Below are 57671 nucleotides of genomic sequence, written 5' to 3'. Positions count from 1 at the left end.
CCCTGAGGGACCTTAAAGGCGGAAAACGAGTAGCTAGTTGGTTGATTAAGGTCCCTGAGGGACCTTAAGGTTGGCGAAGTGGCAGTATAAGCTGCTGAAATGGGCAGTGGCGCGTGAGTTAAGGTCCCTGAGGGACCTTAAAGGCGGAAAACGAGTAGCTAGTTGGTTGATTAAGGTCCCTGAGGGACCTTAAGGTTGGCGAAGTAGCAGTATGAGGCGCTCAAATGGGCAGTGACGGGGAGTTAAGGCCCATGAGGGACCTTAAGAGTGAAAAAAGAGTAGCTAGTTGTTGATTAAGGTCCCTGAGGGGCCTCAAGGTTGACGAAGTGATGGTTACATGTGCCGATGTTGAGAAGTCAGAGTATAGTAACGAACTCGAGAGGTGCCGCTTGATGCTGAGGTAAGGAGTTTCTTTTCAACTAACTCTCGCAAACGTGAACGGGCTGCCTTATCCCCAACCTGAAGTAGATCCTTGACCTCCTTTGGGGAAATACGATTCTGTGTAATGGACATGTAGCGCAGGATCTCTTTTTGCTGAAGGGTAAGATTTGTGTTAGGCGTGAGACTTAACAGCTTGCCGAACAACTGCTGAAGGAATTGCTGGCATTGGCGCGGCTTGCTCCTGACGTCGTCATAGGAGAAGCGGATCACAATCCAGCCGTCCAGGATGAGATGGTTTTGACGCATGAGGTTGTCCGCGAACTGTCTATGGTCAGCATCCCGAAAGTGGGGGCCGTAGCCGTCAATCTCGATGCAAATTTTGTAGGGCTCCCGCAGATACGCATAGTCTAGAAATCTTGGACCATCCTTATAGTCATCTACCTCGTATTCTGCGTGCAAATGATCTAGCTGTCCAATAGCGGGCAGCCAAACCTGCTTAAGAAATAAGTCCTCGGCATGACGCTCCTCGGATAATCTGCGTTTACGTTCGCTGCCCCCGGATTGAAGCTGAGATTGTAACCATTGCTCATAGAGGGCCTCGAGTGCCTGAACCAAAATAACCACTCCTTCGACAAATAAAAAAGCACACGGCTCTCCCGTTGGATACGGAATTAGAGCGGTGTGCTTCAACGCTTGAATGTATTTGTATTTATTTTACAATAAACGCGTCGGCGTGTCGATCACACATTTCGTCCCTTCTTGTCCTAATGTCCGTAACCACTGGGCGCATAACGGCATATATTGTCACAAAGAGGAGGTGGCCGACCTGATTGCGATTTTTCTTCTTGTGATAGGCTGTTATGCTTTGGCCGCCGCATCGGTGCATGTGGCTTACAGGCTGGGGCGAGGCAAGACGCGCGAAAGCAAGCATTATATTCTTGTTGCCCATGATCAGCATATGAAGATGGAAATGTTTTTACGCCAATTTTCTTCGTATTCGCGCAGAATGGGGACGGATGTCCGGCTGACGGTTGTCGATAATGATTCGGCCGACCAAACCGCTCAAATTGTAGACCGGCTCCGGCGGGAGAGCGGGAATGTTACGGTTTTTGCGGATGAAGGTTTGAAGGATCGAAAGCGCTCTCAATCGGGTGAAGATTCAGCAGGTCTTATATGGATGCTTAGAAACGAAGGGATCGTAAACAAGCCGGATCAGGCGATCCTTGTTGATTTGCAGAATCCGTCGGATTTGTCGAAAATGCCGTTTTGAGCTATAATGGAAGTTAATTGGAAGCGCGGAGTGAAGCACACCCCGATGATGCAATGGCATCATTGAGGTGTGCTTTTTTTGTGCGCATGCGGGGAGGAGAACGATTGAAAGCCTTTGTGTATGTTGTTCGTATCGGCGGGGAATGGTCTGCTAAGATGACGGTTGCGCCAGAAGTGGACCGGTTGTTCTGGATGGAGGAAGGGTTAGCTGAAGCCGCTAGCTTAGTAGATGGACGTCTTAAAGGGATGGAAAGTAAGGAGGCGCGGAGTGAAGCGGTGGAAATGAGGTTAAATGGGGAACGAGCGGAAGAAGGATGGCTGTGGGAGGAGGCGCTTCCTTTAGGGGATGCGATTCGCTGCGTGGAGCTTTGGGATGCTGGAGCTGCCCGGGGTGAGTTGGGCAGCGTGGGTGCAGGGCCGCTGGCTTGGCTTGCGGCCTGCGTGGAGCAGGCGCGCCGCGAAGCTGGCGCGCCAATGGAAGCGCCTGGCCCGCAGGCTGCTGGCGATGCCAGCCTGCGGGCCAGGCGGTGGGCGCGAGCCGCCGCTGACGCGGGCGGCTCCAGCCCCGGCACCGCGCGCGCTGCTGCTCGCGCGCGGGAGGCCCTGGCGGCCGCTGCGCAGCAGGCCGCCGCGGCCATGCAGGGCCGTGCGCTGCTTCGCAGCGAAGCGCACGCCCTGCTCGAGGGCGCCGCCGCCGATATGGGCGGCGCACTGCAGTTGGCGCAGCTGCTAGGCTGGCTGCGCCTCGCGGGCGCTGTCGCCGCCGAGCACGGCCGGCGGCGGCGCGAGTGCCGCTGCAGGCGATGCGGCAGCGGCGAAGCGCACATGCACCGCACGCCTTGCGCAGCGTGCGGGCGCATGTGCGCCTATTGCTCGGCATGCCTCACCATGGGGCGCAGCCGCGAATGCGAGCTGCTGGTGCTTGGCATGCCAGCACCACTATTAGAGGCCGGCTCAAATCCGGCCGACCTGAACAAGTGGCGGCTAAGCCCAGCGCAAGCTGCCGCCACGGAATCGGCGCTTCAGTTCATCAAAGCCCCAAATACGCCAGACCAGCCTCATCACAACAAGGAGTTCCTTCTCTGGGCCGTCACCGGAGCCGGCAAGACGGAGATGATCTTCCCGCTAGTCGAGTCGGTCATCTCTCGCGGAGGGCGGGCGCTGATCGCCACACCGCGCCGGGATGTTGTTATCGAGCTTGATCCCCGTATCCGCAGGGCGTTCCCGCAGGCACGGGTAGTCACTTTATACGGCGGCAGCGAGCAGCGCTGGGAAGCCGGGGACATTACGCTGGCAACTACGCATCAGTTGATGCGGTTCTATCAGGCCTTTGATCTCGTCATTATAGACGAGCTTGATGCGTTTCCTTACCACGGCGACCCGATATTGCATTACGCAGCGGACAAAAGCCGGGCGCCGCATGCCCCAAAGCTGCTTCTGTCAGCCACACCGCCAACCGAGCTGCAGCGGCGGGTCAAATCCGGCCAATTACCCCATGCCAGGGTCCCCGTCCGCTATCATCGTCATCCGCTGCCCGTTCCGGTCCTGCTTCGCACACCGTCCGTCGCAAAGCTCCTTCAGACTAGAAAAATACCAAGAGCGCTGCTTGCCGCTCTGAATCAATCGCTAACAAGAGGCGCCCAACTATTCGTTTTTGTTCAGCGAATCTCACAGGTTGAGCCGATGGCTAAGCTGCTGAGCGCGCTGCTTAAGCAGTCTGCCGTCGAAGGGACCTCGTCCCAGGATCCGGATCGGGCCGACAAGGTAAGCCGATTCCGCAAAAGCGAAATTCGCCTATTAGTCACCACGACCATTTTGGAGCGGGGAGTAACCATTCCACGCAGCGATGTGTATATTCTGGACGCAGACGGGAGGTTGTTTGATGAGGCATCGCTGGTTCAGATGGCGGGAAGGGCCGGACGCTCGGGAGAAGATCCGAATGGCTTTGTCTATTTTTGCGGCAGGGAGCGTACCGGCGCTCAAGCTGCAGCCGTCAGCCAAATTCGCGGAATGAACCGCATTGCCCGCAAACGGGGATACCTGCTTCCGGAGGAGCAGGTTCGCTCAAAGTGGTGGAGCAGATTATTCAAGCGATCCTAATAACCTTCCTTCGATAGGCTTCATCTTTCTTCTCATAGCTCGTTGCCTTACACCTATCCACCAGCTGTTCTTTTCATCAAATTTCAAGAACAACACCGGCAAAGGAGGCCACTCATGCATGCGGCAATTCATCAAACAACTATTCCAACGCTCCACCTCCGAGCTGCGGCACACTTTGCATTTTCTGAACCCCAGCTCGGGAGTTTGTCCCTTTTGCGGAAAAGGATTAAAGCAGGCTTCGTCAGGCCCATCATCGCCTCAAACCGATAGCAGGAGAACGTATCTATCCTATCTCCCAACCTCTTTTACCCATTCAGTCTGCTCCCCTTGCCTTGCGTCCATTCCGTGGCTTACCCCAATCAAATGCCGCATTTGCGGCAGGGGGATATTTTGTCCGGACTGCGTCCGCCGAACGGATGCCATGTTTATCGCGAACCGAAGCGCCGTCCAGTACAGCAGCGAGATGAGAGAGTGGCTGGCTCAATATAAATACCGGGGCAACGAGAAGCTGGAGCCGCTGCTCGCCCGGATGATGCTTCCGGCATTTGAAGCCATCACGAAGGAAGCGGAAAAACAAAATTTTTCTACGCATCCCCCAACAATCCCGCTATGGGATGCGGTCACCTTCGTGCCGGTCAGCCTGGAGCGGGCAGAGGAGCGGGGCTTTAACCAGGCCGAGCGGTTTGCCTCTATTTTGGCCAAGCATCATGAGCTTCCACTTTATGATCTGCTCGTCAGGGAACGGCATACCGAAAAACAAAGCTTTAAGTCCCGTTTGGAGCGAATGAAGGATACGCAGCGATTGTTCCATGCCAGACCGGATACAATGGCGCTTTTACAAAACAATGTCCATATGTCCCGGTCTATCCGTATTCTTCTCGTCGATGACATCTACACAACCGGCAGTACAGTTGGGGCTTGCGCGGCAGCGCTGCATCGGCATTCCGAGGTTCCTCTCGACATTTATTCGCTTACATGGGCCAGATCCTAGCAACGGAAGATCTTTTGCAAGATTAGTAGTGAAAAAACTCCCAATATCCGTTAAAATAACCGTAACAACCTTTTGATTGCTGGAATGGGGAATCGATGATGAATGTAGAAAATTGTCCTCGGTGCGGTAAAATTTTTGCGAAGAACTTTCGCGATGTCTGCCCTGCATGTATCCGGGAAATTGATAAAGAATACGAATTGTGCTCCACTTACTTGCGTGAGAATAGGGGCGCTGTTATTACCGAACTGCACGATGCAACCGGCGTTCCGATTAAACAAATTACGAAGTTCATTAAAGAGGGCCGTATTTCGCTTCTGAACGCCCCTAATCTTATGTATCCTTGCGAAGTTTGTGGTACGCTCATCCGTGAAAATAACATTTGCGGCAACTGCCGCGCGCGTCTGATCAAGGACACTCAGCACATGCACGAGGATGAAGCTAGGAACGCAGCTCTTCGCGCCAATGAACGCGTATCGTACAAAGGTATCGATAAATATAAAAACAGGTAAAATTAATATTTGGCCCCATAACTTGGCCTATTCATTTTCCAACTGGGTGAACCGATAATACTGTTAAAGGTTATCGGTTTTTTCTATTGTGGAACCAAAGAGGTGATTATTCATGAAGATAAATGAAACGAATCGGATCGGCGCATACAACCCCTACCAGAAGCAAATGGAACAGCGGATAGATGGTGCAAATAAGAAGAAACAGAAGGATATCGTAGAGATCTCCGCGGAGGCAAAGGAAATGCTCTCTACCAGCCAAACGAACAATCCTGAACGGCAGAAACGCCTGGAAGAATTGAAGCAATCCATTTCGGCGGGAACCTACAAGGTAGATGCCGGCAAAATCGCAGACAAGCTGCTTCCATACCTGAAGGGATGATCCGTAGATGAACGAACATATCAGGCAGATTCTAATCACCCTGCAGGAGCTGCTGGATGCGCACCGTGAGCTTATCCGGCATGCCAACGAGAAGACGGAAGCCATCCGCTTGGAAAATGTGGAAGCGGTATCGCTTATTACGAGCCGCGAGAAAAAAAGCGTGCAGCGTATTGTCGACCTGGAACAGACCCGTCTGCTTCAGGTTGGACGGTTTACGGTTGAACAAGGCCTTCGCAATATGCGTTCCCTGAAGATGGAGAAGCTGATTCAGATGGTCTACCATGCGGAGCAGAAGCTGGAGCTTCAGCATATGTGGCGGGAGCTGTCCGCTGCGATCAAAGAACTTCAGGACGTCAATACGTTTAACCAGCAGCTGATCCGGATGAATCTGGACTATCTGCAATTCACGCAGGACCTGCTGCTTGGTGCCCCGGAGGACGAGGTTACCTATCACCGCGCCGTACAAGGAATGAATGTGCAGCGTGCTAGTCGCTATAATCTCAAGACTTAAGAGAGAGGACAAGATACGATGACATCAACATTTCATGGTCTGGAGACCGCGAAGCGGAGTATTTTCACGACACAAACGGCGCTGAACACGACCGGTCATAATATATCCAATGCGAATACGGCCGGCTATTCCCGCCAGCGGGTTAACTTCTCGGCTACTCGTCCGATTGAAGCTTACGGTCTTACGCATTCTACAGCAGCTGGCCAACTGGGAACCGGCGTAGAAGCGGCTTCCATTACGCGGGTAAGAGACAAGTTCCTCGACAGCCAGTTCTACAGCGAGTATAAGTGGCTTGGGAATTATACGGTTCAGGCAGACACGCTCGAGAAGCTGGAGACCATTGTGAATGAGCCAAGCGACACGGGCCTACAGACCGTGATCTCGAATTTTTGGAACAGCTGGTCGGATCTCAGCAAGACGCCTGAGAGCGCGGATGGCCGCGCCGTTCTGGTGGAACAGACTAAAGCGATGATGGACGCTTTTAACTATACATACAAACAGCTTAACGATTTGAAATCAGACTTGACGGAAAATGCCCAAATCAACCTCGACAACCTTAAGTCGGTTTCTAGCACCATTGCCAACCTGAACGGACAAATTCAGCGTATTGAAGGCATTGGCGATGACGCTAACGATTTGAGGGACCAACGTGACAAGCTTGTAGACGAGTTGTCCGGTCTGGCGAATATCAAGGTGTCTGATTTATCTGACGGTTACACGATCACAATGGGCAATGTCACTTTGGTAGCGGGTAAATCCGCGGCAGGGTCGCAGGGATTAACGCTGGACGATATGACAACCGCAATTAAAAACGGTGATCTAAATAACGGCGCTATTTACGGCACAATTCAATCGCGAGATAAATATGTTCAAGGCTATGTAGACCAGTTGAACCAAATGGCCAATACCATTGCCAATGGAGATATTGAAGTTACGATTCCGAAAGGCTCCGTGCTTCCGGAAGGTACCGTGCTTAACGGAGTTACTTATACAGGGGCGAACCGTACGCTTACGGAAGACCTGAAAGTAACGGTTCAAGGTCTAAACGGCTTGCATCAGCTCGGCTATACGATGAACGGGGAGCAAGGCGAGCCGTTGTTCACCGATGCGGACGGCAATACGGATAATTTAACAGCGGCGAACATTCAGCTCAATCCAAAGATTGCAGCGGACCCTACTCTGCTTGCAACCTCTATGAAGGTGACCTTCAACGCCGATGGCACGGAGACGGTCGTATCGGGTAACAACTCGATGGCCGTTCTGATGTCGCAGGCAAGGGACACGAAGTTTGCTTTTGATGCTACGGACAAAAATACGATCAACGGATTCTTCCGTGCCGTAGTTGGCCAATTAGGCGTGCAGTCCAAGGAAATGCAGCGGCTGCAAACCAATCAGCAAACGATCGTAGATCAGGTGGATTCCCGCCGTATGTCAGTGAGCGGAGTTTCCCTTGACGAAGAAATGTCCGATCTCGTGAAGTTCCAGCATGCCTATAACGCATCCGCACGCGTGATGACCGTTATTGACGAGACGCTGGATCGTATTATTAACAGCATGGGCCGCGTCGGCCTGTAATCTACTAGATAAAGCCGGAGGTGCAGCCACATGGCATTACGCGTAACGCAAAGAATGATGTCTTCCCAGATGCTTGGCAACATAACGAACAATCTTAACAGTATGAATAAGCTGCAAAACCAACTCGCTACAGGAAAAGCGATTAATAAGCCTTCCGATGATCCCGTTGGGATTACATTTGCTTTGCGCTATCGCGGCGAGATTTCTTCCAATGATCAATACACATCCAACTCGAATTCCGCATTATCTTCCCTAGAGTATATGGATACGACAATCGGACAGGCTACGGACATCGTTCAACGGTTCCGTGAGCTAATCGTTAAGGGTGCAAATGGAACGTTGGAACAGACCAGCATGACCGCAATTCAAACAGAAGTATCGCAGTTATACAATCAAATGGTGGAGATTGGAAATAGCCAATTTAACGGAAAGCAAATGTTTAATGGCGAGCAGACAGGCGTTAAGCCTTACTCAACCATTGGCTTGGATCAAGCGCTTGATCCGTTGGCTGTTCCTCCTCAAACAAAAGCGTTCAGCAACCAGACTGATACCGGAAGCATCAAATACGAGCTGTCTCCTGGAATGACCATGGATGTAAACATTACCGGCAATGACGTTTTTGGTAAGCCAGTAACCGATCCGAATGACACAAGCAGTGACAATCTTTTCCAACTTATGCATCGGGCTTATGATATGTTAGGTTCAGGAGATCAAGCAGGCCTTAGTAACCTACTTGGTCAAATCGATACCCGAATGAACACGATGCTAACGGCAAGAGCTCAAATCGGAGCGAGGGTTAACCGTGTAGAAATCGTACAAGGCAGACTTTCCGATGTGGATGTCAATCTCCAGCAGATGCAGCAAAAAGTAGAAGACGTCGATATGGCGGAAGCGATCACGAACATTACGACTTTAGAGAACGTATACCAAGCCTCCTTATCGGCCGGAGCTAAGATCATTCAACCTAGTCTTGTTGACTTCCTGAGATAGGGTGGTTTCATGGCGATTGGACAGATTCAGATTCACCAGCAGCCTGCCCTTATCGGGATTCAGGTAAGGCCGGCGGAGCAGCATATTGAACAGCCACAGGCCACTATCGATATGCGTCAGATTCCGGCAAAGCTGTCGATCCAGCAGCCTATGGGGGTTCTGGAGGTAAATCAGGAGCGGGCATGGGATGCGCTTGGTTTGGCGAATAACCTAGAAGTATCGAGCAGAATTTATTCGCAAGCCAAAGAGATTGCGCTGCAAGGCGTTGCCCGCCGGATGGAAGAAGGGCGGCAGCTGGCGGATATCGCGCATGTGAAGAGTAATCCTGTAGCAAGCTTGTCTAAGGACTGGCGAATTGAAGGGCCACCGATGCCCGTTACAGGGCCGGCGTCTATTGATAACGTGGATTTATCTTTTACGCCCGGCAAAGTGCAAATATCTGTTGAACAGGGTGGTGTCGAGCTTAATGTCACGCCTAACCGCCCCATTCATGAATATACACCGGGTAAAGCGGAAATTTATATGAGGCAATACGCATCCGTGCAGATTACTCCGCCAAGCATCGACACGGTTTTATAGGATTTTACATTGTTCATAGAATTAGGTTTAATAACTATAGGCCTTATGCGTATCTTTATACGGGGCCTGTAGTTTTCTTTTTATATACTGAAGACGAAGAGGGGATTCGATTGACTACATACCAGTTCGATAACGGAATACCGGGATTTGAACATCTGAAGCAATTTGTGTTGTCTGAGGTTGAAGGGGAAATGCCTGTTAGGCTGATGCAATCCGTGGAGGATGAGAATATAGCGTTCCTTATAGCCAGTCCCTTTTACTTTTATAGAGAATATGAATGGGACCTGCCCGATTCGGTCGTACAAGAGCTAGAGCTTAACGAAGAGAAAGATGTTGAGATTTGGTCGGTTATTACTATTAATAAAGATCCGAACAAATCAACGATTAATTTGTTGGCGCCAATTGTATTAAACAAGAAGACAAAGCGCGGCAAGCAGCATATTATCCATGATCGAGCTTATAGCTCAAGAGCACCATTATATCAAGCCTAAGGAGGAGCGTTATGCTCGTATTATCTCGTAAGACGGATGAATCGATTATGATTGGCGGCAATATTGAAATTGTCGTGCTTGGCGTCGAGGGCGAGACGGTAAAACTGGGTATTCGCGCCCCCAAGGATGTTGAAATATTTCGCAAAGAGCTGTATATGAACATTCAAGCTTCTAACCGGGAAGCGGCAAGCAGCTTGCTTGCTATTAATGATGTTGTTCAGCTGCTGAAACAAAATCGTTCAGACAAATAAAAAAAGAACAAAATAAAATAGAAATTTTTGTTTTTCCTCTATAAAAAATCCCGAATGCTGTCGATATAATAAATAAGCGCGGGGGAGGGGCGGCCGACCCTTTCACCGTAAGCTTCCGCAAGGATGCGGAACTAACAGACATTCAGGGAGGAAATAACAATGCGTATTAATCACAACATTGCAGCTCTTAACACTCTGAGCTCGCTGAACAACGCTTCTAGCGCTCAAAGCAAATCGATGGAAAAACTGTCTTCCGGTCTTCGTATCAACCGTGCTGGTGACGACGCTGCTGGTCTGGCAATTTCCGAAAAAATGCGCGGCCAAATCCGCGGTCTGGACCAAGCTAGCCGTAACTCGCAAGACGGTATTTCCTTGATTCAAACAGCTGAGGGTGCTCTTAACGAGACTCACTCCATCCTGCAACGTATGCGTGAGCTGGCTGTTCAATCGGGTAACGATACGAACACAGATACAGACCGTAAAAACCTTCAAGACGAAATGGACCAACTTGGTAAAGAAGTTGACCGTATCCGTGATACGACTCAATTCAATACGAAGAACCTGCTTGACGGATCGTTGGACAAAACAACTACTGCTACAGCAAACGTTAACACTAATACTTCCCTCGGCGGAACGACAGCAGCTGCTACAGTCTTGACGGCTTTGACTGATAAGAACGGTAATAACCTGGGTATCGCTGCGGGCGATACAATTGAAGTTTCCTATGTAATTAATGGAACAACTAAGACAGATACAATTACTGTGTCTGGTACTTCTGCTGTATCCGACCTTTACGGCGGAACAAATGCTGCGGCGGATATTACAGGTGCATCTGCGGCAGGTTCGATAACATTCACTGCTAAAAATACTGGTTACAACAATGCAATCAATGGTTTGACATTGACTGTAAAAGATAGCACTGGCGCAGTTAAATCTGGAGCTTCTAACGCTCTTTCCAGCTTCACCGAGACAACTGCTGCGGCAGTTGATCACGCTGATAGCCAAGCTACTTTCCAAATCGGCGCTAACAGCAACCAAAACATCCAAGTGTCTGTTAAAGACATGGGTGCATCCGCACTGGGTGTTAAAGACCTGAAAATCGGTAACCAAGGTCAAGCAAACGTTGCAATCAAAGCAATTGACAATGCAACTCAAAAAGTTTCGGCTGAACGTTCGAAACTGGGTGCTATCCAAAACCGTTTGGAGCACACAATTAACAACTTGAACACTTCTTCCGAGAACCTGACTGCTGCAGAATCCCGTATCCGTGACGTTGATATGGCGAAAGAAATGATGGAGCAAACGAAGAACTCGATCCTTGCTCAAGCTGCTCAAGCTATGCTTGCTCAAGCAAACCAACAGCCGCAAGGCGTGCTTCAACTTCTCCGTTAATTCTTAACTATAGCGGAATAAAAAGAGACCTTAGGCGACTAGGGTCTCTTTTTTATAGGTTTACTTGCAATATGCCTATAATATTCAGATTTTATAATGCCGATATAATAGGTAATATCAATCTGGCAGGAGGAAAATTCGGATGAGTTCAAATCTATCTATCTCAGGATCGAATTTTCCATCGGAACGAATTCCAGCATCAGATGCACCAAAGACTACTCCAAGTAAAGAAGTGTATGCGGAAACTTCGGTACAGATGGAAGCGGCTGCTCAAGGATCGCGAACCTATACCAGCTTTGAAGATGTGAAACTGGCAGAGCAGCAGGGAGAAAAGATTAGCGTAGGTGAGCAGCAGTTATTTAAAAATATTGAACAGGCTGTTAAAGCTATGCGTGGAAGAGCAACAGAGCTGCAATTTGATGTGCACAAACAAACCCATCTTGTCGCGGTGAAAGTGAAGGATAAAGAAACGGGGGAAGTATTACGAGAGATCCCGCCGGAGAAGTCGCTTGATTTTATTGCGAAACTATGGGAAATGGCAGGATTAATAGTTGATGAGAAAAGGTAATGTTCAGGAGGGGAAATGATGAGCACGTTACGTGTAACCGGTTTAGCCTCACCCATCGATTATGAGAGCATGATTACAAAGTTGATGGATGCCCAACGCGTACCACTGGATAAACTCAACCAGAAGAAACAAATTAACCAGTGGAAGCAGGATGATTATCGGGCAATCAACAATAAGATACTAGATTTTAAAAATGCTGCATTCGATATGAAGTTGCAATCCAGTTATTTGACGAAAACGACCACTTCCTCGAATGCAAATGTAGCTACAATAACAGGCACGGCAACGGCCATTGAAGGTACGTATACTTTGCAGGTTCAACAGTTGGCAAAAGCGGCAACGCTCAAAAGCGGGACCTTAACGGGATCAACCGTTGGCAAGGATACAACAATTACTGTTAATGGGGTTAATGTTGAAGTTAAGAAAGATGATACCTATCAGGATCTTGCCAACAAGATCAATGCTGAATCCGTAAAAACAGGGGTAAAGGTAGCCTATGATTCTACCTTGAAGACAATGTTCTTCTCTTCTACCAAGACAGGCGCGAATGCGGGTATTGATATGAGAGGTACGGATGTAGGACAGATTTTAGGTTTAACGACAGGAACTACTACAACTGGAGATAAGACACCATCAGATACTTCGTTATCCTCTTTAGTAGGTAAAACATTTTCAATTACAGTGCCTGGAGTAGCAACTCCATTCAAGTATGAAATTACTTCGGCATCAACCTTTGGTGATTTGGTTTCGAAAATGAATGAATCGCTAAAGAACACCGGAGTTTCCTTGAAAGTAGACTCAAATGGCAAGTTAAACATTTTTAACCCGGATAAAGCCAATCCTATTGACTTTAATACGGGCACTGACACAGGAGTATTAGATGCTTTAGGCTTAGCTGGTGCAACAACGGAAGCATCAATTTACAGACAAGGTCAAAACGCTAAAGTATTATTTAATGAAGTACCAGGGGAATACGACTCAAACACCTTCACAATCGCCGGTCTCAGCATTACGGCGAAGTCGGAAGGACCCGATGTAACGAACATTGGCGTTACACAGGACGTTGATTCTGTTTTTAATAAAATCAAATCCTTCGTAGATAAGTACAATGATCTGATCAGCTCCATTAACTCCGAGTTGTCGGAGGAGAAGTATCGCGATTTTGCTCCGCTGACCGACGCTCAGAAGAAAGATATGAAAGATGATCAGATTAAACAATGGGAAGAAAAAGCCAAAAGTGGTATGTTAGCAAATGATTCCGTGCTTACAAGCGGACTTTATTCGATGAGGCAAGCCTTATCTTCCTCTGTTAGCGGCCTAGCATCAGGACAATTAAAGAACCTGTCCGATATTGGAATTTCGAGCTCACTAGTTAGTGGTTCGGCTGTTAGCGGCAGTTATTTGGATAAAGGTAAGTTGTATATTGACGAAACAAAACTAAAACAAATGATCGCTGAGAAGCCAGATGAAGTTATGGCTTTGTTTAACGCAGATGATAAGGATAGTAAATCTACTGCTGGTGACGGTGTTGCAACACGGTTGTACAATCAAGCAAACGCCATATTTAGTCAAATCGTTGATAAGGCGGGTACAAGCGCATCCGTTAAAAATAAGTACGTTTTGGGTAAAGAATCACTAGACCTGGACAAGCAGATCTCTGCTCTCCAAACCCGTCTCGACGACATGGAGACCCGCTATTACAACCAGTTCACGGCAATGGAGAAATACATCAGCCAAATGAACTCGCGCAGCTCGAGTCTGGCATCACTGCTCAACTCAGGAGGTTAAAACCTATGCAATACCAACCGCGCAATCCATACATGCAGACATCGGTTCAGACGGCTAATCCGGCTGCTTTGCTTATTATGCTTTATGACGGGGCGATTCGTTTCTGCCGTCAAGGCATTGAAGCTCTCAAAGAGCAGAGGAATGCGGATGCCCATACGAGTCTCATGAAGACGCAGGATATCATTAGCGAGTTTATTATTACGCTGGATCGCTCCAATCCTGTTTCGGAAAGCCTGCTGCTGCTTTACGACTACTTCAAACAACGGCTAATTGAAGCGAACACTCAAAAGAACGCCGAACCGGCCGAAGAGGTGCTTGAACACCTGATCGACCTGAAGGCGACATGGGTAGAGGCGGCCAAGCAAGTCAATCAAATGGCGGGACAAGCTAATGGAAGCTCTTTTACAGCGACTCATTCAACTGTCGTCTAATTTGGTTGAGCGGTTGGACAGCGCCGATCTGGAACAGTTCGACGAATACATGCAGCAGCGAGAAGAACTGTTCCTGGAGCTGGAGCAGCTGGTTGTCCCGGCGGAGCAAATGGCCATGCTTCGGCTGGAAGCGGACCGGTTAATTTCCGTCGAGTCCGTGATCGTTGCGAGAATGGTTACTCTTCGTGACGAAGCGAAGCAGCAGTGGGACAAAATCCAGCAAGGACGCCGTTCCCAGGCAAGATACGACTCTGCTTACGGCGGCGGAGACAGTCTCTTTTTTGACGCAAAAAGGTAGATTCTGAGGGAACCGGCTGCGCCTTACATCTGAGGCGCAGCTTACATTTTGCGGGTGAAATATAAGTGATTTACCTAGAAAAACTTGTAAATTCTTATATTTCAAAAATTATGAATTCGCTTACATGGAAATATTGACAATAGTGTGTCAATGATGGTATATTCGACTTGTGGGCCATAACATAACTAAGACGCCTCACAGTATTTGAAGATGAAGGGACTGTTTATGTATGCAAGGTAAAGTTAAATGGTTTAACGCAGAGAAAGGTTATGGATTTATCGAGACTGAACAAGGCGGCGACGTATTCGTTCATTTCTCCGCAATCCAAGCTGAAGGCTTCAAAACGCTCGAAGAAGGCCAAGCGGTTGAATTCGACATCGTAGAAGGCGCTCGCGGTCCACAAGCTGCAAACGTAGTCAAACTGTAATCATCTAGGCTGACTCATTCAGCCACATTATATGGTTCGATTGACAAGTGCCTATTCTAAGCTCCGGGAAACCGGGGCTTTTCATTTTTTTATCCCCCTTTTTCAAAAGTCATGATCCATAGCTTGCCTACATATTAATGAAGAAACAGATTCGAATCGTTCCTCCAAAAATATTATCTGAAAATTCACAATAAATAAAAAACTATTTTGAAATAGGCATCGGCATATGTTATAATAAGAATACGTAAAGGAGGAATGCCCCATGAAATACATCATTCGAGGTCATCGTTTTCAAGTGACAGAAGCTTTACGAGAGTATGCTGTGAAGAAGATCAGTCGATTGGAAAAGTATTTTGAAGCCCCTGCCTCCGAAACAACCGTTACGTTGTCCGTTACTAAAGGTAAACACGCGGTAGAAGTAACCATCCCGCTGGTCGGCGTTATGCTGAGGGCGGAGGACAAGAGCGAGGATATGTATTCCTCCATTGATGTTGTGGTGGACAAACTGGAACGTCAAATTCGCAAACATAAGACCAAGATCAACCGCAAGTTCCGGCAAGATAGCGGCGTAAAGGCTCTGTTTAAGGAAAGCGTTAGCCAAACGGCCGTATCCGTTATGGATGAGGAAGACGAACTCGAGCTCGTCCGTACGAAGCGTTTCATGCTGAAGCCGATGGACGTCGAGGAAGCGATCTTGCAAATGAACATGATCGGACATAACTTCTTTGTATTTTCCAATATTGATAATAAGGAAGTGAACGTTGTTTATAAACGAAGCGACGGGAAATATGGGCTGATCGAGCAAGAATAAAAATCTGAAACCCGTAATCATTTCTGCATTAATACTTATAAAATTGCTAATCACGGCCTTTTCTCCGACGGGGAAGAGGCCTTTTATGTGAATGTATACCTGCTTATTGCTGGAAATAAACGCGATGCGTTGCGGGCGTCACGACAAACTGTTACAATTTAAGGCAAACAGGCGTATTTATGAAAGGGGAAGACCATGCTCGGACTAGTGAAAAAAATATTCGGTGATGCGAACGAGCGCGAGGTCAAGCGTCTCACGCGTACGGTAGAAGAAATTAACGGACTTGAGTCCAAGATATCGCCGCTGTCTGACGATGAGCTGCGTAATAAAACGGAAGAGTTCAAGGCGCGTCTTGAAAAAGGCGAGGATATTGACTCGATTCTCCCGGAAGCTTTCGCGGTCGTGCGCGAAGCGTCGAAGCGTACGCTTGGCATGCGCCATTTTGACGTGCAGCTGATGGGCGGTATGGTACTGCATGAAGGCAAGATCGCGGAGATGAGAACCGGTGAAGGTAAAACGCTCGTTGCGACGCTTCCTACTTATCTGAACGCTCTGCAAGGAAAAGGCGTACATGTCATTACGGTCAATGATTACCTTGCATCGCGCGACAGCCAGATCATGGCTGAACTTTATAATTTCCTTGGACTGACAGTCGGCTGTAACCTGCACGGCTTGACGCATGAAGAGAAGCAAGAGGCTTATGCTTGCGATATTACTTACGGAACCAATAATGAGTTCGGCTTTGACTATTTGCGCGATAACATGGTGCTGTACAAAGAGCAAATGGTTCAACGCCCTCTTTATTATGCAATTATAGACGAAGTGGACTCCATCCTGGTCGACGAGGCGCGTACGCCGCTGATCATCTCCGGACAAGCACAAAAATCGACGGAGCTGTATTATGCTGCCGACCGTTTTGTCAGCCGTTTGAAAGAGGAAGAGGATTACACGGTTGATATTAAGCTCCGCAACGTAACGCTGACGGAAGCCGGCGTTGAGAAGGCGGAGAAAGCATTCGGCATCGAAAACTTATTCGATCATGCGAACGTGACGCTGAACCACCACGTTCAACAAGCGCTTAAAGCGCATGTCATCATGAAGCGCGACGTGGATTACGTCGTTAACGAAGACGAAGTCGTCATCGTTGACGAATTTACGGGCCGTCTGATGGCGGGCCGCCGTTACAGCGACGGTCTGCACCAAGCGATCGAAGCGAAGGAGCAGCTGAAGGTTCAGAACGAGAGCATGACGCTTGCGACGATTACGTTCCAGAACTACTTCCGCATGTACCGCAAGCTGTCCGGCATGACCGGTACGGCGAAGACGGAGGAAGAAGAATTCAAACGGATCTACGGTCTTGAGGTTATTCAAATTCCGACAAACCGCGCTTTGATCCGTAAAGATATGCAGGATGTCGTCTACAAATCCGAGAATGGCAAGTTTAAAGCCGTTGTAGAGGAAATTGTGGAACGTCACAAGAAAAACCAGCCGGTACTCGTGGGTACAATTTCCATCGAGAACTCGGAGCGTCTGTCCGACATGCTGAAGAAGCGCGGCGTACAGCATAAAGTCCTGAACGCGAAGTTCCATGCGGAGGAAGCGGAAATTATCTCCCGCGCGGGTCAAGCGGGTGCGGTAACAATCGCAACAAACATGGCGGGACGCGGTACGGATATTTTGCTTGGCGAAGGCGTAAGCGAGCTGGGCGGTCTGCACATTATCGGTACGGAGCGCCATGAGAGCCGTCGTATCGACAACCAGCTGCGCGGTCGTGCCGGCCGTCAAGGCGACCCGGGCTCCTCGCAGTTCTACCTATCCCTTGAGGATGAGCTGATGCGCCGCTTTGGCGCGGAGAACATTATGGGCATGATGGACCGTCTGGGTCTCGAAGAAGACCAGCCGATCGAGAGCCGCCTGATTACTCGTGCTGTTGAGTCCGCTCAGAAGCGCGTAGAGGGCAGCAACTTTGATACCCGTAAAGTCGTCCTGCAATATGACGATGTCATGAACCAGCAGCGCGAAGTGATTTACAAACAGCGCCGTGATGTATTGTATTCGGATAACATCCGCGAGATCGTTATGGAGATGATCGTGCCGGTTATCGAGCATGTGGTTGAAGCCCATACGGAAGGCGATATTCCGGAAGAGTGGGATCTGCAGGAAATTGCGGATTACGTGAACTCCAACCTTCTCCCTGAGGATACCTTCTCGAAGGACGATCTGTGGGGCAAAGAGAAGGAAGAGATTATCGAGCTTATCAAGGGCAAGGTTGTCGCTTATTACGATGAGCGCGAGGCTGAGCTTGGCGCCGAAACGATGCGCGAATTCGAAAAGGTTGTCGTACTGCGCGCGGTAGACAGCAAATGGATGGATCACATCGATGCGATGGATCAGCTCCGTCAAGGTATCCACCTCCGTGCATACGGCGGTACGGATCCTCTTCGCGAGTATCAGTTCGAAGGCTTCGAGATGTTTAAGGAAATGATCTACAGCATCCAGGAGGAAGTCGCGAAATACATCATGAAGGCGCGCGTGGAGAGCAACCTGGAGCGTCAAGAGGTCGCACAAGGCCAAACGACGACCAACAGTCCTGCTGAAGCGGAGAAGCGCCCTGCGAAGCGCGAAGAGCGTACGGGACGCAACGACCTTTGCCCATGCGGCAGCGGCAAGAAGTACAAAATGTGCCATGGAATGGGTAAGTAACACCTGACCTAAGCTATTCGCATAAGGTAACATACACGGTTAACGCGCCGGTCAGCCCCTAGCGGGCGAACGGCGCGTTTTATGCAGTCTGCACGGATTTACCGCGGCCAGGCCGCGCATACTTAATTTTGAGGTGAAGCTACGCGATGATAGAAACAAACGTAAAACAGGATTTGCGTGAAGTGGCGAAGCGGCTCCAAGAACTCAGGGGGTCTCTTTGACTTAGATCTGAAGCTGGAGCATATCGCAAACTTTGAGGAGAAAATGACTGCCCCGGATTTCTGGGACGATAATACGAAAGCGCAGGGCATTATCTCGGAGCTGAATGCGATTAAGTCGGTCGTTGAGCAATACGAACGGCTGAATACGGAATGCGAAGATCTACAGACATTGATTGAGCTGGCTGACGAAGAAAGCGACGAGTCGCTGGAGGCTGAAGTTATTGGAGGCATTGCTTCCCTGAACGAAAAGGTTAACGGCTTTGAATTGCAGTTGCTGCTGAATCAGCCATACGACAAGCTGAATGCCATTCTCGAGCTGCATCCGGGTGCGGGCGGCACCGAGTCGCAGGACTGGGGTCAGATGCTGTACCGGATGTACACGCGCTGGGCGGAGAAACGGGGCTTCAAGGTTGAAGTGCTCGATTACCAGGACGGCGACGAAGCAGGCATTAAGAGCGTAACGATTGCGGTCAAAGGCTACAACGCCTACGGCTATCTGAAAGCGGAAAAAGGCGTTCACCGTCTCGTTCGTATCTCCCCGTTCGACTCGTCCGGCCGCAGACATACGTCCTTCGTGTCCTGCGACGTAGTACCGGAGATCACGGAAGATATTGAAGTCGAGATCCGTACCGAGGATCTGAAGGTCGATACGTACCGCGCGAGCGGCGCCGGCGGCCAGCACGTCAACAAGACGGAGTCCGCGATCCGGATTACGCATATCCCGACAGGCATTGTCGTGGCGTGCCAGCAGGAGCGTTCGCAGATTCAGAACCGCGAGCGTGCGATGAACATGCTTCGTTCGAAGCTTTACGAGCGTAAGATCGAAGAGCAGCAAAAGCATCTCGCCGAAATTCGCGGCGAGCAGTCGGATATCGCTTGGGGCAGCCAAATTCGTTCGTACGTTTTCCATCCGTACAGCATGGTGAAGGATCACCGGACTTTGGTGGAGACAGGCAACGTTGGCGCCGTGATGGACGGCGACCTGGATGCTTTTATCGACGGCTATTTGCGCAGTCAGATCCGTCACGACTAAGCAGCAGGATGACTTGCGGCAGGGCGATCGGTCATGAGACTAGGCATCTGAACTGAAGCATCCGGCTGCCGGCGAGTCTACGTTGGATTTCGTACAGGGAAAATGCCGTGTATAGCGGGGGGAGCATGCGTTATATTGGATTCCATACAGTAAAATTCGTCTGTGGAGGTTAAATGTCTTCTATTCGGAAGAATTTGATGGAGTAAATCCAACGTAACTCTTTTTCCTCGCTTATTAGGCTGATTCTACTGGAACAAATCCAATGTAGGGGTCCTCTCCGCAAGGGCATTTGATTAGGAGTGGCCTCTGCGGACAAATACGCGCCATTCGAAGACAGAACATATGCATAGCTTTGGGGAAGAGCTCCAACACTTATAAAGGTTGGAACTCTTCTTTTTTGTGCGTTATGAGAACTACATACGATGGAAGATCATGCGCGGCATGAATAACATAACAGAGGTTGATTGACAGAGAGGCGGCATGGTGATCCATGGACAGCAAGAATAACGAGGTAGAAATTTCAAAACGCAATAGGCGACCGGCAGGCAGGAAGGCAACGCCGCTTGATGTCGTCTGGAGCTTTTTGCAGGTCATTATCGGTTCATTTATAGTAGCGCTCAGCTTTAATCTTTTTCTCGCTCCGAACGGAATCGCTTTCGGCGGTGTATCGGGCATATCGATTCTTGTGCATAAAACGCTTGGCATCACGCCGGCTTATACCCAATGGGCGCTGAATATTCCGCTCTTCCTGGCCGGGCTCTTCCTGCTCGGCAGACGGTTCGCGCTCAAAACCTTGCTTGGCACCATCGTGCTTCCTTTATTCGTCCTGCTTACGGCACACTGGTCTCCTCCTACCGACAATATGCTGCTTGCGGCTATCTATGGCGGCATTGGCGTGGGGATCGGGCTTGGCATCGTATTTCGCGGGCGGGCTTCAACCGGAGGGCTTGATCTGGCTGCGCAGATCCTGCACCGTTATACCGGCATTCCGCTTGGGCTTGCGGTGGCATGCTTTGACGGATGCGTGATCGCGGCGTCGGGTATTTTTCTTTCTCCGGAGGCGGCTTTGTATGCCTTGATCGGACTATTCGTAACCAGCAAGACGATTGATATTATTCAGAGCGGCATTCCGCTGTCGAAGGTTGCTTTTATTATCAGCGATCATGCCGATCTGATTGTGAATGTCATCCTGCATGACCTTGACCGGGGAGTCACGAGGCTCGACGCGCATGGCGGCTACACGAACGAGAAGCGCCAGGTGCTGATGGTCGTTGTGGGGCAGATGGAAGTAGCGAAGCTGAAGCAGCTGGTAAGAGCGGTGGATCCGGGTGCTTTCGTCATTATAAGCAACACGGCGGAGGTAGTGGGACAGGGTTTCAAATCGGAATAAATTGTACGGAAAATGACATCTTTTTTACATTGTATTAATATGAATACGACTGTATAATAATACGAAACAACGTAATATTTCCATGTGAACCTGATTCATGTACAATATAGATTTAGATGATCTACGTAGGTTGAATCCATGCTTTCGGGTTCAACTTATTTCGAGGGAGAGAACGTGTATGAGCGAGAAATTAAAGGTTGCGATCGTCGGCTCTACCGGTTATGGCGGTATTGAGCTTATTCGTTTGTTGGCTAGCCACCCGTTGGTGGAGATTACGTCGGTTATTTCCTCGTCCAGCGCGGGAATGCCGATTGCGGAATGGTTCCCGCATTTGACGGACATTCAGACGGCTTTGCTTGATGACGTGGATCCGCAGGCAATCAAAGCGAAGGCTGACGTCGTCTTTACGGCAACTCCGGCCGGAGTGGCGGCTAAGCTGGCTCCGCAGCTGCTGGATGCCGGCCTGAAGGTCATTGACCTGTCCGGCGACTTCCGTCTGCAGGATACGGCTTTATACGAGAAATGGTATAAAAAAACACCGGCGGATGAGCAATACTTGAAGCAGGCTCTATATGCTCTCCCTGAGATTAACGGCGACAAAGTACAAGGGACTTCGTTTATTTCGAACCCGGGCTGCTTCGTAACGTCCGCGCTGCTTGGTCTTGTTCCTGCCGTGAAGGCAGGCTGGATTGATCCGGCGACGATTATTATCGACTCCAAATCGGGCGTATCGGGCGCAGGCCGCGGCGCAAGCCTTGGCACGCATTACTCCGAACTGAACGAGAACTTCAAAGCCTACAAAGTAAATCAGCATCAGCATGTCCCCGAAATCGAGATGGTGCTGTCTGAAGCGGCGGGCCGGGAGGTAGTGACAACGTTCACGCCGCATCTGGTGCCCATGACAAGAGGAATCCTGTCGACCATGTACGCTACGGTGAAAGGCGAGCATAACGCAGCTGATTTTATTGAACTCTACAAGCAATTCTATGAAGGCCGCCAATTCGTCCGCATCCGCAAGGAAGGCGTTCTGCCGCAGACGAAGGAAGTATGGGGCTCCAACTATTGCGATATCGCTTTTAACTACGATGAGAGAACGGGCCGCATTACAATTATTTCGGTCATTGATAACCTTGTTAAGGGCGCGTCGGGACAAGCGATTCAGAACCTCAACCTGATGATGGGCTGGGATGAAGGCCTTGGCCTGCAGTTCGTGCCGGTATATCCGTGATCTTGAACATATGGCGTTAAGAATATTCTTTATACTTATTCATTTTAGAATTGAGCAATTATTCGTACAAGGTGAAGGAGAAACGAGGAGAAATGGGACAGGTGCAACAAGCTAAAGCGCTGTATTCGGTCGTCTCGGACGGATCGATTACGACCCCTAAAGGATTCAGAGCCGGTGGTCTCCACTGCGGCCTGAAGAAGACAACCCGCCATGATCTTGGCGCAATCGTATGCGAAGTACCGGCGGCATCCGCCGGCGTCTACACGACAAACGTGTTCCAGGCAGCGCCAATCAAGGTGACGCGGGAGAGCATTGAATCGGATGGCTTCCTGCGCGCCGTTATCGTGAACAGCGGCAATGCCAATGCGGTAACGGGCAAGCAAGGCGAAGACGATGCTTACGAGATGCGTTCGCGTTTTGCCGAATCGATCGGCGTGTCCGCGGATCAGATTGCGGTCGCTTCGACGGGCGTGATCGGCGAGAACCTGAAGATGGATAAGGTGCGTGCAGGTATCGACGCGCTTCCGGCGAAGCTGGAGGCGGACCGCGATGCGGCGGACGGCTTCTGTCAAGCGATCCTGACCACGGACCTTGTGCAAAAAATGGTATGCGTCTCGGTTGAGATTGACGGCCAGACGGTACATATTGCCGGCGCGGCTAAAGGCTCCGGCATGATTCATCCGAATATGGCCACTATGCTTGGCTTTGTGACCACGGATGCGGCGATCGGCAGCGCTGCGCTTCAAACGCTGCTTCGCGAAGCGACAAACTATACGTTTAATATGATCACGGTGGATGGCGATACAAGCACCAACGATATGCTGGTTGCCATGGCGAGCGGCCTTGCCGGCAACAGAGAGCTGACGCCGGAGCATGAAGGCTGGGCTGCTTTCTCGGCTGGCCTTCGTTACGTATGCGAAGTGCTGGCAAAAGCAATCGCCCGCGACGGAGAAGGCGCGACAAAGCTGGTTGAAGTGCAAGTGCACGGCGCTGTGAACGACGAAGCGGCGACGGCGATTGCGAAGACGGTTATCGGCTCTTCCCTGGTGAAGTCCGCGGTATTCGGCGCCGACGCGAACTGGGGCAGGATTATCGCGGCGGTAGGCCGCGCAGGCCAGCCGGTTAACCCGGATACGGTAGACGTGCGAATCGGCGATATCGTGACGCTGGAAGGCTCCCGTCCGGTTGCTTTTGACGAAGATGCGGCACTGGAATACTTGAAGGGCGATACGGTTGTAATCCGCGTCGACCTGCATATGGACAATGGTACGGCAACGGCTTGGGGCTGTGACCTGACGTACGATTATGTCCGCATTAACGCGGCATACCGCACGTAACGCTAGGGCAGAGGAGAACGGATCAACTTATGGCACAACGTTTTGTAATGAAATGCGGCGGCAGCACGCTGGCTGCGCTTCCCGATTCCTTCTTCGGCGAGCTGCGCGAGCTGCAAGAGTCCGGCGTTCATCCGGTTATCGTCCATGGCGGCGGTCCGGCGATCTCCGAGACGCTGACGAAGCTTGGCATTGAGACGGAATTCGTAAACGGCCTGCGCAAAACCAATGATGCTGTGCTCGACGTGGTCGAGATGGTGCTTGCGGGCCGAATCAATAAGGAAATCGTCCGTAAAATCCAGACAAACGGCGCGAAGGCGCTAGGACTCTCCGGTGTAGACGGTTTGCTGATCCAGGCAAAACCGGTTGCGAACACCGCGGAGATCGGTTTTGTCGGGGATGTAACGGATGTGAATGCGGAAGTGATTGAAGGCGTAATGGCTATGGGCTATATGCCGGTTATCGCTCCGATTGGGATTGACGCAAGCGGTCAGCGCTACAACATCAATGCGGATACGGCAGCTGGCGCCGTTGCTTCCCATCTTGGCGTTGAACAGATGATCGTGGTGACGGACGTGCCGGGCATTATGCGTAACGTAGACGGAGAGAAGAAGGTACTGCCTTCCGTAACCGTAGCCGAGATCGAAGAGATGATTGCAAGCGGCGAGATTTACGGCGGCATGATTCCGAAGGTACGCGCGGCGGTGCAGTGCATTCAAGGACGCGTTCGCGAGGTTGTTATAGTGAGCGGCGAAGAGCCGGGTGTTCTTAGCCGGGCCGTGCGCGAAGGCGGCGTAGGTACAAGAATCGTACAGGAGTAGAGAAAGGCGGTTAAAGTCGATGAGCGAGACGAAAGTAGCGGCAGCGCCCGAGCAATCCTTGCTGCCAACTTATGCGAGATATCCAATCGCGCTTGTGAAGGGCGAAGGAAGCTGGCTGTGGGATGATCAAGGCAACAAATACCTCGATTTCATGAGCGGCATTGCCGTAACCAACCTTGGCCATGCGCCTCAAAAAGTAAAAGAAGCACTGATCAAGCAGCTGGATGAGCTATGGCATGTGTCCAACCTGTTCCGCATTCCGAATCAGGAAGAGGCAGCGCATCTGATCACTTCGAACAGCAGCGGCGATGCCGTCTTCTTCTGCAACTCCGGGGCGGAAGCGAATGAAGCCGCGATCAAGCTGGCTCGCCGTTACCAGCAGAAGGTGCTGAACAACGGACGATACGAAATTATTACGTTTGAATCCTCCTTCCACGGCCGTACGCTGGCAACCTTGACAGCAACCGGACAGGAGAAGGTGAAGGAGGGCTTTGCGCCTTTGCCGGAAGGGTTCAAATATATCCCTTATAACGATATCGAAGCATTAAAAGCGGCGATCTCCGATAAAACGGCGGCAGTTATGCTCGAATTGATCCAAGCGGAAGGCGGTATCTTCCCGGCGGATCAGGCGTTTGTAGATGACCTGGTGAAGCTGTGCGAAGAGAACGGCATTCTGGTCATCATCGACGAGATCCAGACCGGCATGGGCCGTACGGGCAAGCTGTTCGCCTATGAGCATTACGGCATCGAGCCGGATATTTTCACGCTGGCAAAAGGTCTCGGAAGCGGGTTCCCGGTTGGCGCGGCGGTTGCGAAGGAAAAGCTTCGCGAAGCTTTTGGCCCGGGCAGCCATGGCTCTACCTTTGGCGGTACGCCGATTGCGACGGCAGCGGTAAAAGCAACGGTGGAGACGATTGTAGGCGAGAACCTGCCGCAGCGTGCGGCTGAGATGGGCGCTTATCTGATGGATGAGCTGAAGAAGGAGCTCGCGGGCAATTCGTTCGTGAAGGAAGTTCGCGGCCAAGGTCTAATCGTGGGAATCGAATGCGTGGAGCCGGTTGGCCCCGTTTTGACGGCGGCGCAAGAGCAAGGCCTGCTCGTCATTTCCGCAGGACCAAACGTGGTGCGTCTTCTGCCTAACCTTCTGGTGACGAAGGAAGAGATCGACCAGGCTGTGGCGACACTAAAGCAATTGTTGGCTAACGCGGTTAAAGCCTAAGGCTTGAAATATATAAATAGAGGATTTAGGAGGGTTACGCAATGGTAGATACAGTAAAGGAAGATTTGGCGGCAAGCCTAAAAGGCCGGGATTTTCTTATGCTTCTGGATTACACGCCGGAAGAGATTCGGTACCTGATCGATCTTGCGATCGATTTGAAGAAGAAGCAGAAGGCTGGCGAGGTTTATCAGCCGCTGAAGGGCAAAACTTTGGGCATGATTTTTGAAAAATCGTCCACCCGTACCCGCGTATCGTTCGAGGTTGGCATCTACCAGCTGGGCGGCCAAGGGCTGTTCCTGAGCGGCAACGATCTGCAAATCGGCCGCGGCGAGCCGATTCTGGATACGGCGCAAGTGTTGTCCCGTTACCTTGACGGCATCATGATCCGTACGTTCGCTCACCGCAACGTGGTGGAGCTGGCGCGCGGAGCAACAATCCCGGTTATTAACGGTCTTACGGATCTGTCCCATCCATGCCAGGCGCTGGCGGATTACCAGACTATTCTCGAGCACAAAGGACGTCTTGAAGGGCTGAAGCTGGCTTACATCGGCGATGGCAACAATGTTGTTCATTCCCTGATGATGGGCGCCGCTAAGCTGGGCGTTGATATTTCCATCGCGACGCCGGAAGGCTATGAGCCGGACGCGGATCTTCTGAAGCAATCGATCGACAACGCGAAGGAAACCGGCGCTCGCATTCATCTGTGCCGCGATCCGAAGGAAGCGATTGCCGATGCGGACGTGGTATACTCGGACGTTTGGGCGAGCATGGGGCAAGAGGCTGAGCAGAAGGAACGCGAGCTTGCTTTTGCCAACTTCCAGGTGAACGAAGCGTTGGCGAAGTATGCGAAGAAGGACTACCTGTTCATGCACTGCCTGCCTGCACACCGCGGCGAGGAAGTAAGCGAAGGCGTTATCGACGGACCGAACTCGATTATTTTCGACCAGGCTGAAAACCGTCTGCACGCGCAAAAAGCGATAATGGCAGCAATCATGTAGGTTTAAAATCGTTTTTAATAAATCAAAGGGGTGCTAGGAGAAATTATGGCGAAGGAAAAAATTGTACTGGCCTATTCCGGCGGTCTGGATACGTCCATCATCTTGAAATGGTTGAAAGAAACGTACGATGCGGAGATCATTGCTTTCACGGCTGACATCGGTCAAAAAGAAGAGCTCGACGGCCTTGAAGCAAAAGCTCTGGCAACCGGCGCATCGAAGGTGTACATCGATGACCTGCGCGCAGAGTTTGCGAGCGACTTTATTTTCCCAATGTTCCAAGCGGCAGCGCTGTATGAAGGCCAATACCTGCTTGGCACATCCATTGCCCGTCCTCTGATCGCGAAGCGCATGGTTGAGATCGCACGCGCGGAAGGCGCTACAATGATCGCGCACGGCGCAACAGGCAAAGGCAATGACCAAGTGCGTTTCGAGCTTGGCGTAGCCGCTCTTGCTCCGGACATCAAAGTGATCGCGCCTTGGCGCGAAGAGCGCTTCCGGGAAGAGTTCCCTGGCCGCGCGGAAATGATCGCTTTTGCCGAGAAGCATGGCATTCCGGTTACCGCATCGGCTTCCAAGCCTTACTCGACGGACCGCAACCTGCTGCACATCAGCTTTGAGTCGGGCATGCTCGAGGATCCTTGGTTCGATCCAAGCGCAGAGTCCAACGAAGAAATGTACGTGCTGAGCGTGTCCCCGGAGAGAGCTCCGGATCAAGCGGAATACGTAGAGCTTACTTTCGAAGCAGGCAACTGTATCGCGATCAACGGCGAACAGCTCAGCCCGCTGCAAGTGATGGATAAATTGAACGAAATGGGCGGCAAGCATGGCATCGGCCGCGTGGATATGGTAGAGAACCGCTTCGTAGGCATGAAGAGCCGCGGCGTGTACGAGACGCCGGGCGGTACAATCCTGTTCACGGCGCACCGCAAAATGGAATCCCTGACCATGGACCGCGAGGTTATGAACCTTCGCGACTCCCTGATCTCGAAATACGCTCAGCTCGTGTACAACGGCTTCTGGTTCGCGCCTGAGCGCCTCGCGCTTCAAACGCTTGTAACCGAGTCGCAAAAGAACGTAACGGGCGTTGTCCGCCTTAAGCTGTACAAAGGCAACGTGATCGGCGCCGGCGTGAAGAGCCCGGTGAGCTTGTACAATCCGGATATCGCGACTATGGAAGCCGATCCATCCCAAGCGTACGACCAAGGCGACGCTACAGGCTTTATCCGCCTGAACGCACTTCGTCTGAAAGTATCGTCCGGCGTAGAACAAAGCAAGAAATAATATAACCGAATATTCGTTTAGGCCGTTATGTGCGATGCATGTTAGCGGCCTTTATGGCAATTTCGGGAGGGAGTGTACCAAGTGAGCAAATTGTGGGGCGGACGGTTTACAAAAAAGACCGACCAATTGGTAGAGGAATATACGGCATCCATTATGTTCGATAAAGAGCTTGCCGAAGAGGATATCCAAGGCAGCCTGGCGCATGTAACGATGCTTGGCAAGCAAGGGATTTTGCCTGCGGACGACGTAGAGGCGATCAAGGACGGCCTGCACCGCGTGCTGCAGCGCATCAAACGCAATGATATCGAGTTCTCCATCTCCGATGAAGACATTCATATGAATATCGAAAAAACGCTGATCGACGATGTTGGACCGGTAGGCGGCAAGCTTCACACCGGCCGCAGCCGTAACGACCAAGTAGCGACTGACATGCACTTGTACCTGCGCAAACGCGTCGTTGAGTTCGTGGACATGCTTCATAAGCTGCAATCCGCGCTGATCGAGCAAGCGAAGGCTAACATCGACACGATCGTGCCGGGCTATACGCATTTGCAGCGTGCGCAGCCGATTCTTTTCGCTCATCATCTGATGGCGTACGTTTCGATGTTTGGTCGCGACCTGGAGCGTCTGCAGGACAGCTACAAGCGCATCAATATGCTGCCGCTGGGCGCCGGTGCTTTGGCGGGAACTACGTTCCCGATCGACCGCCATTTCGTAGCCAGCCAGCTGAAGTTCGACCGCGTGTACGAGAACAGCCTGGATGCGGTAAGCGACCGCGACTTCATCCTTGAGTTCCTGTCCCACGCTTCCATCATTATGATGCATCTGTCGCGTCTGAGCGAAGAGCTGATCCTGTGGTCGAGCACGGAATTCCGCTTCGTTGAGCTGGATGACGCATTCTGCACGGGCAGCAGCATTATGCCGCAGAAGAAGAATCCGGACGTTCCGGAGCTTGTCCGCGGCAAAACCGGCCGCGTCTACGGCAACCTTGTTGGCCTCCTGACGGTTCTCAAATCCCTTCCGCTTGCTTACAACAAGGATATGCAGGAAGACAAGGAAGGCATGTTTGACACGGTGAAAACGATGCAAGGCGCGCTTCAGCTGTTCGCTCCGATGATCGCTACGATGAAAGTGAACAAAGAGCAGATGCGCCAAGCCGTTAACCAGGACTTCTCGAACGCTACGGACATCGCCGACTTCCTCGTTGGCAAAGGCTTGCCGTTCCGTCAAGCGCATGAGGTTATCGGCAAGACGGTATTGTACTGCATCGAACAGAACAAATACCTGCTTGACCTGACTTTGGAAGAGTTCAAGCAGTTCTCGCCGCTGTTCGACGACCGCATCTACAACGTGCTTCAGCCGGAGCAGGTCGTAAATGCCCGCAACGTCTACGGCGGCACGGCACAAGTACAAGTCGAGGCGGCAATCGCCCGCGCCGAGCAAGTACTGGAGCAAACCGCCGCTTGGGTAACCGAGTATGCGGAGAAGAGCCGTTAATTCCTATTGAGACAAGACTGCCAGTCCCGCTATTAGCGGAGCTGGCAGTCTTTTTGTTTGTTCTTACCGGATGCAGTTCCTACGTTGCACAGAATGCAGCATAATGGAGTAATTCCAGCCAGTAACAAAAGAAATGCTGCACAAAGTGCAGCATTTCTGGCTAGTTTAGCATGTTTGGGCTCCATATTGAGTGGATATCCTGCATTTCATGCAGGATAAATTGTTTGAATTATCTAATGGAGGTAAGTATACTGCCTTTCGTGCAATGTGATACACATCATAATGAAGCACTCGAGCTTAGTAACTCACTTATCAGATCCCGTCCTCAACCACGCCCGAACTTTGCGAACCGGACGAACCGCCGGCGCCTGCCGCAACGTGAACAACGATTGGCTGCGCTCTGTACGTGTCATGCGAGATTTTCTCGCGGGAGACTTGTTTGCCGTCTTTGTACATGGTGCGGTACGTATCCACTACATAGCCGATGGAGCCTTTTTGAACGGTAACGCTTTGGCCGGCGCTCAGCGATTTGTCCGTTACCTTTTGTACGGCAGGCTGCACCGTCTTGACGATGCTCGAATCAATGTCGTAACGGATATTTTCCGGCATCGTGCCGAACAGCTTCACCGTCAGCTTGCGGTTCTCTACAACCGTACGAATGATCAGCTGCTTGCCGGTCGAGTTGCGGAAGCGGAAATCGATCGAGCCGGATGCGAAGGTGGCATCCTGGCCTTTCGGCAGATAAGCGACCGGAAGGGAGTGATTGCGCCGTTCTACGATATCAATCCCTGCCGTGCGGATAATCGCATTGTACAGCGTGCTGGATACTTGGCAGATCCCGCCCCCAATACCCGGCACAAGCTTGCCGTTAGAGATAACGGGCGCTTCCTTATAGCCGTATTCTTTTTCGGTTTTCGCGACAACTTCTCCGTACGAGAATACTTCCCCGGGCTCGAGCACCCAGTCATTTAATGCCTTGGCCGTAGAGGTGACGTTGTAGGCCCGGCCCTCCGCGCTCGTCTTAAAGTCGGTTGTGAACTCCATGATTTTGCGGTCGATGCCTTCAGCCTTCAGCTTCTCAAGCGTGATCTCCGGATGAACGGTCTTTACGCCAAGCTGAACGGTCAACGCCTGCTCCGGCTGTCCGCCGAGCTGACTGTCAGGCACGGTGATCCATGAAGCGACCTTTTCCTCGAGTGGAGCAACGTCGATCCGGTAAGCGTCGGTATGGGCCGTATAGACGACCTCGTCTTTGTCGGTTATTTTGCGCGTGGCATTTACGGGCTTATTGGAGTCAATCCATTCGAACTTCGCGCGGACAAGCTTGTCGAAGACGGCCGGATCATAGCTTTGCTTCAGTTCAAAAGAAGCAGGGAAATGATAGCGGAATTTCGAGCGGGTCCATACATTTCCGGTGCGGAGCTTTTTAATTTCCTCCTTCACCCCTATGAACTCGGCATTATAGCCGATCTCTGCTGCTTTCCACGTTTGGCTGCCCTCGGCTTTGGCTTCGGCATTTCCCTCGACAGTTACCGTCCGGCTTTCCAGCTGCTGTTCGTATTGGTCCAGCTTTTTTAATGCGTCATCAACGGACAGCCCCCCGATGTCTACTCCTCCGGCCGTAACCTTCTCGGGTACGGTATCCTGCCCGGAATAATAGGATAGGGCGCCGTAGCCGACAGATGCGACCAAGAGCAGCGCAAAAACGATAATGACCCACAAGTGCAGCTTTTTCCACATGATAAGACCACCCTTTCCGTTCAAAAATGGCAATGTTTCATGTATATGCAGGAGATGAAATCGACTTGTCATTTAATTGATTTCCATCTGTTTCGCCATAAGGCGACAAAGGCTTTTTGTCGAATAAAAAGCTAATTCTCGAGGAAAGTCAATGCTTCAAACGTTTATGAGAATTGTGAAAAATGAGGAAATAAGACCCAATATGAAGGAATTCGTATATCCCTGTCGAATAACTTAGACCTAGCATTAATGGCCGTGCCGTCCTTGGGACTATGTTTGCGAAGCAACAATTTACATAAAAGGCACCGTTTTGCGGGTGAAATATAAGCACGGTATAGAGCAGCCTATACTTCTTATATTTTTGATAAAAAACAGGATGTGATAATGTTGATAGAAATGCAAGACATATGGAAGACTTACACCGACGGTACTCACGCCCTGCGCGGCGTATCCGTTCGCATAGATCGCAATGAATTCGTTTACCTCGTCGGCCCGTCCGGTGCCGGCAAATCTACCTTCATGAAGCTGATCTACCGTGAGGAAGTGCCAACGAAAGGCCAAATCTCCGTCAACGGTTTCAATATCGGCAAGCTTAAACCTCGCAAAATTCCGTACGTCAGACGCAATATCGGCGTTATATTCCAAGATTTCCGGCTGCTTCCGAAGCTGACGGTCTACGAAAACGTAGCCTTCGCCATGGAGGTTATCGAAGCGCCGCGCCGCCTCATCAAGAAGCGGACGATGGAAGTGCTCGACCTTGTCGGACTTAAACATAAGCATTCCAGCCTGCCGGCCCAACTGTCCGGCGGCGAGCAGCAGCGTGTCGCTATCGCACGCGCCATCGTTAATAATCCAACCGTTATCGTAGCGGACGAGCCGACCGGCAACCTGGATCCGGAGACTTCATGGGGCATTATGAATCTGCTCGAGGAAATCAACTTCCGCGGCGCAACAATCGTAATGGCTACGCACAACAAAGAAATCGTGAACACGATGCGCAAACGCGTCATCGCCATCGAGAACGGCAACATTGCCCGCGACGAAGTAAGAGGGGAGTACGGGTATGAGAATTAGTACGCTCCTCCGCCACATCCGCGAAGGGTTCAAGAACATCCTCCGCAACGGGTGGATGTCCTTCGCTTCGATCAGCTCGATCTTTTTCTCGCTGTTCCTGCTTGGCGTATTCGTCTTGCTGGCGCTGAACATCAACAGCATGGCCTCAAATATCGAGAGCCAGGTGCAAATCCGCGTCTACCTGCAGACCGATATCGATCAGCAGAAAACCAATGAGCTGGAGAACAAAATCCGCAAGCTGGCCGACGTCAGCAAAGTCGAGTTTGTGTCCAAGGAAGAAGGACTTGAGCTGCTCCGCAAAAATCTCGGCAAAGACGGCGACGCTCTCTTGGACGGTTACGATAAGGACAGCAACCCGCTGCCGGATTCCTTTACCGTCGAGGTGTTTGACCCTCAGAACATTGCCGTGACGGCAAGCGAGATTTCGGCGCTGAACAACGGCGACGAAGCGAAGCCGATTACAAGCGTCAAATACGGCCAGGGTACGGTCGAGAAGCTGTTCAAGATTACGAATGCGATCCGTAACATCGGTCTTGTCATCGTTATCGGTCTAGGCGTAACCGCGATGTTCTTGATCTCCACAACGATCAAAATGACGATTCTGGCAAGACGGCGCGAGATTGGCATCATGAAGCTGGTAGGGGCGACAAACTCGTTCATCCGATGGCCGTTTTTCGTAGAAGGTGCCTTGATCGGGCTTGTGGCTTCGGGCATTACAACGATCGTTGTGCTGCTTGCCTACTCGCAGCTGGTGAGCATGAATGAAATGGAATTGGGACTGCTGATGATCAAGCTTATGCCGGTAGAGGAATTGGGATGGAAAATCACCGCCCTGCTTATGGGCCTCGGTACCTTGATTGGCGTTTGGGGAAGTACGTTATCCGTAAGAAAATATTTGAAAGTGTAGGTGACCGCGCAGGTGAGTGTGAAAAAAGGGTTTATCGTTTTAACGATGCTGACTGTATTTTTGTTGCAGCCTGTTGGCGGAAATGCCGCATCCTCCATAGATAAAATCAACAAGGATCTTGCCGCGGCAAAGAAACAGATTGAAGAGGCGCAAAAAATTGCCAAAAATGCCGATGCAAAAAAAGCGGATATTGCCGGGAAGAAGGAAGATGCCAAGCAGGCCATCCTCAAATTAACCGCGCAGCTGGATCAGGTTACGGACAACCTTAATTATGTGCAGGACCAGGTGGATACCAAGGAAGCGGAGCTCCAAAAAGCCGGCAAAGAGCTTGACGAAGCCATCGAACAGGTGAAGGAACGGGACGAGCTGCTGCAATCCCGTCTGAAGCTGATGTATGAGAACGGCGCAGTGTCTTACCTGGAGGTGCTATTCAGCGCAACAAGCTTCTCGGATTTTCTTGACCGGTTTGATTCTCTTCACTCCATTTTGAGCCAGGACCGCTCGATTCTTGAGCAGCACAAGAAGGATCAAGCGATGGTCGAAGAGAAAAAGGCAAACGTGGAAACCGCTCTTGGAGAAGTAAAGACGATGTATGCAAAGCTCCAGAAGTACAAAGCGGAGCTGAACGATAAAGAGGAAGAAAAAGAAGTTCTGATCGCGAGCTACAATAAGGAAATCGAAGAGCTCGAGGATATCAGCGATGAGCAGGAGAAGGAGCTGCTCGCCCTTGCCAAGAAAGTATCCGATCTGAACAAGAAGAAAAACGCGATCAAAAAACCATACTCCGGCGGCAAGCTGGGAATGCCGCTTCGCAGCAATTACCGGATCAGCTCCAACTTCGGTTACCGGATCCATCCGATCACCCACGTGAGGAAGCTGCATACCGGCATTGACTTTGCGGTGCCGCAAGGGACCGATGTTTATGCGGCTGAAGCGGGCATCGTTATCGTTGCCCAAACATGGAGCGGCTACGGCAATGCGATTATTATCGACCATGGCAACGGATTATGGACGTTGTACGGCCATCTCCGCAACGGCGGCATTCTGGTAGAAAAAGGCCAAAGCGTGAAGAAGGGCGAGAAAATCGCGGAGTCCGGAAACACCGGCAATTCGACCGGACCGCATCTCCACTTCGAAGTCCGGAAAAACGAGCAGCCGGTTGATCCGGCGGGCTATTTGAAATAACTTGCATCGAAGGCATACCGGGAATGCGGAATTGTTCCGTATATTCACGAGTATGCCTTCTCCTGCATTAGGAAGAGTTGTAAATAAATATGGACAGCTTATCATATACTAATGAGGTTCACTTTAAAACAGGTTAGGGTTAAGGATAGGGTGGTGTCGAACATGTACTTTAAAGGAAGAACCGTATTTGTCCTTCTGCTGATGACGATGGTGGCATCAGTGCTCGTAACATTAACGATAGGCGACCAGGTCTTCTGGGCGGCTAACGGGAAGCAGACTTCCGTATCGGCTGCTGCGGCAAGCGAAGGAAGCGGGCTCAGCAAGAAGGAAGAGTCGAAGATTAATGCGGTTCTGGGTTTAATCGAAACCAAATATTTCAAGGATATTGACCGGGACGAGCTGGTGGACGGGGCTGTCAGAGGGATGATGGAATCGCTTGACGATCCTTATTCCGTCTATATGGAGAAGGATGTCGCCAAGCAGTTCTCCGAGTCTATTGAAGGGTCGTTCTCCGGCATAGGGGCCGAGGTTACGCTCGAAAAAGGCAAGGTAGTCGTGGTCGCACCCATTAAAGGCTCTCCTGCGGAACGCGCCGGGCTGCTCGCCAAGGATGTCGTCTTGTCGGTCAACGGCGAGAAGCTGGACGGCTTAACCTTAAATGATGCCGTCGCCAAGATCCGCGGTCCCAAGGGGACAAAAGCGAAGCTCCGGATCGAGCGTGCCGGCAATACCCAGCCGATTGATCTCATCCTTGTCCGCGACGACATCGATGTAGAGACGGTGTACGCTAATCTGCGAAGCGACGGCGTGGGCGTGATTGAAATCCGTCAGTTCTCCCTTAACACGGCAGACCGTTTCAAGGAAGAGCTTGCCAAGCTGGAGAAGCAAGGCATGAAAGGACTTGTGATTGACGTCCGGAACGATCCGGGCGGCATATTGCCGGTTGTTGTTGAGATCGCTCAGCAGTTCATACCGAAGGGTGAAACGATCGTGCAGGTCGAGGACCGCGACGGCCACCGGGAGAAAACAACCTCGCAAGGCGTCGGCAAAACGTATCCGATTGCCGTGCTGATGAACAAAGGCAGCGCGAGCGCCTCCGAGATTCTTGCCGGGGCTTTGCAGGAGCGGGCGGGGGCTGTTCTTGTCGGGGAGACCTCTTACGGCAAGGGAACGGTACAGGTCAGCTATAACAAGACGCTTGGTGACGGCAGCCTGGTGAAAATGACCATTGCGAAATGGCTGACGCCGGACGGCAATTGGATTCACCAGAAGGGCATCAAGCCGATGGTGGAAGTGCAGCCGCCGAAGCTGTACACGGTAGCAAGGCTTGCCTTAACGGATACTCTGCGCAAGGATATGTTAGGCGAGCAGATTCGGAACGCGCAGGTGATGCTGTCCGGCCTCGGCTATGCGACACAGCGGGAGGACGGGTACTTCAACGCTTCCACGGAGCTGGCCGTAAAGAACTTCCAAAGCCAGGAGGGTCTGCCGGTTACGGGCGAGATCGACACGAAGACGGCGGCGTCTTTGGAGCAGGCTGTAGTGAAATGGATTAAAGACCAGAAGAATGACAAACAGCTGCTGGAAGCAATCCGGGCGGTCAGCAGGAAATAAAGAGGGAACGGCGAATTTATAAAAGGTTGGCTCTAAACGGAGTCAGCCTTTTATTTTGGACGGAGATGGGAGTGTAGCGATTGGATGCGGCCAATGCTTTACTAGATCAATTTGGCAAGGCGTTTGTACGTTTGCTTGCGCAGCCTTTTTATTATATTGCGGTATTATTTATTATCCTCCAATATACGAGACAGATCAGCTTGGAAAGACGGATGTTCGCCGTAAGGCTGCATATCTGGCCGAGGTTAGTGGCTAAAGCGATGCTGGCCGGGCTTGCAGCCGGACTGCTCGCTTCCGTGGCGGGAGCCTTTATCGGCATAACCTTAACCGGGGACGCTGTTTTATGGCTTTGGGGCTCGGCGGTTGTGCTGCTTTTGTTCCGAATTCGCTATTTGTGCTTTGCCTACGGCGCGGGAGCATTGGCGTTGCTGCAATGGATCGTTGGCTTTACTTCGCTCGAAAAAAGTGAAGGATGGTTAGGAGACGCAGCGAGTTCGCTTGCCGGACTTGATATGCCGGGGATTTTGGTATTGGTGGCCCTGCTTCATCTGGCAGAAGCTTTCCTTGTCCGGAGACAGGGGAACAAGCTTGCTACTCCGCTCTTCCTGGAAGGGAAGCGGGGGAAGCTTGTGGGCGGCTATATGCTGCAGGGCTTCTGGCCGGTTCCGCTGCTGCTGCTTGTGCCGGCAACCGGAGGAGCTTCGGTTGTTGATCTGCCTTGGACGCCTTTATTCGGCGGCGATTGGACCCAGGGCTGGACCGTGGTGGCCTTGCCGATGATTATCGGCTTCAGCGAGATGACGCGCACGATGCTGCCCGAGTCTAAAGCCCGCCATGCGGCAAAAGGGCTCATGTGGTACAGCCTGCTGCTGACCGGCGCCGCGCTTCTCGCCTGGTGGCTGCCGGCTTTGCTGCCGGTTGCTGCTTTATGTTCGCTGCTCCTGCATGAAGCCATCATCTGGCGCAGCCGTGCGGTAGAGTCCGCGAAAAGTCCTCTGTACGTGAACGATCAACGCGGCTTGCGCATTCTGGGCATCGTGCCGGGCACGCCGGCTGAGGGGATGAAGCTGCATGCCGGCGAGATTATTTCGAAGGTGAACGGCACCAGGGTATTCACGAAAGAGGATCTTCATGAGGCGCTGCAGAACAATTCGGCGATGTATAAGCTTGAGGTGCTGAACGGGGACGGCGAGATCAAATTTGTTCAGCGGGCCCGTTATGAAGGCGAGCATCATCAGCTCGGGGTTATCTTGTCTCCCGATGAGCGGGCGACCTACTATGCTTCGGCAGAGCCGGCTACGCTGCTAGATCTGTTGCGCCGCGCAAGGACGGCAAAGCGCAGCGGCGGCGTTTACGCGGAAGAGGAAGACCGTTCGGGTACTTTGAATGTTTAAATAGAAATGGGGCTTTTCCTGGGCAGCTGCTTAGGGAAAGCCCTTTGATTTTATGTTTGCATCAGCCTCCATTGACGTCTATAATAGAGGGGAACACACATTCGGATATGCTGTGTGCATTACGATTTCGCTGCGAGACGGTTGCTGATCCTTCTATGTTCTTAGGAGGGCGAAGCCGTTTACGCTTGTATATATTGACTATAATGATTGATGAGTAAGGGAAACGGGGTGGATGACGCAAGTGAGTGAGATTTCAGAGCAATTATTTCAATTAAAATCGGGCTACACGCCGCAGGGCGATCAGCCGGGAGCCATCAGAAAACTTGTTGAAGGCGTGAAGAACGGCGAAGCCAAGCAAACCTTGCTTGGGGCGACGGGTACGGGCAAGACGTATACGATTGCCAATACGATAGCGCAGCTTAACCGGCCGACGCTGGTTATTGCTCATAACAAGACGCTCGCGGCACAGCTGTGCAGCGAGTTTAAGGAGTTCTTCCCGGACAATGCGGTAAGTTATTTCGTCAGCTATTATGATTATTTTCAGCCTGAGGCTTATATCCCGTCTACGGACACTTACATTGAGAAAGATTCCAGCATTAACGATGAGATCGACAAGCTTCGCCACTCCGCGACCAGTTCATTGTTCGAGCGCAGGGACGTCATTATCGTAGCGAGCGTGTCCTGCATCTACGGTCTCGGTTCGCCTTCCGAGTACGGCAGTCTGGTGCTGTCGCTGCGGGTAGGCATGGAGAAATCCAGAGATACGATTCTTCATAAGCTGGTTGATATTCAGTACCAGCGCAATGACATTAACTTTATCCGCGGTACGTTCCGCGTGCGCGGCGATATTATAGAGATTTTCCCGGTTGCCAATAATGAACGGGCGATTCGGGTCGAGCTGTTCGGCGATGAGATTGAGCGGATTACGGAAATCGATGTGCTCACCGGCGAGATCGTAAGCGAACGTGATCATGTTGCCATATTCCCGGCGTCTCACTTCGTTACCCATGAAGAGACGATGAAGGTTGCGCTTGGCAATATCGAGCGTGAGCTGGAGGAACGTCTTGCGGAGCTGCGGGAAGAAGGCAAGCTGCTGGAGGCGCAGCGTCTGGAACAGCGCACCCGTTATGATCTCGAAATGATGGCGGAGATGGGCTTCTGTTCCGGCATCGAGAACTATTCCGGACCTTTGACCTTCCGCGAGCGCGGGGCAACGCCGTATACGCTGATGGATTATTTTCCGGATGATATGCTGATCGTCATTGACGAATCGCACGTTACCCTGCCGCAGATTAGGGCTATGTACAATGGTGACCGCGCGCGGAAGGAAATGCTCGTTAATCACGGCTTCCGTCTGCCGTCCGCACTGGATAACCGGCCGCTGCGCTTCGAGGAATTCGAGGAGAAAGCGAAACAGCAGATTTACGTGTCGGCGACACCGGGACCTTATGAGCTGGAGCATTGCCCAACGATGGTTGAGCAGATTATCCGTCCGACAGGCCTGCTGGATCCGATTATTGAGGTGCGTCCGACAAAAGGGCAAATCGATGATCTGTTAGTCGAGATCCGTGATCGGATAGCCAAGGATGAACGCGTCCTTGTCACTACGCTGACGAAGAAGATGGCCGAGGATCTGACGGACTATTTCAAAGAAATCGGCATTAAAGTGCGTTATCTGCACTCCGATATCAAGACGCTGGAGAGGATCGCCATCCTTCGCGACTTGCGTCTCGGTACGTTCCATGTGCTTGTGGGTATTAACCTCTTGAGGGAGGGCCTAGATTTGCCGGAAGTATCTCTTGTTGCGATATTGGATGCGGACAAAGAAGGTTTCCTCCGTTCCGAACGCTCATTGATTCAGACGATTGGCAGAGCTGCGCGTAATAGCGATGGCCGGGTTATCATGTACGGGGATAAGATTACCGATTCCATGGATAAGGCGCTTAAGGAGACGGAGCGTCGCCGTACCATCCAAATTGCTTATAACGAAGAGCATGGCATTACGCCTCAGACGATCCGCAAGAAAGTGCATGATGATATAAAGGCAACGAAAGTGGCCGAGGAGAAGTCGGAATATTTGACTGGCGTAGGTTCCGAGAAGATGACGAAGAAGGAACGCCAAGCTTTGCTGCAAAGGCTGGAAGCCGAGATGAAGGATGCGGCGAAGAATCTGCAGTTCGAGAGAGCCGCAGAGCTGCGTGACGCGTTGCTGGAATTGAAAGCGGAGATGGGCTAGAGACAAGGAATGGGAGGAACGTAAGAAGTGGCTAGCGATAAGATTGTAATCAAAGGGGCTAGAGCCCACAATTTGAAAAATATCGATGTTACCATACCCCGCGACAAATTTGTCGTACTGACGGGACTAAGCGGCTCCGGCAAATCCTCGCTTGCTTTCGATACGATTTATGCCGAAGGCCAGCGCAGATACGTAGAGTCATTGTCTGCTTATGCCCGGCAGTTTCTCGGGCAGATGGAGAAGCCGGATGTCGATTCCATTGACGGCTTGTCTCCGGCAATCTCCATTGACCAGAAGACAACAAGCCGCAACCCGCGTTCGACGGTGGGTACGGTAACGGAAATTTACGATTATTTGCGTTTGCTTTATGCGCGGGTCGGAAGACCGCATTGCCCGGATCATGGCATCGAGATTACTTCGCAGACCGTTGAGCAGATGGTTGACCGCATTATGGAATATCCGGAGAGGACGAAGCTGCAAATTCTGGCTCCGCTTGTTTCCGGCCGTAAAGGTGAGCATACCAAGCTGCTTGCCGATATCCAGAAGCAAGGCTATGTCCGCGTCCGGGTAAACGGCGAGCTTCGGGAGCTTAGCGAGAAAATCGAGCTCGAGAAGAACAAGAAGCATAATATTGAAGTCGTTATCGACCGTATCGTGGTGAAGGCGGATATTCAAGGCCGGTTGGCGGATTCCCTGGAAACTGCTCTGAAGTTGGCTGACGGCCGCGTAATTGTTGATATTATTGACCAGGAAGAGCTGCTGTTCAGCTCCAACTTGGCTTGTCCGGAATGCGGCTTTAGCATTGAGGAGCTGGCTCCTCGCATGTTCTCTTTCAATAGTCCGTATGGGGCCTGCCCGGAATGCGACGGTCTAGGCGTGAAGATGATCGTTGACCCGGAGCTGCTTGTGCCGGATGCAAGCAAAGCGATAAATGAAGGGGCATTCGAAGCGTGGGCGGGAAGCACGTCGAATTACTACCCGCAATTCCTGAGCGCAGTGTGCCAGCACTACAATATTCCGCAGGATGTACCGGTATCGGATTTGTCAGCCGACCAGATGAAGAAGCTGATGTTCGGTACGGGCGGAGAGCGTGTACGCTTCCTGTACGAGAACGACTTTGGCCACCGGAAGGAAGCTTACGTTCCTTTCGAAGGTATCGTTCATAATTTGGAGCGCCGCTATCGGGAGACGGCTTCCGAGGGCATCCGCGAATATATCGAAGCTTACATGAGCGCGAAGCCATGCGGTACCTGCAAAGGTCACCGTCTGAAGAAAGAAAGCCTTGCCGTTACGATTAACGAACAGAATATTTCCTTTGTGACTTCGTTATCGATCGGCGAGGCGCAGCGTTTCTTTGATTCCCTTACCTTAAACGAGAAAGAGCTGAAGATCGCTCACCTCATCCTGAAAGAGATCAACAGCCGTCTAGGTTTCCTTGTAAACGTTGGTTTGGAATATTTGTCTATGAGCCGTGCCGCAGGCACTTTATCCGGCGGAGAGGCACAGCGGATTCGTCTCGCTACGCAGATTGGTTCCAGTCTGATGGGCGTTCTGTATATATTGGACGAGCCAAGCATTGGTCTGCATCAACGCGATAATGACCGTCTTATCGAGACCCTGGAACATATGCGTAACCTGGGCAATACGCTTATTGTCGTCGAGCATGATGAAGATACGATGCTTGCCGCCGATTATATTATTGATATCGGGCCTGGCGCAGGCATTCACGGTGGAATGGTAACCGCTGAGGGCAGCCCTGAGGAAATTATGAAGGACGATAACTCTCTGACCGGCCAATATTTGAGCGGGAAGAAGTTTATCGAGGTTCCGCTCGAGCGTCGTAGGACCGGCGAGAAGTGGCTCGAGATCCGCGGTGCCAAAGAAAATAATCTTCGCGGCGTTAATGTAAAGATTCCGCTAGGCATCTTTACGGCAGTTACCGGAGTATCCGGCTCGGGTAAATCTACGCTCGTTAACGAGATTCTGTATAAGACGCTGGCCCGCGACTTGAATAAGGCGAAGGTGCGCCCTGGCGAATACAAGGAATTGCGCGGTCTTGAGCATTTGGAGAAGGTTATTGATATTGACCAGTCTCCAATTGGCCGTACTCCTCGTTCCAACCCGGCTACTTACACGGGAGTATTTGATGACGTACGTGATCTCTACTCCACAACGAATGAAGCGAAGGTTCGGGGTTACAAGAAAGGCCGCTTCAGCTTTAACGTAAAGGGCGGCCGTTGTGAAGCATGCAGAGGCGACGGTATTATCAAGATTGAGATGCACTTCCTGCCGGATGTGTATGTCCCTTGCGAGATTTGCAAAGGCAAGCGCTACAACCGCGAGACGCTGGAAGTGAAGTACAAGGGCAAAAACATTGCCGAAGTACTGGAGATGACAATCGAGGATGCAACCAAGTTCTTCGAAAACATTCCACGCATTCACCGGAAGCTGCAGACTCTGCTTGATGTAGGTCTCGGCTATATGACCTTGGGCCAGCCGGCGACAACCTTGTCGGGCGGCGAGGCGCAACGCGTGAAGCTGGCTTCCGAGCTGTACCGCCGCAGCACCGGCAAGACGCTTTACATTTTGGATGAACCAACAACAGGGCTACATGTCGATGATATCGACCGGCTGCTTACGGTCTTGCACCGTCTCGTTGATTCCGGAGAATCGGTCCTTGTTATCGAGCATAACCTCGATGTGATCAAGACAGCCGACTATCTGATCGATCTTGGACCGGAAGGCGGCAATGGCGGAGGTACGATTGTTGCATCGGGTTCACCGGAGGATGTTGTTAAAGTAGCGGGCTCCTATACAGGCAAGTATCTGAAGCCAATTATGGAACGTGACCGCGAACGCACGGTGAACCGGCATCGCGCAGTCGAGGAAAGCGTAGCGGCAGGGGCCGTAGAGTAAATTGAAGGCAGGGGAGACTCTTCATATCCGACATGGAGGAGAGTCTCTTTTTGTATGTTTAGTAATAAATAGGGTCAGAATTGGACAAATTAACTTGCAGAGTATACTGGTAAAACAACGTTTTTAAGAACAAATGTGGGAAAACGTGACAAACTTGTTACGAAATCCGAATCGGACTTGCATGATTTGCCACTTGAAGATAACATAGAGGTAATATAGGCTACGTGCGAATAAAAGGGGGTCACTCGATGTTTTTGGCAGCAGAGGAAGCAGCTAAATCGACCAGCAACATCAATACATTTGACTGGTTTATGCTTGCGTTCACCATTTTAATCTTGATTGGCTTTGTACGTTTATTGAAAGCTCGTCCTAAGAAAAATGTATTTGCAATCGGATTCACAACGATAGCGTTGCTTTTGTTTCTTTACATAGACTACATTATGATTTTTAAGATTTGGATGGCATAAATACAAGGCCTGCCGGTTCGCCGGCAGGCTTTATACATTTATAAGCGCCAGCTCATCATCCGAGAGGAAAATGGGCCGGCGCTTTTTGCTTTGCCAATTGACATTTGTTAGGTGGTCCTTTATTATCTTATTTAATAATCATCTAATTAGATGTTTATTAAAATGGTTAGACAAAGGGAAGTGGACATTCCATGCAATTAGATAAGGTAGTGAACTACCATAAAGCCTTAGCGGATCCGACCCGTATCCGGCTTCTGATCCTGCTGGCAGATGGAGAGCTCAACGGTCAAGTACTGGCGGAGAAGCTTGGAGTAACACCGGCTACCGTCACTCACCATGCGGCAAAACTTCGTGAAGCAAGCTTAATTAATGAACGAAGAGAGAAGAACACCATTTACTTCTCGCTCAATGACTACTTTATCAAGAATGGCTCTAACGCTGCTGCTAATTTGATTTATCGGACATCTACTCAGAAAGGAGAAGAACAAATGAACGAGGAATTTGAGCGTGTAAGGCAGTCTGTGATCAAGAACTTCTTTACGGCTACAGGGCAACTGAAATCTATTCCGGCTCAGCTTAAGAAGAAGCTTATCGTGCTCGAGTATATGGTCTCCAAGCTGGAGAAGGGGCGTAAATACACGGAGAAGGATCTTAACGAATTCATCAAAGGATTCCACCAGGATTTCGCGACCATCCGGCGTGAGTTTATCATGCACCAATTCATGTTCCGGGAGAACGAAATCTACGAGCTTAACCCTCAGGAAATGTGGGCGAAGTGGGAGACGTTGTCCTAATTCTGTTTAGGGTGCAGGTGATCTGGTAATGAGTACAACATTCTATCTTGTCAGACATGCCATAAAAGAAAAAGCAAGTGGTGATGTCAAAATAACCGAAGAGGGAATAAAACAAGCAGAATCGACTGCAAAACGATTCAATCATATACCTATTACAGCGATCTATTCAAGTCCACTCAGAAGAGCCAAGGAAACCGCTGTATTTATCGCACAGGAGAATAAATTACCGGTAGCAGTTGATGATCGTTTGCGGGAACGCGCTAATTGGGGAGACCTAACGGGACAAACTTTTGAAGAGTTTGTTGCTATGTGGGAGCGGTGCACGCATGAACCTGAATATATACCCACTATAGGCGATACATCCAAGCAGGCAGGTAAACGATTAGCTTCATTATTAACAGAGTTAACAGAGTTAACAGAGTTAACAGAGACGCAACCTTTACAAAGCAGTATTGTAATTGTTACGCATGGAGGATTAATTACGGACTTCTTGGTTCATTCGTTTCCTGTTCACGAATTAGATGTTTGGCATCCTGATTTCGTTGCCGTGCAAAACCAATTAATCCCTGAATGTTCAGTGACAACACTAAGCTGTGAAAAGGGAAAGTTTAAAATCTTGGACTTTGCATCAGTCGAGCATTTAAAACCAAAGTACTTATGAAAACAGCCTGCCCGGCATAAGCCAGGCAGGCTGTTTACTGCTCTTATCCTTAATTCGTTGTTTTGTTTTTGTGGTAAGTGAGCGGAGCGAAAGTATGTTTCTGGAGAAGCGCTAGCGTTCGCCTTTGACCGAGGATTTCTACCGCTAAGCGGTTAATTCGAAGAAATCCACGGTCAACAGCGATCGGAAGAAACATACTTTCGCGCAGCGAATATCTTTACCGCACTAACCAAACAATCCGAATTATACCCACCACATATCGCCAACAGGCTCTTTAATCAGAACTTGCTGCAGGTTTTGAACAGCTTTCGAGAAGCCTTCTTCAACGGACATCAGGCCGTCTTCATGCTCGATGCTGACAACGTAGTCGTAGCCAACGAGACGCAGAGTGCTGATGATGTCTGCCCAAGTCTTCAGGTCGTGGCCAAAGCCAACGGAGCGGAACTGCCAAGCGCGGTCAAGCATCAATGTGTAAGATTGCATATCCGTTACGCCGTGTTTGTTCACGTTGTTGAAGTCAATGGATGTATCCTTCGCATGGAAGTGGTGGATCGCATTTTCGCGGCCCAGAATTTTGATCGCTTCAACAGGGTCAATGCCTTGCCACCACATATGGGATGGGTCAAGGTTAGCGCCAATCGCTTTGCCTGCGGCTTCGCGAAGGCGAAGCAGGGTAGCCGGCGTATGGACGGAGAAGCCGCCATGCAGCTCGAGGCCGATTTTCACGCCGTTTTGCTCAGCGATACCGCCGATTTCAGACCAATATGGAATAACTTTTTTCTCCCATTGCCAAGCCAGGATTTCTTGGAAATCATTTGGCCAAGGAGCAACAGGCCAGTTCGGGTATTTCGCATCCTCATGGTCGCCAGGGCAGCCGGAGAAGGTGTTTACAACGGGTACTTCAAGGCGGTTAGCCAGTTCGATTGTTTTACGGATAATAGCATCGTCAGCGCTGGAAATCGCTTTTTGCGGGTGAAGCGGATTGGCATGGCAGCTAAGCGCGCTGATAATCAGTCCGCGCGATTCTACTGCATGTTTAAACGCTTTCAATTTGCCGGCGTCTGCAAGCAATACATCCGGGTCGCAATGCGCGTTGCCAGGGTAGCCGCCTGTTCCAAGCTCTACTGCTTCAAGACCTTTGGCTGCGATATAATCGAGTGCTTCTTCAAATGGTTTCTGCGAGAAAAGTACGGCAAATACGCCTAATTTCATTATTATTACCTCCTAAGGTTTGGCTGTCCCTATTATAGCATTCTAGTTGTGCGTATACCTCATTTTTACGAAAGAAAAACCAAAATCGCATATAAAATAGGCAATTCAATTGAAAGCATGCATCAAGGCGGCTTGCGGGGCGGGGAAATCTGCTGGTATCGCTTAGCAAGCAAAGGTTGTGGCATGTCAAATTACGTATATTTTTATCGGATTTTAAATAGCGTTTTTTCGCGTGGCTTGGTTCATAACTACAACAAAATGAGAGGATTATTTACTTTATTTCTTTACCCAAAATTTAGGTTTACGTCTTACAAATTTTTCTTGTTGCATAGTACTTTGGCATGATACATTTAGAACGTGTTTCCTATAAATGGATTCTCGTTTTTGATTGGATCTGGGAGAGTGATAGAGTGAAACGTAGTATGCTTCGCGCAGGCGCCATCGTCCTAACGGGAGGGCTGCTGGTAGCCGGTTCAGCGTTTGCAGCGGGAACGGCAACAAGTCCCGGAACAATGAAAATGAGCGCGACCAAGATTAACGGAGAGGTGTACGTCAAGGCATCGTCGCTGACGAGTACTTTGGGAGGTGCGGGAACGTACGACGCATCAACCAAGACTTATAGCTATACTCCTCCGGCAGATGTACCGTCTGTCGTCAGCAAAGTCTCTCCTTCCGTTGTAGGAATCATCGGCAAGCCGGAGGGCGGCGGCGACCAGCGTTATGTCCTGGCACATGGGACAGGCGTTATTATGAAAGCGGACGGCTGGATTTTGACCAATGCCCATGTTGTAAAAGACTTGACCAACATTACGGTTGTAACCGCGGACGGCAAGCAATACAGCGGGAAAAGAAGCAATGTCGACGAAGTAAGCGACCTGGCGCTTGTCAAAATCAATGCGACCAAGCTGCCGGCAGCGAAGTTTGCGGCATCGCCGCTGCAAGCAAAAGTCGGCGAGACGGTTATTGCCATCGGCACGCCTGTCTCTTTTTCGCTTCGCAACACGGCAACAACGGGCGTACTTAGCGGCATGAACCGCTCGGTATCTTCCTACTACCGTCTGCTGCAGACGGATGCCGCGATTAACCCGGGGAACAGCGGCGGACCGCTCGTGAATATGAAAGGCGAAGTCATCGGCATTAATTCCATGAAATTCGTGGATGAAGGCATCGATAACATGGGCTTCTCGATTCCGGTGGATACCGTATCGTACGTAACGGGACATTTCTTCAAGTACGGCTACGTGAAGCGCTCCTCCCTTGGAATAGGGCTGGAAGAGAGCTACGCGGCTATCGTTGGTTTGCCAACTGATGACGGTTTAACCGTTACTTCTGTCAAATCGGATTCTGCCAAGAAGCTTGGCGTTCAGGTTGGCGATGTATTGTATTCCGTTGCGGGCCACCAAATTTCTTCTATTGTAGAAGTGAACGAGCTTTTGAAATCGTATTTGCCCGGTCAGCAGATTGAAGTAACAATGATGATGGATGGCGACTTGGTTACCCGTAAACTGACGCTAACAACGGCTTAATCTTTTATTCCGTTATAAATAGGGAGAGTAGAGAGAATGAAAATGAAACGATTTATGTTTATGCTGTTAGCGGTACTGCTGGTCGTAACCATGGTGCCGGCTGCAGCATTTGCAGCGGATTCTGCAAGCGGACAAGTAGAAATCCGCCTCAAAACCAACAGCTCGACCGTTACGATTAACGGCAAACAATCCACCGTACAAGCTCCATTCGAAAAAAGCGGAACAACGATTGTGCCGCTCAGCATTATTACGAAAGCGTTCGGCGCAAAGCTGAAGCTGCAAGACAACAAAATTATTACGCTGACCTATAACAATAAGACCGTAGTCGTAACCATTGGCAGCAAAACCGTAAAAGTAAACGGCAAGGACCAGACGGTTGCGGTTGCTCCGGTTGTGATCAAAGGGACAACCATGGTGCCGGTACGGGTCATCGTTGAAGCCTTTGGCGCCAAGATCGGCAAAGATAAGAAAACAAGCGAAATCGTAATCACCGGTACTATTGCTCAATCCGGCACTAGTAATTCGGGCGGCGGTTCGACAAACCTGGACCCTGACTATGGCAAAACCAAGTTCGGCGACAGCTACTACGGCTGGACAATGAACTATCCGCCAGGGCTTGTGCTTGTTCAACAAAGCGATGACGGCACCTACGCGGAATGGGGCAGCACAACCAGCAAATCCAGCGTCATTGTATCGACTGAGCATTCGGCGGATGCTCTGACCAGCAGTGAGATCCGCGATAAAATTACTTTGGACTGGATGTATAGCGACGAAGTAGTTGTCGATAAGCGGAGCATTACGGTAAACGGCCAAAGCTTCGAAAAAATCGTAACAAGATCATCGAAGCAAGGCATGCTGTTCGAATACCGGGCTATTCAAAAAGGCGAAACGCTTTATTTCGTCATGGTAGGCGTAGTTGGAACGGATAAGACTGCCCTTGAAGCCTATCAGTCGCTGCTGGACAGCTTTACGCCATCCTTCAACAAAGCGGACAACGCGATTAAGGATATCACGAAAGTTAAAAACGGCCTTATGTCCATCAACAACAAAGAATTTGGCCTTTCCCTTAAGCTGCCGGCAGGATGGTACGGCGTGAAGGACAGCCCTACCCCTCAGTATGTAAGCGAGAACGGATACTTCTCCTTCAGCATCTCTTCGCTTCAGGCACAGGACACGGCAGATCAATGGCTCGCTCGCGTGCAAAAGCAGATTCATGACGATTTCCTGCCGAATTATATTAAAAACGAGAAGACTTCTTCTATTGTCATGAAGGACGGCAATGCTCTCGTCTTGTCTTATGAGTTCAGCTACGATCAAAAAATATGGTACACCGCTAACGAAGTATTCCTGATTGCAGGCAGCTATCGTTATGATCTTGAATTTAATTACGATTCGAAACTTGGGGCCCAAGGCGACGCATTGTTTAAATCCACGATGGCAACGGTAGACATTGATACGGCTTATGTGGAGAAGAACTATGGCCAAATCGAAGATGAGTACGACAACGTCGACCGTACGAAAGTGAATACGAAAAAAAGCACCACTTACGGGTACTCCGTTGATTTGCCTGCTTATTGGTTTGGGATGGATACCGACTTCAACAAAGACTCTGTAGCTTATTCAAATAACCATGGACATATGTTCATTCAGGTTTATGAAGACATTGACCGGGCATCAGCCAGCGCTGCTGCTCAAAAGGGATTGAAAGACGACGGTTATAATGTTTCCGAAGTGTCGACAACCTTTATTAACGGGAATGCGGTGCAAACCTTGGAAATCAAAGGCGAGCTGGTACAGGGTATTCCTGTGACCGAGAAGCTGTATTTCTTTGAGAACAAAGGAAATACGATTATATTCCAATTCGGCGTTAACGAAGCTAATGCGACGCCAAGCCAATTAAATGAGTATAATGCCGTTCTGCAGTCTGTTAAGTTCTTTTAAAAAATAAACAAGAAGCCGGTTCTCATCGAAGAGAATCGGCTTCTTTTCTCTTCCCTGCCAGTATTGGGTGGTGGCATATGATGCCGCGGTTTGATAAACTAGCAATAGCAGGTTTACAAATGGAGGAATGAATGTCGAATGACAATTGATATAAAACGAGAGGATATCGAGCTGCTGGCTCCTGCCGGCGACTGGGATTGCATGCGCGCAGCAGTGGCCAACGGCGCGGATGCCATTTTTTTTGGCGTAGAGAAATTCAATGCCCGCGCACGCGCGAACAATTTCCGGAGCGAAGAACTGCCGGAGATTATGGCGTTTCTTCATACGTATGGCGTAAAAGGTTTTCTGACCTTTAATATTCTTGTATTTGAAGACGAGCTTCGAGACGCGAAGCAATTGATAGAGATGTGTATTAATGCCGGCGTAGACGCGGTCATCGTGCAGGACTTGGGTCTTGTGAAAATGATTCGCGAGCTGTCTCCGGACTTCCCGATCCACGGTTCGACGCAAATGACGATTACGTCGCCTGAGGCAGTGGAATTCACGAAGCCTTTTGGCATGGAACGCGTCGTTCTTGGCCGTGAGAATAATCTGAAGCAAATCCAAAAGATCGGCGAGCAGGCGAAGCTTCCGATGGAAGTATTCGTGCATGGCGCTCTTTGCGTATCGTATTCGGGTCAATGCTTAACCTCGGAAATGTGGGGCGGCCGCTCCGCGAACCGCGGGGAATGCGCACAGGCATGCCGTCTTCCTTATGATCTGATGGTAGACGGCGAGCACAAGCCGATGGGCGATGTCGCTTACTTATTATCTCCGAAAGATCTGGCGGCTATCGACCTGATTCCGGAATTGATTCAAGCGGGCGTAACTTCTTTTAAAATTGAAGGCCGTCTGAAAAGCCCGGAATATGTCGCTAACGTGGTGAGCAAATACCGCCGTGCGATTGACAGCTATTTTGCCGGCGACCTGACGGGGCCTTCGAAGGAGGAGGTCCGCGAGCTGCAGCAAAGCTTCTCCCGCGGCTTTACTCATGGCTTCCTGAAAGGAACAAACAACAAGCAGCTGGTAGACGGAACATTTCCGAAAAGCCGCGGCGTTTATCTGGGCCGCGTAGAACGGATTTTGCGCGATGCGGTAACGATTCGTCTGGAAGCTCCGCTGAAGCGCGGCGACGGCATTGTATTTGATGCCGGCGATCCAACGAAGAAGGAAGAAGGCGGACGCGTCTACGACCTGCGCCGTCATGGCCAGAAGATCGAAGGCGAAGCGCAGGAAGGAACTCTTCTTGAACTCGTTGCCGGACGTAATGACGTAGACCTGCGTAAAGTCCATGTCGGCGATAAGATCTGGAAGACGAATGACCCTGCTCTCGACAAGCGTCTTCGCGCAACGTTCGAGACCGAGAAGCCGTACCGCGTATTCCCTCTGCACCTGAAGGTATCGGGCGTTGCGGGCGAACCGCTCCGCACTTGGTGGACGGATGTACAAAAAGGGATCACCGTAGAGGTTGAATCCGAGCTGCTGCTGGAGCAGGCGAATAAACGTCCAATGGACGCTGCGCTGCTTGAAGACCAGCTTGGCCGCCTTGGCGGCTCGCTGTATCAGCTTGATCAGCTGGAGGTTGCGCTTGAAGGCGATGTTATCGTACCCGTACGGGAACTGAACCGGATGCGCCGCGAAGCGGTCGAGAAGCTGACGGGCGAACGCCCGAAACCGCCGGTATACGTGAAGCATTTGATCGATCCGCTTGACGATGCGCCAAACGCAGACGCAAAAGCCAAGCCATCCAAGCAGCAGGTATCCAATCCGAAATTGACGGCTCTCTGCCGCAATCTGGAGCAGGTTGAAGCGGCAGTTCAAATGGATGTCGAGATGATCTATGCGGACTTTGAATTTATTAAGCAGTTCCCTGCGGCAATTGAAGTGGCTAGACGCGCGGGCAAGCCGATTGCGCTGGCTACGCCGCGTATTCATATGCCGGGAGAGAACGGCTACCATGCCAATATATTGAAACTCCAGCCGGATGCCGTGCTTGTCCGCAATACGGGTGCTTTGTACTACTACCTGCGTGCGCGCGCGGAGAATCCGGGCAAGCCGTTTCCTAAGCTGATCGGCGATTTTTCGCTTAACGTAGCGAACCACAAAGCCGTTGAAGTATTTGCGGAGGCGGGTCTGGATCTGATTACCCCGTCTTATGACCTGAACATTCAGCAGATGGTCGATATGCTTGAACAATCGGACACTTCGCGTCTGGAGGTCGTTATTCAGCAGCATCTGCCAATGTTCCATACGGAGCATTGCGTATATTGCACGTTCATGAGCGAAGGTACCGACTATACGAACTGCGGGCGTCCTTGCGAGGATCACCGCGCATCCCTGCAGGACCGGATCGGGATGTCCCATCCGGTGCGCGTAGACGAAGGCTGCCGCAATACGGTGTACAACGCGATCGAGCAATCGGGCGCCGAATATATCCGCAACTTCATGGAGCTTGGCGTGCCTTCGTACCGCGTTGAGTTCTTGGAAGAGACAGCGGACAAAGTACGCGAAGTGCTTGGCTTGTACCGCGACGCTCTGGACGGACGCATTAGCGGCACAAAGGTATGGAAAACGTTAAAAGCAACGAATCAGCTCGGCGTTACGCGCGGGCAGCTCGTGAAATAAGGAGAACCGCCTTTATGAGTGGAGCATGGTACAGCGGCTGGAGACATGTGTTCAAATTAGATCCGGAGAAGGAAATCTCGGATGAGGCTTTAGATGCCATCTGTATGTCCGGAACCGATGCGATCATAGTTGGCGGCTCCAGCGGCGTTACGTTTGAAAATACGGTTGACCTCATGGCGCGCATCCGCCGCTATGAGGTTGATTGCGCCCTCGAGGTTTCGACTCTGGACGGGGCCGTTCCCGGCTTTGACGGTTACTTTGTCCCGATTGTACTCAATACGGACAAGTCGGAATGGATCATTGGCCGACAGATCGAAGGGCTTAAGGAATACGGCTCTTTCGTGCCATGGGAAGAGACCGCTTCGCAGGGCTATATTATCCTCAACAGCGAAGCAACGGCTGCTGCAGTTACAGGCGCCGATACGGAGCTGGACGAGACGGCTTTGGTAGCCCATGTTCGGATGGGCGCGAGGCTGATGCAGCTTCCGGTTATTTATATCGAGTACAGCGGGCGTTTTGGCGATATGGCCCTGGTCCGCGCGGCGAAGGATGCGGCTCATGGGGCGCAGCTCTTCTACGGCGGCGGCATTCATAATGCCGATACCGCGGCGCAGGCTGCCGGCATTGCCGATACCATTGTGGTGGGCAATGTCATCTATACCGATCTGGAAGCGGCGCTGTCGACGGTTGAGGCTGTCCGCTCCGGGGCGCGGGGTTGAATGAACTAAGCTTGCGCTAATCAGGCTGATGACAGAAGCTTTTCAAGAGATGCAAGGCAGCACAGAGCTATTCCGAGAGCGTGATATCAAGCTTTAGGAATAGCTTTTTATTTGCAAATTGACACAATACTGGCCGTTGTCTACACTATCAATAAGAAGCGAACAAATGCGAACAGAACTTATAAATAAGGAGTACGTTTATGTTTAATCCGATAAATATTGATCAAGCCGTACAGAAGCTGAACCCTCCGCAGCGGGATGCCGTTCAGGCGACGGATGGACCATTGCTTATCATGGCGGGAGCGGGATCGGGCAAGACCCGGGTGCTGACGCACCGCATTGCCTATTTAATCGAGAAGAAGCGTGTTGCGCCTTGGAGCATTCTGGCCATTACCTTTACGAACAAAGCGGCCAGAGAAATGCAGTCGAGGGTAGCGGCGCTGATCGGCCCTTCCGGTCAGGATATTTGGGTCTCTACCTTCCACTCCATGTGCGTTCGGATTCTCCGCAAAGATATCGACCGTATCGGCTTTACCTCCAATTTCTCGATCCTGGATTCCGCGGATCAGCTGTCGGTTATCCGCAACTGTATGAAAGAATTGAATATCGATGTAAAAAAATTCGAACCAAAAGCCGTTCAGGCCGAAATCGGCAACGCAAAGAATGAGCTGCTTACGCCGGAACGTTATGAGCAGAAGACAGGCGACTATTTTACCGATATTGTGTCGAAAGTATATAAGATGTATCAGAAGCGCCTGAAGAGCAACAACTCGCTGGACTTTGACGATCTGATCATGACCACGATCCAGCTGTTCAAGGAAATGCCGGAAGTGCTGGAGTTCTATCAAAACAAATTCCGTTATATCCATGTGGATGAGTATCAGGATACGAACCGTGCGCAGTACATGCTCTGCCGCATGCTGGCCGACAAGCATCACAATATTTGCGTTGTCGGCGACAGCGACCAGTCGATCTACCGCTGGCGCGGGGCGGACATCACGAACATCCTGAACTTTGAGGATGATTATCCCGAAGCCCGTACCATTATGCTCGAGCAGAACTACCGTTCCACGGCCAATATTCTGGAAGCGGCAAATGCCGTAATCAAGCTGAATACCGGCCGCAAACCGAAGAAGCTTTGGACCGACCAGGGAGAAGGCGACCTGATTACCTTGTATCAAGCCGACTCCGAGCATGATGAAGGGTATTTCGTAACCGGCACGATTAGCAAAAACGTGAAAAACGGCCGCAGATACGATGACCATGCGATTCTGTACCGGACCAATGCCCAGTCCCGCGTAATTGAGGAAATTCTGATCAAGTCGGACATTCCGTACCAGATTGTCGGCGGCATCAAGTTCTATGACCGCAAAGAGATTAAAGATTTGCTCGCGTACCTGAGGCTTATTTCCAATCCGGACGATGATATCAGCTTGCAGCGGATTATTAATGTTCCGAAGCGGGGAATCGGCGATACAACGGTTGCGAAGCTGTCGGAAGAAGCGGTCCGCCGGGGCACTTCCATGTTCGATGTGCTCGGCAACATGCAGGGCATGGACATTAACGCCCGCACGCAGGGACTGCTGCATGAATTCCGTGATATGATCGATAATCTGACGCAGATGAATCTTTACCTGTCGGTAACGGAGCTGACGGAGAAAATGCTCGAGATGACGCAATACCGCCTTGAGCTTCAGCGCGAGAAAACGCTGGAATCGACAGCCCGTCTCGAGAATATCGACGAGTTCCTGTCCGTTACGATGGACTTCGAGAAGCGCAACGAAGACAAGACGCTTGTCGCGTTCTTGACGGATCTTGCCCTCATTGCCGATATCGATTCGATGGACAAAGAGGATGACGGAAAGCCTGCGGACAACAATTCCGTTGTTCTTATGACCATGCATAGCGCCAAAGGCTTGGAGTTTCCGGTTGTCTTTATTATCGGGATGGAGGAGAGCATCTTCCCTCACAGCCGTGCTCTTAATGACAATGAAGAGCTAGAGGAAGAGCGCCGGCTTGCTTACGTAGGCATTACGCGCGCGGAGAAGCAGCTTTACATGACCTGCGCGCGCAGCCGGACTCTCTTCGGCCGCATAAGCGCGAACCTGCCTTCACGTTTCCTGCAGGAAGTGCCGGACAACGTGAAGACATTGGCTTCGCCGGGCGGAACGATTGGCCGCTCCGGCAGCTTTGCCGGCGGCGCAAGCCGCGGAAGCTTTGGCAGCAGCAGCGGTAGCGCCGGCTTTGGCGCAGGGCGCGCGCCGTCCTTCGGCGCGGCTGGCGCCGGAGCCCGCGCCCCGGGACCATCGGGGGCGGGAGTGCGCGTGAGCACGCCGCTTGACGCAGCTGCGAAAGCGGCGGCTACCGCCGGATCGGCCGCGGGGAATGCCGCGGACCGGAACTTCGTTGCCGGCGACAAGGTTGCGCACGGCAAATGGGGCGAAGGCGTCATCGTTTCCGTCAAAGGGACGGGCAACGATATGGAGCTGCAAATCGCTTTCCCTGCGCCGGTTGGCGTCAAACGGCTTTTGGCCGGATTTGCACCAATAACAAAAGTCTAAATGGATGGAAGGATGGGACCCTCCCATGGAAAACCAGACGGCAACCCCTGAGCAGTTGACCCGCATGCAAGAGCTGGCGGCGGAAATTTCCGCCCATAATTATTCGTATTACACGCTTGACCAGCCGACGATTAATGACGCGGACTACGACAAGCTGTACGACGAGCTGGTAGCGCTGGAAGCGGCTACCGGCGTTGTACTGTCCGATTCGCCTACGCAGCGTGTTGGAGGAGAACTGCTGAAAGGCTTTGAGCCCCACCGTCACCGGGCCCGCTTATGGAGTCTCGACAAGGCGCAGGATACCGAAGACCTCTTGGCTTGGAATCAGCGGGTTCTTAAAGCCATTAACGACTATAACGCCAAGCATCCGGAAGAAGAGCCTCTTCCGCAGCCCAGCTATGTCATTGAGCTGAAATTCGACGGCTTAACCCTTAACCTGACCTATGAGAACGGCCAGCTTATTCAGGCATCCACCCGCGGCAACGGCACGGTTGGCGAGGGCATTCTGGCACAGGTGAAAACCATTCGTTCCGTTCCGCTGACTATTCCGTACAAGGACGGAATTATTGAGGTGCAGGGCGAAGGGATTATGAACCTGTCAGTCCTGGAGCGCTATAACCAGACGGCGGCAGAACCGCTCAAGAATGCCCGCAATGCGGCTGCTGGCGCGCTCCGCAACTTGAATCCGAAAACAACGGCGGAGCGTAAGCTGAATGCTTTCTTCTATAATGTCGGCTTTGCGGAAGGCGTTTCGTTCTCGAACCACCAGGAGATGCAGCAGTTTTTGAAAGATAACTTGTTCAAGGTGAATCCGTATGCCTTGTATTTCGATACGATTGAAGAAGTTCAGGAGGAATTGCTGCGGATTGCCGAGAAGCGCCTGGAGCTCGATTTCCTGATCGATGGGGCGGTCGTGAAGCTCACGGATATGCGTACGCGCGAGGCGCTTGGCTATACGGATAAATTCCCGCGCTGGGCGGTGGCCTTCAAGTTTGAGGCGGAAGAAGCGGCAACGGTGCTGGAGTCTGTCTCATGGGAAGTTGGCCGTACGGGCAAAATCACGCCGGTAGCGCGTGTAGAAGCGGTTGAGCTTGCAGGAGTTACGGTACAGAACTGTACGCTTAACAATATCGGAGACATTGAGCGTAAGAACCTGAAGTATGCTTTGGGTACGCTTGTATCCATCCGCCGTTCCAATGATGTAATCCCTGAAATACTAGGCAAAGTAGACGAAGAGCCCGGGCAGGAGATCGTATTCCCAACCGTATGTCCGGCCTGCGGCACGGAGCTTGAGCAGCGCGGAGCGCATCTGTTCTGTAATAACAAGCTGGGCTGCCGTCCGCAAATTATCGGGCGGATCACTCATTTCGCCTCACGTGACGCGATGGATATCGAAGCCTTCAGCGTAATGACCGCAGAGCAGCTGTACGCGGACTGCGATGTACATGATCCGGCCGATCTCTATGCCCTTGGTTATGATGATTTGATCAAGCTGGACCGTTTCGGTGACAAAAAAGCCCGCAAATTGCTCGATGCCATCGAAAAATCCAAAGACCGCGATCTTGCGGCTTTCCTCTTTGCTCTTGGGATTCCGAACACGGGCAAAGCAACGACCAAAATGCTCGCCGACCACTACGGTAGCCTTGATGCTGTCATGTCTGCGACGGCAGAAGAGCTCGTGGGCTTGCAGGATGTTGGCGCCATTGTAGCGGATAGTATCGTGAACTATTTTGCCGATCCGATTATCGCTGCGAGCATTGCCCGCATGCGCGAGCTTGGCGTAAAAGCCGAAGCCGAGCAGCCTGCGGTTGTCCGCCAGGACAGTATCTTCAGCGGCAAGACCGTAGTATTAACCGGTACCTTGTCGAAAATGTCGCGGGATGAGGCAGCCAAGAAGCTTGAAGCCTTTGGGGCCAAAGTAAGCGGCAGCGTGTCGAAAAAGACGGACTTCGTTATTGCGGGCGAAAGCGCGGGAAGCAAGCTGACCAAGGCTCGTGATCTAGGAATTACCGTTATAGACGATGAAGACGAATTGCTCCGCTTACTAGGCGAAGCATAAGTTTCATTTCATGTGTGGCGCCGCAGGTCTTTGAAAAAAGGCTTGCGGCGTTTTGTTTTGACGCAAAAGCCAGATGTCATTTATTACAAGTTGTATTTCAAAATCAGGCATGGTATATTATTTCTTGTCGCTTCGGAAGATACGACATCAACCGCGAAACACATCGAAATAAATAAAAATGTGAAACAAGCTGTTGACAAAGGATGAAGAAGCTGATATCATAACATCTTGTCACGACAAAATGTGACAGACAAGTTCCTTGAAAACTGAACAAATGAATCACGTCGATTCAAACAAGTTTTAAATAGCTAGTTAAGTAATGAGCAAGTCAAACACTTTAATGGAGAGTTTGATCCTGGCTCAGGACGAACGCTGGCGGCGTGCCTAATACATGCAAGTCGAGCGGATCTTACCTTCGGGTAAGGTTAGCGGCGGACGGGTGAGTAACACGTGGGTAACCTGCCCATAAGACCGGGATAACATTCGGAAACGAATGCTAATACCGGATACGCGAATCGGTCGCATGATCGAATCG

Annotated in this window: 47 protein-coding genes and 1 rRNA gene; 45 read left to right on the top strand and 3 right to left on the bottom strand. The window is 51.0% G+C overall.

Annotation, left to right across the window (positions count from 1 at the left end; translation table 11 throughout):
- Positions 1-333: 333 nt before the first annotated feature.
- The gene (locus WFK81_RS15815; protein ID WP_336787377.1) at positions 334-1071 is read right to left on the bottom strand and encodes a DNA-binding response regulator; all 738 of its coding nucleotides are present in this window, start codon (positions 1069-1071) and stop codon (positions 334-336) included.
- A 43-nt stretch (positions 1072-1114) separates the two neighbouring features.
- Between WFK81_RS15815 and WFK81_RS15810 the strand changes: the two genes are divergently transcribed.
- The 28 genes from WFK81_RS15810 (at position 1115) to argH (ending at position 29466) form a co-directional block, all read left to right on the top strand.
- On the top strand, positions 1115-1651 hold the full coding sequence (locus tag WFK81_RS15810) for a hypothetical protein (protein WP_336787376.1): 537 nt from the start codon (positions 1115-1117) through the stop codon (positions 1649-1651).
- A 104-nt stretch (positions 1652-1755) separates the two neighbouring features.
- Positions 1756-3750 (top strand): DEAD/DEAH box helicase, encoded by a 1995-nt coding sequence (locus WFK81_RS15805; RefSeq protein WP_336787375.1) that lies wholly within the window; start codon positions 1756-1758, stop codon positions 3748-3750.
- Positions 3751-4171: 421 nt separating this feature from the next.
- Entirely contained in the window at positions 4172-4741 is a 570-nt protein-coding gene (locus WFK81_RS15800; RefSeq protein ID WP_336787374.1) for a ComF family protein, read from the top strand.
- A 98-nt stretch (positions 4742-4839) separates the two neighbouring features.
- Positions 4840-5250, top strand: a complete 411-nt coding sequence (locus WFK81_RS15795; protein ID WP_336787373.1) for a TIGR03826 family flagellar region protein — start codon at positions 4840-4842, stop codon at positions 5248-5250.
- Between the two features lie 112 nt (positions 5251-5362).
- Complete coding sequence (gene flgM / locus WFK81_RS15790) at positions 5363-5629, top strand: flagellar biosynthesis anti-sigma factor FlgM (RefSeq protein ID WP_167201353.1); 267 nt, start codon at positions 5363-5365, stop codon at positions 5627-5629.
- Positions 5630-5636: 7 nt separating this feature from the next.
- Positions 5637-6140, top strand: a complete 504-nt coding sequence (locus WFK81_RS15785; RefSeq protein WP_336787372.1) for a flagellar protein FlgN — start codon at positions 5637-5639, stop codon at positions 6138-6140.
- A gap of 18 nt (positions 6141-6158) precedes the next feature.
- On the top strand, positions 6159-7715 hold the full coding sequence (flgK, locus tag WFK81_RS15780; protein ID WP_336787371.1) for a flagellar hook-associated protein FlgK: 1557 nt from the start codon (positions 6159-6161) through the stop codon (positions 7713-7715).
- Positions 7716-7745: 30 nt separating this feature from the next.
- Positions 7746-8705: a flagellar hook-associated protein FlgL gene (gene flgL, locus WFK81_RS15775; protein ID WP_336787370.1), complete on the top strand. Its 960-nt coding sequence runs from the start codon at positions 7746-7748 to the stop codon at positions 8703-8705.
- Positions 8706-8714: 9 nt separating this feature from the next.
- Positions 8715-9284, top strand: coding sequence for a DUF6470 family protein (locus WFK81_RS15770; protein WP_336787369.1), 570 nt, complete (start codon positions 8715-8717; stop codon positions 9282-9284).
- A 110-nt stretch (positions 9285-9394) separates the two neighbouring features.
- The gene (fliW, locus tag WFK81_RS15765; protein ID WP_336787368.1) at positions 9395-9775 is read left to right on the top strand and encodes a flagellar assembly protein FliW; all 381 of its coding nucleotides are present in this window, start codon (positions 9395-9397) and stop codon (positions 9773-9775) included.
- A gap of 11 nt (positions 9776-9786) precedes the next feature.
- Complete coding sequence (csrA, locus tag WFK81_RS15760) at positions 9787-10026, top strand: carbon storage regulator CsrA (RefSeq protein WP_336787367.1); 240 nt, start codon at positions 9787-9789, stop codon at positions 10024-10026.
- A gap of 159 nt (positions 10027-10185) precedes the next feature.
- Entirely contained in the window at positions 10186-11418 is a 1233-nt protein-coding gene (locus tag WFK81_RS15755) for a flagellin N-terminal helical domain-containing protein (RefSeq protein WP_336787366.1), read from the top strand.
- Between the two features lie 142 nt (positions 11419-11560).
- Complete coding sequence (locus WFK81_RS15750; RefSeq protein ID WP_336787365.1) at positions 11561-11986, top strand: flagellar protein FlaG; 426 nt, start codon at positions 11561-11563, stop codon at positions 11984-11986.
- A gap of 18 nt (positions 11987-12004) precedes the next feature.
- A complete protein-coding gene (gene fliD, locus WFK81_RS15745) occupies positions 12005-13774 on the top strand; it encodes a flagellar filament capping protein FliD (RefSeq protein WP_336787364.1) in 1770 nt (589 codons plus the stop codon).
- A gap of 5 nt (positions 13775-13779) precedes the next feature.
- Positions 13780-14205, top strand: coding sequence for a flagellar export chaperone FliS (fliS, locus tag WFK81_RS15740; protein WP_336787363.1), 426 nt, complete (start codon positions 13780-13782; stop codon positions 14203-14205).
- The gene (locus WFK81_RS15735) at positions 14165-14503 is read left to right on the top strand and encodes a hypothetical protein (RefSeq protein WP_336787818.1); all 339 of its coding nucleotides are present in this window, start codon (positions 14165-14167) and stop codon (positions 14501-14503) included. Before fliS ends, WFK81_RS15735 begins: the two co-directional genes overlap by 41 nt.
- Positions 14504-14732: 229 nt before the next feature.
- Complete coding sequence (locus WFK81_RS15730; protein WP_015847290.1) at positions 14733-14930, top strand: cold-shock protein; 198 nt, start codon at positions 14733-14735, stop codon at positions 14928-14930.
- 262 nt (positions 14931-15192) lie between these two features.
- Entirely contained in the window at positions 15193-15741 is a 549-nt protein-coding gene (gene hpf, locus WFK81_RS15725) for a ribosome hibernation-promoting factor, HPF/YfiA family (protein ID WP_336787362.1), read from the top strand.
- A 195-nt stretch (positions 15742-15936) separates the two neighbouring features.
- Entirely contained in the window at positions 15937-18444 is a 2508-nt protein-coding gene (gene secA, locus WFK81_RS15720; protein ID WP_336787361.1) for a preprotein translocase subunit SecA, read from the top strand.
- A gap of 146 nt (positions 18445-18590) precedes the next feature.
- A protein-coding gene (prfB, locus tag WFK81_RS15715; protein WP_336787360.1) for a peptide chain release factor 2 occupies positions 18591-19698 on the top strand; the annotation gives its coding sequence in 2 pieces (ribosomal slippage) (positions 18591-18662 and positions 18664-19698; 1107 coding nt in all).
- A 490-nt stretch (positions 19699-20188) separates the two neighbouring features.
- A complete protein-coding gene (locus WFK81_RS15710) occupies positions 20189-21088 on the top strand; it encodes a YitT family protein (protein WP_336787359.1) in 900 nt (299 codons plus the stop codon).
- A gap of 178 nt (positions 21089-21266) precedes the next feature.
- On the top strand, positions 21267-22316 hold the full coding sequence (gene argC, locus WFK81_RS15705; protein ID WP_336787358.1) for an N-acetyl-gamma-glutamyl-phosphate reductase: 1050 nt from the start codon (positions 21267-21269) through the stop codon (positions 22314-22316).
- A 92-nt stretch (positions 22317-22408) separates the two neighbouring features.
- Positions 22409-23653: a bifunctional ornithine acetyltransferase/N-acetylglutamate synthase gene (argJ, locus tag WFK81_RS15700; RefSeq protein ID WP_336787357.1), complete on the top strand. Its 1245-nt coding sequence runs from the start codon at positions 22409-22411 to the stop codon at positions 23651-23653.
- A 29-nt stretch (positions 23654-23682) separates the two neighbouring features.
- Positions 23683-24471, top strand: a complete 789-nt coding sequence (gene argB, locus WFK81_RS15695; RefSeq protein ID WP_336787356.1) for an acetylglutamate kinase — start codon at positions 23683-23685, stop codon at positions 24469-24471.
- Positions 24472-24490: 19 nt separating this feature from the next.
- Positions 24491-25690 (top strand): acetylornithine transaminase, encoded by a 1200-nt coding sequence (locus WFK81_RS15690; protein WP_336787355.1) that lies wholly within the window; start codon positions 24491-24493, stop codon positions 25688-25690.
- A 41-nt stretch (positions 25691-25731) separates the two neighbouring features.
- Positions 25732-26688, top strand: a complete 957-nt coding sequence (gene argF / locus WFK81_RS15685; RefSeq protein ID WP_132308895.1) for an ornithine carbamoyltransferase — start codon at positions 25732-25734, stop codon at positions 26686-26688.
- Positions 26689-26733: 45 nt separating this feature from the next.
- On the top strand, positions 26734-27969 hold the full coding sequence (locus tag WFK81_RS15680; protein WP_336787354.1) for an argininosuccinate synthase: 1236 nt from the start codon (positions 26734-26736) through the stop codon (positions 27967-27969).
- Positions 27970-28050: 81 nt separating this feature from the next.
- Positions 28051-29466: an argininosuccinate lyase gene (argH, locus tag WFK81_RS15675; protein ID WP_336787353.1), complete on the top strand. Its 1416-nt coding sequence runs from the start codon at positions 28051-28053 to the stop codon at positions 29464-29466.
- Positions 29467-29778: 312 nt separating this feature from the next.
- On the opposite strand, the gene WFK81_RS15670 is transcribed toward argH, so the two are convergent.
- Positions 29779-31206 (bottom strand): VanW family protein, encoded by a 1428-nt coding sequence (locus WFK81_RS15670; RefSeq protein WP_336787352.1) that lies wholly within the window; start codon positions 31204-31206, stop codon positions 29779-29781.
- A gap of 387 nt (positions 31207-31593) precedes the next feature.
- Here WFK81_RS15670 and ftsE point away from each other — a divergent pair, with 387 nt between their 5' ends.
- The 10 genes from ftsE (at position 31594) to WFK81_RS15620 (ending at position 44454) form a co-directional block, all read left to right on the top strand.
- On the top strand, positions 31594-32280 hold the full coding sequence (gene ftsE / locus WFK81_RS15665; RefSeq protein WP_336787351.1) for a cell division ATP-binding protein FtsE: 687 nt from the start codon (positions 31594-31596) through the stop codon (positions 32278-32280).
- Entirely contained in the window at positions 32270-33187 is a 918-nt protein-coding gene (gene ftsX / locus WFK81_RS15660) for a permease-like cell division protein FtsX (RefSeq protein ID WP_336787350.1), read from the top strand. Before ftsE ends, ftsX begins: the two co-directional genes overlap by 11 nt.
- A gap of 12 nt (positions 33188-33199) precedes the next feature.
- Positions 33200-34372, top strand: coding sequence for a murein hydrolase activator EnvC family protein (locus WFK81_RS15655; RefSeq protein ID WP_336787349.1), 1173 nt, complete (start codon positions 33200-33202; stop codon positions 34370-34372).
- A gap of 162 nt (positions 34373-34534) precedes the next feature.
- Positions 34535-35986, top strand: coding sequence for a S41 family peptidase (locus tag WFK81_RS15650; protein ID WP_336787348.1), 1452 nt, complete (start codon positions 34535-34537; stop codon positions 35984-35986).
- A gap of 80 nt (positions 35987-36066) precedes the next feature.
- Positions 36067-37380 carry a serine protease gene (locus tag WFK81_RS15645; RefSeq protein WP_336787347.1) on the top strand — a complete coding sequence of 438 codons (1314 nt, stop codon included), beginning with the start codon at positions 36067-36069 and terminating at the stop codon, positions 37378-37380.
- A 232-nt stretch (positions 37381-37612) separates the two neighbouring features.
- Positions 37613-39616, top strand: a complete 2004-nt coding sequence (gene uvrB, locus WFK81_RS15640) for an excinuclease ABC subunit UvrB (protein ID WP_336787346.1) — start codon at positions 37613-37615, stop codon at positions 39614-39616.
- A 27-nt stretch (positions 39617-39643) separates the two neighbouring features.
- Positions 39644-42532, top strand: a complete 2889-nt coding sequence (gene uvrA, locus WFK81_RS15635) for an excinuclease ABC subunit UvrA (RefSeq protein WP_336787345.1) — start codon at positions 39644-39646, stop codon at positions 42530-42532.
- Between the two features lie 248 nt (positions 42533-42780).
- Entirely contained in the window at positions 42781-42999 is a 219-nt protein-coding gene (locus WFK81_RS15630; RefSeq protein WP_336787344.1) for a hypothetical protein, read from the top strand.
- A 191-nt stretch (positions 43000-43190) separates the two neighbouring features.
- The gene (locus tag WFK81_RS15625; RefSeq protein WP_336787343.1) at positions 43191-43793 is read left to right on the top strand and encodes a DUF2087 domain-containing protein; all 603 of its coding nucleotides are present in this window, start codon (positions 43191-43193) and stop codon (positions 43791-43793) included.
- A 28-nt stretch (positions 43794-43821) separates the two neighbouring features.
- On the top strand, positions 43822-44454 hold the full coding sequence (locus WFK81_RS15620; protein WP_336787342.1) for a histidine phosphatase family protein: 633 nt from the start codon (positions 43822-43824) through the stop codon (positions 44452-44454).
- A gap of 243 nt (positions 44455-44697) precedes the next feature.
- Here WFK81_RS15620 and WFK81_RS15615 read toward each other — a convergent pair whose 3' ends face one another.
- A complete protein-coding gene (locus WFK81_RS15615) occupies positions 44698-45666 on the bottom strand; it encodes a sugar phosphate isomerase/epimerase family protein (protein WP_336787341.1) in 969 nt (322 codons plus the stop codon).
- Between the two features lie 410 nt (positions 45667-46076).
- On the opposite strand from WFK81_RS15615, the gene WFK81_RS15610 reads away from it, so the two are divergent.
- From WFK81_RS15610 to WFK81_RS15580, 7 genes are all read left to right on the top strand, one after another.
- On the top strand, positions 46077-47192 hold the full coding sequence (locus tag WFK81_RS15610) for a S1C family serine protease (RefSeq protein ID WP_336787340.1): 1116 nt from the start codon (positions 46077-46079) through the stop codon (positions 47190-47192).
- A 36-nt stretch (positions 47193-47228) separates the two neighbouring features.
- Positions 47229-49133, top strand: a complete 1905-nt coding sequence (locus WFK81_RS15605) for a copper amine oxidase N-terminal domain-containing protein (RefSeq protein ID WP_336787339.1) — start codon at positions 47229-47231, stop codon at positions 49131-49133.
- 138 nt (positions 49134-49271) lie between these two features.
- On the top strand, positions 49272-51797 hold the full coding sequence (locus WFK81_RS15600) for a U32 family peptidase (RefSeq protein ID WP_336787338.1): 2526 nt from the start codon (positions 49272-49274) through the stop codon (positions 51795-51797).
- A gap of 14 nt (positions 51798-51811) precedes the next feature.
- Positions 51812-52516 (top strand): heptaprenylglyceryl phosphate synthase, encoded by a 705-nt coding sequence (locus WFK81_RS15595; RefSeq protein WP_336787337.1) that lies wholly within the window; start codon positions 51812-51814, stop codon positions 52514-52516.
- A 200-nt stretch (positions 52517-52716) separates the two neighbouring features.
- Positions 52717-55077 carry a DNA helicase PcrA gene (gene pcrA, locus WFK81_RS15590; RefSeq protein ID WP_336787336.1) on the top strand — a complete coding sequence of 787 codons (2361 nt, stop codon included), beginning with the start codon at positions 52717-52719 and terminating at the stop codon, positions 55075-55077.
- Positions 55078-55102: 25 nt separating this feature from the next.
- Complete coding sequence (gene ligA, locus WFK81_RS15585; protein ID WP_336787335.1) at positions 55103-57136, top strand: NAD-dependent DNA ligase LigA; 2034 nt, start codon at positions 55103-55105, stop codon at positions 57134-57136.
- A gap of 337 nt (positions 57137-57473) precedes the next feature.
- Positions 57474-57671, top strand: a 16S ribosomal RNA gene (locus WFK81_RS15580); the annotation flags it as partial.

Source organism: Paenibacillus sp. MMO-177 (assembly GCF_037147795.1).
Classification (GTDB): domain Bacteria; phylum Bacillota; class Bacilli; order Paenibacillales; family Paenibacillaceae; genus Pristimantibacillus.
The sequence above is the reverse complement of the archived record's forward strand: the minus strand, read 5'-3'. Positions and strand labels throughout refer to the sequence as shown.

Coding starts and splice junctions, on each gene's coding strand:
- WFK81_RS15625 (WP_336787343.1), top strand. CDS start 43,191: ATGCAATTAGATAAGGTAGTGAACTACCATAAAGCCTTAGCGGATCCG.
- ligA (WP_336787335.1), top strand. CDS start 55,103: ATGGAAAACCAGACGGCAACCCCTGAGCAGTTGACCCGCATGCAAGAG.
- argC (WP_336787358.1), top strand. CDS start 21,267: ATGAGCGAGAAATTAAAGGTTGCGATCGTCGGCTCTACCGGTTATGGC.
- secA (WP_336787361.1), top strand. CDS start 15,937: ATGCTCGGACTAGTGAAAAAAATATTCGGTGATGCGAACGAGCGCGAG.
- WFK81_RS15750 (WP_336787365.1), top strand. CDS start 11,561: ATGAGTTCAAATCTATCTATCTCAGGATCGAATTTTCCATCGGAACGA.
- WFK81_RS15755 (WP_336787366.1), top strand. CDS start 10,186: ATGCGTATTAATCACAACATTGCAGCTCTTAACACTCTGAGCTCGCTG.
- WFK81_RS15630 (WP_336787344.1), top strand. CDS start 42,781: ATGTTTTTGGCAGCAGAGGAAGCAGCTAAATCGACCAGCAACATCAAT.
- fliD (WP_336787364.1), top strand. CDS start 12,005: ATGAGCACGTTACGTGTAACCGGTTTAGCCTCACCCATCGATTATGAG.
- WFK81_RS15730 (WP_015847290.1), top strand. CDS start 14,733: ATGCAAGGTAAAGTTAAATGGTTTAACGCAGAGAAAGGTTATGGATTT.
- ftsX (WP_336787350.1), top strand. CDS start 32,270: ATGAGAATTAGTACGCTCCTCCGCCACATCCGCGAAGGGTTCAAGAAC.
- WFK81_RS15690 (WP_336787355.1), top strand. CDS start 24,491: ATGAGCGAGACGAAAGTAGCGGCAGCGCCCGAGCAATCCTTGCTGCCA.
- flgM (WP_167201353.1), top strand. CDS start 5,363: ATGAAGATAAATGAAACGAATCGGATCGGCGCATACAACCCCTACCAG.
- flgL (WP_336787370.1), top strand. CDS start 7,746: ATGGCATTACGCGTAACGCAAAGAATGATGTCTTCCCAGATGCTTGGC.
- WFK81_RS15595 (WP_336787337.1), top strand. CDS start 51,812: ATGAGTGGAGCATGGTACAGCGGCTGGAGACATGTGTTCAAATTAGAT.
- WFK81_RS15615 (WP_336787341.1), bottom strand. CDS start 45,666: ATGAAATTAGGCGTATTTGCCGTACTTTTCTCGCAGAAACCATTTGAA.
- WFK81_RS15680 (WP_336787354.1), top strand. CDS start 26,734: ATGGCGAAGGAAAAAATTGTACTGGCCTATTCCGGCGGTCTGGATACG.
- WFK81_RS15600 (WP_336787338.1), top strand. CDS start 49,272: ATGACAATTGATATAAAACGAGAGGATATCGAGCTGCTGGCTCCTGCC.
- WFK81_RS15795 (WP_336787373.1), top strand. CDS start 4,840: ATGAATGTAGAAAATTGTCCTCGGTGCGGTAAAATTTTTGCGAAGAAC.
- argB (WP_336787356.1), top strand. CDS start 23,683: ATGGCACAACGTTTTGTAATGAAATGCGGCGGCAGCACGCTGGCTGCG.
- argJ (WP_336787357.1), top strand. CDS start 22,409: ATGGGACAGGTGCAACAAGCTAAAGCGCTGTATTCGGTCGTCTCGGAC.
- WFK81_RS15670 (WP_336787352.1), bottom strand. CDS start 31,206: ATGTGGAAAAAGCTGCACTTGTGGGTCATTATCGTTTTTGCGCTGCTC.
- fliS (WP_336787363.1), top strand. CDS start 13,780: ATGCAATACCAACCGCGCAATCCATACATGCAGACATCGGTTCAGACG.
- hpf (WP_336787362.1), top strand. CDS start 15,193: ATGAAATACATCATTCGAGGTCATCGTTTTCAAGTGACAGAAGCTTTA.
- WFK81_RS15735 (WP_336787818.1), top strand. CDS start 14,165: ATGGAAGCTCTTTTACAGCGACTCATTCAACTGTCGTCTAATTTGGTT.
- WFK81_RS15800 (WP_336787374.1), top strand. CDS start 4,172: ATGTTTATCGCGAACCGAAGCGCCGTCCAGTACAGCAGCGAGATGAGA.
- uvrB (WP_336787346.1), top strand. CDS start 37,613: ATGACGCAAGTGAGTGAGATTTCAGAGCAATTATTTCAATTAAAATCG.
- flgK (WP_336787371.1), top strand. CDS start 6,159: ATGACATCAACATTTCATGGTCTGGAGACCGCGAAGCGGAGTATTTTC.
- pcrA (WP_336787336.1), top strand. CDS start 52,717: ATGTTTAATCCGATAAATATTGATCAAGCCGTACAGAAGCTGAACCCT.
- csrA (WP_336787367.1), top strand. CDS start 9,787: ATGCTCGTATTATCTCGTAAGACGGATGAATCGATTATGATTGGCGGC.
- WFK81_RS15605 (WP_336787339.1), top strand. CDS start 47,229: ATGAAAATGAAACGATTTATGTTTATGCTGTTAGCGGTACTGCTGGTC.
- argF (WP_132308895.1), top strand. CDS start 25,732: ATGGTAGATACAGTAAAGGAAGATTTGGCGGCAAGCCTAAAAGGCCGG.
- WFK81_RS15770 (WP_336787369.1), top strand. CDS start 8,715: ATGGCGATTGGACAGATTCAGATTCACCAGCAGCCTGCCCTTATCGGG.
- WFK81_RS15650 (WP_336787348.1), top strand. CDS start 34,535: ATGTACTTTAAAGGAAGAACCGTATTTGTCCTTCTGCTGATGACGATG.
- WFK81_RS15710 (WP_336787359.1), top strand. CDS start 20,189: ATGGACAGCAAGAATAACGAGGTAGAAATTTCAAAACGCAATAGGCGA.
- WFK81_RS15620 (WP_336787342.1), top strand. CDS start 43,822: ATGAGTACAACATTCTATCTTGTCAGACATGCCATAAAAGAAAAAGCA.
- WFK81_RS15785 (WP_336787372.1), top strand. CDS start 5,637: ATGAACGAACATATCAGGCAGATTCTAATCACCCTGCAGGAGCTGCTG.